Source organism: Burkholderia sp. GW821-FHT14F03, assembly GCF_058803765.1.
The window spans coordinates 1-57671 of sequence record NZ_JBXAPG010000037.1 but is presented as its reverse complement, the minus strand read 5'-3'; the positions used below and the strand labels follow the sequence as shown (position 1 = coordinate 57671).

At 70.4% G+C, this 57671-nt stretch carries 33 protein-coding genes (1 of these 33 running past the window's edge); 11 read left to right on the top strand and 22 right to left on the bottom strand.

Annotation, left to right across the window (positions count from 1 at the left end):
* The 5 genes from dbpA to AC1RQF_RS23520 form a co-directional block, all read left to right on the top strand.
* On the top strand, positions 1 to 1321 hold the 3' portion of the coding sequence (gene dbpA, locus AC1RQF_RS23540; protein ID WP_273996922.1) for an ATP-dependent RNA helicase DbpA. Its footprint begins 68 nt before the window's first position; only the last 1321 of its 1389 coding nucleotides appear in the window; the start codon falls outside the window, past its left edge; the stop codon is at positions 1319 to 1321.
* A 392-nt stretch (positions 1322 to 1713) separates the two neighbouring features.
* Positions 1714 to 4272, top strand: a complete 2559-nt coding sequence (gene mprF, locus AC1RQF_RS23535; RefSeq protein WP_492873091.1) for a bifunctional lysylphosphatidylglycerol flippase/synthetase MprF — start codon at positions 1714 to 1716, stop codon at positions 4270 to 4272.
* A 38-nt stretch (positions 4273 to 4310) separates the two neighbouring features.
* Positions 4311 to 5540, top strand: coding sequence for a virulence factor family protein (locus tag AC1RQF_RS23530; RefSeq protein ID WP_273998430.1), 1230 nt, complete (start codon positions 4311 to 4313; stop codon positions 5538 to 5540).
* Positions 5541 to 5747: 207 nt separating this feature from the next.
* Positions 5748 to 6221: a hypothetical protein gene (locus AC1RQF_RS23525; protein WP_273996923.1), complete on the top strand. Its 474-nt coding sequence runs from the start codon at positions 5748 to 5750 to the stop codon at positions 6219 to 6221.
* Positions 6222 to 6511: 290 nt separating this feature from the next.
* A complete protein-coding gene (locus AC1RQF_RS23520) occupies positions 6512 to 9310 on the top strand; it encodes a TonB-dependent receptor (protein ID WP_273996924.1) in 2799 nt (932 codons plus the stop codon).
* Positions 9311 to 9449: 139 nt separating this feature from the next.
* Here AC1RQF_RS23520 and AC1RQF_RS23515 read toward each other — a convergent pair whose 3' ends face one another.
* From AC1RQF_RS23515 to AC1RQF_RS23505, 3 genes are all read right to left on the bottom strand, one after another.
* Positions 9450 to 10100, bottom strand: a complete 651-nt coding sequence (locus tag AC1RQF_RS23515; RefSeq protein WP_273996925.1) for a 2OG-Fe(II) oxygenase — start codon at positions 10098 to 10100, stop codon at positions 9450 to 9452.
* Between the two features lie 41 nt (positions 10101 to 10141).
* Positions 10142 to 13543, bottom strand: a complete 3402-nt coding sequence (locus AC1RQF_RS23510) for an autotransporter domain-containing protein (RefSeq protein ID WP_492873090.1) — start codon at positions 13541 to 13543, stop codon at positions 10142 to 10144.
* An 875-nt stretch (positions 13544 to 14418) separates the two neighbouring features.
* Positions 14419 to 14811: a hypothetical protein gene (locus AC1RQF_RS23505; RefSeq protein ID WP_273996926.1), complete on the bottom strand. Its 393-nt coding sequence runs from the start codon at positions 14809 to 14811 to the stop codon at positions 14419 to 14421.
* A 237-nt stretch (positions 14812 to 15048) separates the two neighbouring features.
* On the opposite strand from AC1RQF_RS23505, the gene AC1RQF_RS23500 reads away from it, so the two are divergent.
* On the top strand, positions 15049 to 15648 hold the full coding sequence (locus AC1RQF_RS23500; protein ID WP_273996927.1) for a thiamine phosphate synthase: 600 nt from the start codon (positions 15049 to 15051) through the stop codon (positions 15646 to 15648).
* Between the two features lie 210 nt (positions 15649 to 15858).
* On the opposite strand, the gene katG is transcribed toward AC1RQF_RS23500, so the two are convergent.
* Positions 15859 to 18039, bottom strand: coding sequence for a catalase/peroxidase HPI (gene katG / locus AC1RQF_RS23495; protein WP_492873077.1), 2181 nt, complete (start codon positions 18037 to 18039; stop codon positions 15859 to 15861).
* A 454-nt stretch (positions 18040 to 18493) separates the two neighbouring features.
* Between katG and AC1RQF_RS23490 the strand changes: the two genes are divergently transcribed.
* Positions 18494 to 19348, top strand: coding sequence for a class I SAM-dependent methyltransferase (locus AC1RQF_RS23490; RefSeq protein ID WP_273996929.1), 855 nt, complete (start codon positions 18494 to 18496; stop codon positions 19346 to 19348).
* Positions 19349 to 19534: 186 nt separating this feature from the next.
* Here the strand turns inward: AC1RQF_RS23490 and AC1RQF_RS23485 are convergent, their stop codons facing one another.
* The 3 genes from AC1RQF_RS23485 to AC1RQF_RS23475 all read right to left on the bottom strand — a co-directional run bounded on the left by AC1RQF_RS23485 (position 19535) and on the right by AC1RQF_RS23475 (position 22800).
* Positions 19535 to 21064, bottom strand: coding sequence for a sulfurtransferase TusA family protein (locus AC1RQF_RS23485; RefSeq protein ID WP_492873076.1), 1530 nt, complete (start codon positions 21062 to 21064; stop codon positions 19535 to 19537).
* A gap of 119 nt (positions 21065 to 21183) precedes the next feature.
* A complete protein-coding gene (locus AC1RQF_RS23480) occupies positions 21184 to 21531 on the bottom strand; it encodes a DsrE family protein (RefSeq protein WP_492873075.1) in 348 nt (115 codons plus the stop codon).
* Between the two features lie 75 nt (positions 21532 to 21606).
* Positions 21607 to 22800, bottom strand: coding sequence for a LysR substrate-binding domain-containing protein (locus AC1RQF_RS23475; protein WP_492873074.1), 1194 nt, complete (start codon positions 22798 to 22800; stop codon positions 21607 to 21609).
* Between AC1RQF_RS23475 and AC1RQF_RS23470 the strand changes: the two genes are divergently transcribed.
* Positions 22791 to 23399, top strand: a complete 609-nt coding sequence (locus tag AC1RQF_RS23470; protein ID WP_492873073.1) for a YceI family protein — start codon at positions 22791 to 22793, stop codon at positions 23397 to 23399. The two genes, AC1RQF_RS23475 and AC1RQF_RS23470, sit on opposite strands and share 10 nt — an antisense overlap.
* A gap of 37 nt (positions 23400 to 23436) precedes the next feature.
* Here AC1RQF_RS23470 and AC1RQF_RS23465 read toward each other — a convergent pair whose 3' ends face one another.
* Positions 23437 to 25071, bottom strand: coding sequence for an AMP-binding protein (locus AC1RQF_RS23465; RefSeq protein WP_492873072.1), 1635 nt, complete (start codon positions 25069 to 25071; stop codon positions 23437 to 23439).
* 374 nt (positions 25072 to 25445) lie between these two features.
* Between AC1RQF_RS23465 and AC1RQF_RS23460 the strand changes: the two genes are divergently transcribed.
* Positions 25446 to 26546 carry an AraC family transcriptional regulator gene (locus AC1RQF_RS23460; protein WP_492873071.1) on the top strand — a complete coding sequence of 367 codons (1101 nt, stop codon included), beginning with the start codon at positions 25446 to 25448 and terminating at the stop codon, positions 26544 to 26546.
* Positions 26547 to 26668: 122 nt separating this feature from the next.
* Here the strand turns inward: AC1RQF_RS23460 and AC1RQF_RS23455 are convergent, their stop codons facing one another.
* The 10 genes from AC1RQF_RS23455 to AC1RQF_RS23410 form a co-directional block, all read right to left on the bottom strand.
* Entirely contained in the window at positions 26669 to 28240 is a 1572-nt protein-coding gene (locus AC1RQF_RS23455) for a long-chain-fatty-acid--CoA ligase (protein ID WP_492873070.1), read from the bottom strand.
* A gap of 4 nt (positions 28241 to 28244) precedes the next feature.
* Positions 28245 to 35744 carry an alpha/beta fold hydrolase gene (locus AC1RQF_RS23450; protein ID WP_492873069.1) on the bottom strand — a complete coding sequence of 2500 codons (7500 nt, stop codon included), beginning with the start codon at positions 35742 to 35744 and terminating at the stop codon, positions 28245 to 28247.
* Between the two features lie 29 nt (positions 35745 to 35773).
* Positions 35774 to 36193: an acyl carrier protein gene (locus AC1RQF_RS23445; RefSeq protein ID WP_273996940.1), complete on the bottom strand. Its 420-nt coding sequence runs from the start codon at positions 36191 to 36193 to the stop codon at positions 35774 to 35776.
* Positions 36190 to 39504, bottom strand: a complete 3315-nt coding sequence (locus tag AC1RQF_RS23440; protein ID WP_492873068.1) for an aminotransferase class III-fold pyridoxal phosphate-dependent enzyme — start codon at positions 39502 to 39504, stop codon at positions 36190 to 36192. Before AC1RQF_RS23440 ends, AC1RQF_RS23445 begins: the two co-directional genes overlap by 4 nt.
* Complete coding sequence (locus AC1RQF_RS23435; RefSeq protein WP_492873067.1) at positions 39501 to 42539, bottom strand: type I polyketide synthase; 3039 nt, start codon at positions 42537 to 42539, stop codon at positions 39501 to 39503. The genes AC1RQF_RS23440 and AC1RQF_RS23435 overlap by 4 nt, the downstream gene beginning before the upstream one ends.
* Positions 42536 to 43369 carry a hypothetical protein gene (locus tag AC1RQF_RS23430; RefSeq protein WP_492873066.1) on the bottom strand — a complete coding sequence of 278 codons (834 nt, stop codon included), beginning with the start codon at positions 43367 to 43369 and terminating at the stop codon, positions 42536 to 42538. The genes AC1RQF_RS23435 and AC1RQF_RS23430 overlap by 4 nt, the downstream gene beginning before the upstream one ends.
* A gap of 75 nt (positions 43370 to 43444) precedes the next feature.
* Positions 43445 to 44266, bottom strand: a complete 822-nt coding sequence (locus AC1RQF_RS23425; RefSeq protein WP_273996943.1) for a fatty acid desaturase — start codon at positions 44264 to 44266, stop codon at positions 43445 to 43447.
* A 10-nt stretch (positions 44267 to 44276) separates the two neighbouring features.
* Positions 44277 to 48374, bottom strand: coding sequence for an AMP-binding protein (locus AC1RQF_RS23420; protein ID WP_492873065.1), 4098 nt, complete (start codon positions 48372 to 48374; stop codon positions 44277 to 44279).
* Positions 48375 to 48509: 135 nt separating this feature from the next.
* The gene (locus AC1RQF_RS23415; protein WP_273996945.1) at positions 48510 to 48938 is read right to left on the bottom strand and encodes a PaaI family thioesterase; all 429 of its coding nucleotides are present in this window, start codon (positions 48936 to 48938) and stop codon (positions 48510 to 48512) included.
* A gap of 484 nt (positions 48939 to 49422) precedes the next feature.
* Positions 49423 to 49968, bottom strand: a complete 546-nt coding sequence (locus AC1RQF_RS23410) for a hypothetical protein (protein WP_273996946.1) — start codon at positions 49966 to 49968, stop codon at positions 49423 to 49425.
* A gap of 591 nt (positions 49969 to 50559) precedes the next feature.
* On the opposite strand from AC1RQF_RS23410, the gene valS reads away from it, so the two are divergent.
* The gene (gene valS, locus AC1RQF_RS23405) at positions 50560 to 53115 is read left to right on the top strand and encodes a valine--tRNA ligase (protein ID WP_492873064.1); all 2556 of its coding nucleotides are present in this window, start codon (positions 50560 to 50562) and stop codon (positions 53113 to 53115) included.
* 74 nt (positions 53116 to 53189) lie between these two features.
* Here valS and AC1RQF_RS23400 read toward each other — a convergent pair whose 3' ends face one another.
* Both AC1RQF_RS23400 and AC1RQF_RS23395 read right to left on the bottom strand, forming a co-directional pair.
* Positions 53190 to 54167 carry a hypothetical protein gene (locus tag AC1RQF_RS23400; protein ID WP_273996949.1) on the bottom strand — a complete coding sequence of 326 codons (978 nt, stop codon included), beginning with the start codon at positions 54165 to 54167 and terminating at the stop codon, positions 53190 to 53192.
* A 363-nt stretch (positions 54168 to 54530) separates the two neighbouring features.
* Entirely contained in the window at positions 54531 to 55349 is an 819-nt protein-coding gene (locus tag AC1RQF_RS23395) for an AraC family transcriptional regulator (protein WP_492873063.1), read from the bottom strand.
* Positions 55350 to 55484: 135 nt separating this feature from the next.
* Between AC1RQF_RS23395 and AC1RQF_RS23390 the strand changes: the two genes are divergently transcribed.
* Positions 55485 to 56252: an alpha/beta fold hydrolase gene (locus AC1RQF_RS23390; protein ID WP_492873062.1), complete on the top strand. Its 768-nt coding sequence runs from the start codon at positions 55485 to 55487 to the stop codon at positions 56250 to 56252.
* A 108-nt stretch (positions 56253 to 56360) separates the two neighbouring features.
* Here AC1RQF_RS23390 and bktB read toward each other — a convergent pair whose 3' ends face one another.
* On the bottom strand, positions 56361 to 57548 hold the full coding sequence (gene bktB, locus AC1RQF_RS23385; RefSeq protein ID WP_492873061.1) for a beta-ketothiolase BktB: 1188 nt from the start codon (positions 57546 to 57548) through the stop codon (positions 56361 to 56363).
* 46 nt (positions 57549 to 57594) lie between these two features.
* The coding region (locus AC1RQF_RS23380; protein ID WP_133168007.1) for a 4Fe-4S dicluster domain-containing protein at positions 57595 to 57671 on the bottom strand (77 nt) is incomplete at its 5' end.

Sequence of the window (57671 nt, the reverse complement as noted above, 5' to 3'; positions counted from 1 at the left end):
CGGCTATGCCGAGATGACGCCGATCCAGGCGGCCAGCCTGCCGCTCGCGCTCGCCGGCCACGACCTGATCGCACAGGCCAAGACCGGCAGCGGCAAGACCGCCGCGTTCGCGCTGAGCCTGCTCGCGCGCCTCGACACCAGCCGCTTCGACGTGCAGGCGCTCGTGCTGTGCCCGACCCGCGAGCTGGCCGACCAGGTCACGCAGGAGATCCGCCGGCTCGCGCGCGCCGAAGAGAACGTCAAGGTGCTGACGCTGTGCGGCGGCACGCCGATCCGCCCGCAGGCCGCGAGCCTCGCGCACGGCGCGCACGTCGTGGTCGGCACGCCGGGCCGCATCCTGGATCACCTCGATCGCGAAGCCCTCGCGCTCGGCGCGTTGAACACGCTGGTGCTCGACGAGGCGGACCGCATGCTCGACATGGGTTTCTTCGATGACATCGCCACGGTCGCGCGCCGCTGCCCCGCCACGCGCCAGACACTGCTGTTCTCGGCGACCTACCCGGACGGCATCGCGAAGCTCGCGCGCCAGTTGCTGCGCGAGCCGAAGGAAGTGAAGCTCGCCGAGCGCCACGACGACAGCAAGATCCGCCAGCGCTTCTATGAAGTGACCGAGGACGAACGGCTGCACGCGGTCGGCCTGCTGCTCGACCACTACCGGCCGGTCAGCACGATCGCGTTCTGCAACACCCGGCAGCAGTGCCGCGACCTGCTCGACGTCCTGGTCGCGCAAGGCATCCACGCGCTCGCGCTGCACGGCGAGCTGGACCAGCGCGACCGCGATCAGGTTCTGATCCAGTTCGCGAACCGCAGCTGCTCGGTGCTGGTCGCGACCGACGTCGCCGCGCGCGGCCTCGACATCGCGCAGCTCGAAGCCGTGATCAACGTCGACGTGACGCCCGACCCCGAGGTGCACGTGCACCGGATCGGCCGCACCGGGCGCGCGGACCAGGACGGCTGGGCGCTGAGCCTCGCGAGCATGAACGAGATGGGCCGGGTCGGCGCGATCGAGCAGGCGCAGGGCCGCGAGGTCGAATGGCAGCCGCTGGCATCGCTCACCCCCGCGAACGACAAGCCGCTCTTGCCGCCGATGGACACCTTGCAGATCCTCGGCGGACGCAAGGAGAAGATCCGCCCGGGCGACGTGCTGGGCGCGCTCACCGGCGACGCCGGCTTCAGCGCCGCGCAGATCGGCAAGATCAACGTGACCGAGTTCTCCACCTACGTGGCCGTCGAGCGCGGCATCGCGCGCGAAGCGCTGCGCAAGCTGAACGCGGGCAAGCTCAAGGGCAAGAAGGTCAAGGTCCGCATGATGAACGAATAGCGGGCCCGCCCCGCGCCGGCGGCGCGGCCCTCGCCGCGCCGCCGGACATAAAAATCGCGTAAACGCGCACACGAATCGACATAGGGCCAAATCAACGCGCCGCCGCCCGCACGCCCCGTCCGTCGCGGGCTTCGCGCACGGCGCGGCGCGCCGCACGGGGCGCGCCGCTGGCGCCCGCCTGATACCCCGGATCGCGACCCACAAACTTCGCGACAAATCCCCTCAATATGATTAATGAATCTGTAAGACGCACCCTGTAAACTGCAACCCTCCTGTAATCACGCACCGCTTGCATAAACCGGGCCGACGCCCACGTAGAACAAGCCGAGCCGCGCCCTGAAACGGCGCACCAGGTGCGTGCATACCTCCACGGATTCATGAAATTCACCGAAATGGCGCGACGGGCGGCGGGGATGCTGGCACGCACGTCCCGCCTGCCGTATCGCGATCGTCTGCTGTCGCCGCTCCTCGCGATCGGCATTGGCATCGCCTTGCTGCTCGTCTTCCAGCATCTGTCCTCGAGCGTCGACTACCGCTCCGTGATCCGTCAACTGCGCCGGCTGTCGGCCGGCGAATGGGGCGCGGCGCTGTCCGCCACCGCGCTCAGCTATCTCGCGCTCGTCGCCCGCGACGCGGTCGGGCTGCGCTATGTCGACGCGCGCGTGCCGCGCACCTCGCTGTGGGTCGGCGCGATCGCCGGCTCGGCGCTCGGCAACGCGACCGGCTTCGGCGCGCTCACGGGCGGCGCGGTGCGCGCGCGCGTGTACGGCACGTCCGGCGTGAGCCCCGCGCAGGTCGGGCGCATGACCGTGTTCATGAGCGGCACGCTCGCGGGCGCGCTCGTGCTGATGACGGCCGCCGGCATGCTCGGCGGCGCCGCGCAGCTCGCGCCGATGCTGCACGCCGCGCCCGCCTCGCTCGCCTGGGGCGGCGCGGCGCTGCTCGCGCCGTTCGTGCTGCTCGTCGCGCTGTGCGGCCGCGAGCCGCACCCGGTGCGCACGCGCTGGCGCTGGCTGTCGTTCAACGTGCCGGCGCGCCGCGACCTGGTCGCGCAGATCGGCTACGCGGTGATCGACGTGGTCGCGGCCGGGCTCGCGCTGTGGGCGCTGCTGCCGCACGCGGAGGTCGGCTTCGCGAGCTTCGTGACGATCTACGCGGCCGCGCTGCTGCTCGGCATGATCGGCCACACGCCCGGCGGGATCGGCGTGTTCGAATCGGCGATGGTGTTCGCGCTCGGCCAGAGCGTGCCCACCAACGCGATGCTCGCCGCGCTGATCGCCTATCGCGCGATCTACTTCGGCGTGCCGCTCGTGCTGTCGGCGGGCCTGCTCGCGCTGTTCGAGGGGCGCGCGCTGCGCGAACGCGCCGCGCGCGTGCCGCATCTCGCGCCGCTGTTCCTGAGCCTCGTGACCTTCTCGGTCGGCGGCATGCTGGTGATCTCGGGCGCGACGCCCGCGTTCCGCCATCGGATCGCGGTGCTGCACGACCTCGTGCCGCTGTGGGTGCTCGAAGGCTCGCAGGTGCTGTGCAGCGTGCTCGGCGTCGCGCTGCTGTTCGTCGCGCGCGGGCTGCTGCGCCGCCTCGACGCCGCCTGGTGGATGACCTTCGCGATCACGGCGATCAGCCTCGCGCTCTCGCTGACGAAGGGGCTCGCGTTCGTCGAGGCCGGCGTGCTCGGCTCGCTGCTCGGGCTGCTGGTCGCGAGCCGCGGTCATTTCAACCGCCACTCGTCGCTGTTCGCCGAGCGTTTCACCGCAAGCTGGTTCGCCTCGGTCGCGCTGGTGCTGATGCTCGCCGTGTGGGTGCTGCTGTTCGCGTTCCGCGACATCCCATACACCCGCGAGCTGTGGTCGCATTTCTCGTTCGACGAGCGCGCCTCGCGCGCGCTGCGCGCGACGCTCGCCGCCGGCCTGTGCGCGGCGATCGTCGCGCTGTGGCAGCTGCTGCGCCCCGCGCCCGGCCGCTTCGTGACGCCCTCCGAGCAGGATCTCGCCGACGCGGAGCGGATCGTGCGCGCGCAGGAATGCAGCGACGCCGGGCTCGCGCTGATGGGCGACAAGAGCTTCCTGTTCTCGGAATCGCGCGGTGCGTTCCTGATGTATGCGAAGCACGGCCGCACCTGGGCCGCGCTGCACGACCCGGTCGGGCCGCGCGCGGAGTGGGCCGGGCTGATCGGCAAGTTCATCGCGCTCGCGCATGCGCACGGCGGCCGCGCGGCGTTCTACCAAGTGCGCGCGAACGCGCTGCCGCTCTATCTCGATGCCGGCCTGACGCTGATGAAGCTCGGCGAGGAAGCGCACATCGCGCTCGACGCGTTCGACCTGAACGGCCCGCACCGCGCGCACCTGCGCTACGCGCTGCGGCGCGCGGAGCGCGACGGGCTCAGCGTCGAGACGATCGCGCCGGCCGACGTGCCCGACGCGCTCCCCGTGCTGCGCGGCATCTCCGACGACTGGCTCGACAGCCGCGACGCGCGCGAGAAGAGCTTCTCGGTCGCCGCGTTCCATGACGGCTATCTCTCGACCCAGTCGGTGATGCTGGTGCGCCAGGGCGGCGCGCCGATCGCGTTCGTCACCTTCATGACGACCGACCTCAACACCGAGGCGACGGTCGGCGTGATGCGCCACGTGCCGGGCGCATCGCCGTATGCGATGGAATACCTGTTCACGCAGCTCGCGCTGCACCTGAAGCAGGACGGGCTGCTGCGCCTGAGCCTCGGCATCGCGCCGTTCTCCGGCATGGGCGCGGCGCCGATGTCGTCGCCGTGGCACCGGCTCGGCCGGATCGTCTGGCGCTTCGGCGGCCGTTTCTACAATTTCCGCGGCTTGCGCGCGTTCAAAAGCAAGTTCGAGCCGCATTGGGAGCCGCGTTATCTCGCGGCATCCGGCTCGGTCGGGGTGTTCGTCGCGCTGGCCGATTTATCCATGCTGGCGGGAGGTCGGCGTTCATGATGTATTCAGTTTGGCGGCGCGCATTCGTAGGCGCGACGATGGCGGCAACGGTCGCGCTGGCGCATGCCGCGCAGCCGGAAACGATGTCCGGCGGACGTTACGGCGACGTGAGCGTCACCCGTCCGGCCGGCGCGATGCGCGGTTTCGTCGTGCTGTTCTCCGATGAGGGCGGCTGGCGCGCGAGCGACCAGACAGCCGCCGACACGCTCGCGAACGCGGGCGCGATGGTGGTCGGCGTCGATACGCCGCGCTATGCGGCGAATCTCGCGCAAAAGGTCGAGGCATGTCATCACCTGGACGGCGACGCCGAAGCGGTCAGCCATCAGCTCGAGCGGCAGATCCGCTCGCCGCGCTATTTCGCGCCGATCGTCGCGGGCAGCGGCCAGGGCGGTGAACTGGCGCGGCGCATCCTGCAGCAGGCGCCGGAGAACACCATCGCCGGCGCGGTCGCGGTGGGCGCATCGCGTCCGCTCGATCCGCGCTTCAAGCCCTGCCAGCCCGATCCGTCGGTCAGCCGCCGCGCGACACCCGGCTTCGTCGAGAGCGCGCCCACGGGCGACGCCGCGAAGGTCGCGGCGCTCGTCGCGCCGCACCTGCGCGACGGCAGCGCCGACGAACTCGACGTCTCGGACCTGCCGCTCGTGCCGCTGCCCGCGCGCCAGCCCGATCCGGACGGCCTGCTGGCCATCGTCATCTCGGGCGACGGCGGCTGGCGCGATCTCGACAAGACGATCGCCGAGGCATTGCAGAAGGACGGTGTGTCGGTGGTCGGCTGGGACAGCCTGCGTTACTTCTGGAGCGAGAAGCCGCCCGCGCAGACGAGCCGCGACCTCGCGCGCGTGATGCGCACCTACATGAAGCGCTGGCACGCGCGCCACGTCGCGCTGATCGGCTATTCGTTCGGCGCGGACGTGATGCCGTTCGCGTACAACCGCCTGCCGGACGACCTGAAGGACAAGGTCCGGGTGATCTCGCTGCTCGGCCTCGCGCCCGCCGCCGATTTCCAGATCCGCGTGACCGGCTGGCTCGGCATGCCGGCCAGCGACAAGGCGCTGCCCGCGCGGCCGGAACTCGCGAAGCTGCCGCCTGCCGCCGTGCAGTGCTTCTACGGCGCGACGGAGAAGGACTCGCTGTGCCCGGCGCTCACCGGCACCGGCGTCGACGTGATCCCCACACAGGGCGATCACCATTTCGGCCGCGACTACGTCGCGCTCGAGCAACGCATCCTCGCGACCTTCCGCAAGCGGATCGCCAACCTGCCGAAGTAATGCCGCATCGCCGCGAAGCGCCCCTCCCCGGTGCGCGCTTCGCGGCGGTACGCGCCTCGCGCATTTCGCCGCGCGTCGTTCCGCGCCGCATCATTCAGCGAATTCGAATAAGCGCTCGACTACTTCGCGCGCGGCGCTGTTTTTTGTTCTTACGCTACCTATACTCGACCCCATGCAGGCACGCTGCATGACGTAACGCTTGCGCCCTTGCCGTCACATCAAGCCAGCCACAAGACAGCGCATGTCCGATTTGTAATTCAGACCATTCCTTGCGGCGAGAACCGAACGCGGCAAATCGCCTTATTCTTCAACTGCGTGGCCGATAGCGTCATTCCGTATCTACAAAATAAACGTAAGGATTATGCAATCCGGCTTAATCAGACGAATCAAAAACAATTCGTCCGCATCAAACATATTTTGACCACGCGTTTCTGTCTTGCTATGGTTTCGGCACCCGACCAGCCAGTTCGGTCACCATTCCGAGACGCCGCCCCGCCCTTGCCGGACGGCCTGACGAATGCACCGGACAGCCTGGAAAGGGCAGCGCGGTACATGACGAAAAAGCCGCCGGCGAACGCGACGATGCGACCGGCGGACGCGACAGAGGTGGGGTTCCCGACATTCAATCGAATTGCAGGCAAGCATCAATCAAAATGTAAGGATTCCTCTTCATTTGATTGATGGCTCGTCGCAATCGATTTCGACCTCCTCTTTCCCATCGAAAATCATGTCCCGCCGGATATTCATCTGCATGCGGGTTGATTTCTCTATAGATAATTTCGCATAACGAATCATTTATTCAAGCAATGAACCGACGCATTCAATGACGGCGCCGTGTCCACAGGTATCAGGCAGTAGGGGTGCAGGCAGCGATCGTGCATCGCATAAGAGCGCCGAGATCCGGACCCCGGGGTAACGAGGCCCCGGCGTACGCGGCGGATGGGGTCTTACCGACGAGTGAGAGGAGCAAGATGAAACAACGAGCATTGGCGGTGGCGATCAGAAGAATCGTGTGGGCGGAGCTTGCGTTGACAGCCACGCTGGCGTCGCCGGCGTTCGCGCAAAGCCAGCCCGCGCCGGGCGCCGTCGCGGTCGCGGCCGAAGTGGCCAAGCAGGCGCCGACCACCGTCGCGCAGGCCGCCCCACCCTCCGTCGTGCCGGCCGACGCGGCCGCGCCGGCCTCGGACGCGGCCGCCGCGCCCGCCGCCCCGGTCAAGGCCGGCCAGGGCAACGTCGCGCAGATCAAGCGCTTCGAAGTGACAGGCTCGCTGATCCGCAGCGCCGACAAGGTCGGCTTCAACCAGGTGCAGACGGTCAGCCAGAAGGAGATCCAGGAGAGCGGCTACACCAACGTCGCGGACTTCATGCGCGGCGTGTCGGCCAACTCGGCGAGCAGCTGGAGCGAAGGCCAGACCAACGGCTTCGCCGCGGGCGGCGCGGGCATCGCGCTGCGCGGCCTCTCCGAGAAATACACGCTGGTGATGGTGGACGGCCAGCGGGTCGCGCCGTATGCGTTCGCGTCGAACGGCACGGATACGTTCTTCGACCTGAACACGCTGCCGCTCAACATCATCGACCACATCGAGATCGTCAAGACGGGCGCGGTGTCGCAGTACGGCTCCGACGCCATCGCGGGCGTGGTCAACATCATCACGAAGAAGAACTTCCAGGGCCTGCAGCTCGACGGCAGCTACGGCGGCGCGACCCAGGGCGGCCAGGGCACCACCAAGTTCAGCATCCTCGGCGGCTTCGGCGACCTCAACGCGGACCGCTTCAACGTGACGGCGGCCGCCAGCTTCTACCGCGCGACCGGCTTCACGATCGCCGATCGCGACACCACCAAGAACCAGGACTTCACGGGCCAGCCGGGCGGCCTGTCGCTGCTCGCGCCTTCGTTCTGGCAGACCAACGGCGGCGCGACCGCGCAGGCGCTCGCCGGCTGCCCGTTCGGCGGCTCGGTGAAGCCCGCCGCGAGCAACTATCTGACCGCGGGCGCCGGCATGGGCGGCACGATCTGCGGCGCGAACTCGGGCGAATCCACCTCGATCGCGCCGTGGACCGAGCGGCTCAGCGCGAAGGTGCACGCGGACTTCAAGGTCAACGACGCGATCACCGCGTTCGGCGACCTGTGGGTCAGCTCGAACAACACCGACCAGAACAACGGCGTCGCGACCGTCGGCAGCCCGTCCTCGCCGACGCTCACGCTCAACCCGGCGACCGGCCAGCTGAGCCAGTTCAACAGCGTCGTGCCGGTCAGCAACCCGTACAACACGACCGGCGCCGCGACGCCGCTCGCGTACACGTTCCCGGGCACGGACTCCGACGTCACGCGTTCGACCTTCTGGCGCTTCGCGACCGGCGTGAAGGGATCGTTCACGATGCCGTACGGCGACTGGGACTGGTCGACCGCGTACAGCCATTCGCAGAGCATCGTGACCAACACGCTCAACAACGTGCTGAACGCGAGCGTGGTGAACAACATGTACCAGAACGGCACGCTGAACTTCGCGAACCCGTCCGCGACGCCGAACGCGTTCAACGGGCTGTACATGCAGACCGGCAACCAGGGCGTGTCGAAGCTCGACGCGATCGACGCGACGCTGTCGACGCCGAACCTGTTCAAGCTGCCGACGGGAGACGTGGGCTTCGGCCTCGGCGCGCAGTTCCTGCATGAAAGCGAATTCATCGGCCAGAGCGCGCCGTCGCTCGAAGGCTTGGTCCTGAACCCGCTCACGCAGTCGGTCAGCGGCTCGCGCAACGTCGCGGCGGTGTATTACCAGTTCGACATTCCGATCATCCGCAACCTGACCTTCAGCCAGTCGGGCCGCTACGATCACTACAGCGACTTCGGCGGCGCGTTCTCGCCGCGCTTCGCGCTGCGCTACCAGCCGATCAAGGAATTCACGATGTACGGTTCGTACAATCGCGGCTTCCGCGCGCCGACCTTCGTGGAGAACACGCCGTCGCAGAACATCGGCCTGCAGCAATACGGCAACACCCTCGTGAACACGCTGCAGACCGGCAACACGAGCCTGCAGCCCGAGCGCACCCGCAACATCAACATCGGCTTCGAGACCTCGCCGACCCGCAACACCGACTTCGGCTTCGATTTCTACAAGATCTTCATCGACAACGTGATCGGCCAGGCCAACCTGAACACGGTGGTGGCCGCCAACAACCCGTCGCAGGTCGTCCGCGATCCGGTGACGGGGCAGATCACCTACGTGATCCTGCCGTACCAGAACCTCGGCACGCTCGAAACCGACGGCTTCGAAGGCACCTTCCGCCAGGCGCTGCCGACCAAGATCGGGACCTTCACGCTGTCGGCGGACTGGGCCTACGTGCATCACTTCAAGATCGGCTTCCCGGGCAGCCCGACGGTCGACTCGGCGGGCAACAACTTCGCGATCACGCAGCCGTTCGGCGCGAGCTTCCCGCGCTGGAAGGGCAATACGTCGCTGAACTGGGCGTACCACAAGTGGAGCGCGACGCTGACCTGGGAATACACGGGACCGTACTCGCAGGCGCTCGGCGTCGCCGCGCCGTCGCCGGCCGAGGACAGCGTGGCGTCGTACAGCCAGTTCAACCTGTTCGTGAACTACAACGGCTTCAAGAACTGGACGCTGTACGGCGGCATCAACAACATCTTCAACCGTGCGCCGCCGTTCGATCCGGTCTGGCAGAACGCGCTCAGCCAGGGCGGGTATGACCAGTCGCTGTACATGTACTACGGCCGCTTCGTGCAGGTCGGCGCCACCTACAAGTTCTGATCGCCGGCCACACCACCGGCATTCGACGGGCCGCTCCCCTTCCCTTACCCACCCTTGGGAGCGGCTTTTTTTTGGTTCATCGCGGGAAACCGTGGCGGTTTTCCGGGCAGTGGGTCGTCTGACCGACGGTTTGCCAAGCTTATTTTTCCTCGGGCTTTTTCATCGGTGAATCATCGCAAGCGTTGATCGCGCCACTCTGCGTCTTGAACATCAGCGTGATGCGCATCGTCGGGCAGGTGCGCGACACACCGCGCGCGACATGGTAGACGAAACCGGGAAAAACCAGCAGCCGATTCGGTTTCGGATAGATCGCCGCCAGAATGTCCGTCCGGTCCTTGTTGAAGAGGACCGTTTCGCCTCCCCAATCCGGATCCCAGTGTTCGTGCGGGTAGTACACCGCCGTGCAGGCACCCATCGCGAGTGAATCGGTATGCACCGCTCCATCGGTGCCGTAGGGCAAGCCGTTCGCGTAGCAGCTCTGCAGCGCATGACGCGGCAGATACGACCGCGCGACGCGCTGCCAGCACGCGTGCAACAGCGGCGCGCAGGCGGCCAGTTCATGGCTTGCGTCGTGATGCCCGTCTCGCTGCACAGGATCCCGCGATCCGGCGAAGTGCCGGTTCCAGAATGATTCGGCACCGGCTCCGTTGTGCGAGCGCCAGCCGTGGTGCCACGCACCGTCCGACAGGAATTGATAGACCGCCGCCTGCTCGTCGCGGGGCAGCAGGTCGTCGATGATGGTGATGTCTTGCCAGGCGCGCCTCGCGCCTGGCAGGGTGTCGAGATTCATCCCTACTCCGTCGATGACCGCAGGCGGCGGCCGCCCGCCGTTCAGAATTTCCAGCTCAGATTGCCTTGCACCGCGTGATCCGATTGGCGGCTCGCCAGCGCGCCCGAGTACCCGATGCTCGCGCGGCCACCCTTGCCGAACGCGAAGCCGGCATCCACGCTGACCACCGCCGCGTCCTTCGCAACCGGTACGCTCGCGACCGTAAACCCGCTGCTGCCAGACGCGAACGCGAGTGTCGCGACCGGACGGCCGCTCGTCAACGCATGCTGCCACCCCACGCTGCCCTGCAGCGTAAGCTGCAGCGCCGACGTCAACGCCAACCGCGTCGTGCCGCGCACGCCGAGCGTCGAGAACGACACGTCGTTGCTGCCTTCCTGCACGCGCACCGCGGCCGCGCCGCCAGTCTCGGTCATCCCATTGTTTGTGAGGTGAACGTACGCGAACCGGCCGAATGGCTCGACCTCGGCCGCGCCTCCGGTCGCGAGCCGGTAGGCCGCCTCGGCGAACACCTGGGTCGTCTCGGCGTTCAGCGTGCCAGTCTCGTTTTCCGACGTTGCGCCGTACTGAACGTAGCGGTCAACGCCACCTCGGTGCCATGCGTGCACCACGCCCGCGCGCAACCCGAATGCATTGGGTTGCCACGCAGCATACCCGCCGAGATGAAAGCTGTCGAACGAGGCAGAGGACGGTGCACCGCGCAGGCTGACGCCGCTGTGGCTATAGCCCGTGAGGCCGCCCACACGGACGTCGTCGCGCACCGCCGCGTCCGTGCCTGCGAGAAAGCCCCCCGTCGAGCTGGTGTAGCCGCTGACGCCATCGCCGCGCGCGCTACCCCATGAACCCAGCAATCGCGCCCAGACGCTGGGCTGCGACGCGACCGCGTCACGCGTCGTCGCGATTCGGTCGAGCACCGCGTCGCGCACCTGCCGGCTTTCGTTGATGAGCGTCGCATAAGCGGCCGGGTAGATCTCGCCCGTCAATTGAGCGAGCGTCGCCTGCGGCGCCAGTGCGGAAGTCGCGAACAGCACGCTGTTGTATACAGCGCTGCCCGGATTCAACGTCTCCAGCGCGTTCGCGACGCCGCGTTCGTTGTCCGTGCGCGCGACGCTCGCGAACGGCGTGGCGCTGCGGTTCACGACCAGACTGACGCTCGTCGGACCATACGTCAGCGCCGGCGACACGAACAGATAACCGCCGGGCGCGGCGAATTGGCCTTCGACACCGCCCGCCGCGTTGAAGATGTCGAAGCGACGTCCCAGCACGGCGCGCGACTGTTCCGCACTCAACGGCGGCGGTGCGTTCTCGAGCGCGAGGCTCAACGCTCCGCCCGCCACGCGCGCCTTGCCGCCCGCGTCGATCCGGTCGCTCGCGCCGCTCGGCGACAACTCGACCGCGTAGGTCGAGCCCGGTGCGAAACGCACGTCGCCCGCCACCGACAGCGCGCCGATCGAGTGCCCCGGCGCGACGGTGCCGCCCGCCGTCGCGGTCAGCGAGCGCATCGCGCCGTTGCCGTTCACGAGGCCACCGTTCCCGACCGATACATCGCCGCTCGCGCCGTCGAGCGACGCGCGTCCGCCATCGACCATGACGTTGCCAGTCCGACCCGTGATCGCGGCCACGCCGAGCGCCTTGATATTCACGTTGCCGCTCACGCCCCCCAGCGCGGCGACGCCGTTCGTCAGCAGCACATCGCCCGTCGTTCCCGTGCTTTTCACGGCGGCGGCGCCCGCCTGGTCGATCGACAGACGCGCACTCGTACCCGCGATCGTCGCGACGCCTCCGTTCACCGCGACGTCGGCCGTACGGCCGTTCACCGTGAGCCGTCCAGCTGCGTTGACCACCGCGCCGGACGCGATCGAGCCATCGATCCGCAGTTCGCCGCCGTCGACGGTCGTCAGCCCGCGGTAGGTGTTCGCCCCCGCGAGCGTCAATACGCCCCCGCCCGATTTCACGAGACTGCCCTGGTATTCGCGGGCCTGATAAGCCGCCTCGCGAGCGACGCCCGTCGCATAATCCACTTTGTCGCCATCGCTCGCAGCGGCGGGCAGCCCCTGCTCCCAGCCCTTCGCCTTCAGCGTGCCGAGCCACGCGCGATGCTCGGCGTCGTCCTCGATCTTGCGTGCCGCGAGTGCAACGTCCGAGATGTCGTTCGACCACGCGTCGGCGACGCCGGTCGGCAGCGCGGCGCGGAACGTGCCGAGCAGTTGCCCCGGCCCGTTCATGGCCTTGCGCAGGTCGACGAGCCCCCAGCCGCCAAACGTGTTCGGCACGTTCGTCGTTCCCGGCTTTGCGGGGTGGACGGGCGAATACAGGCTGTTGTTGCTGTCGTAATCCGGCCGGCTCGGGTCCGGCTCCATGTTCTGCGCGGTGGTGAACATCACCGACAGCGCCTGCTCGCTCGTCATGTACGGAAACCGCTCCATGATGAGCGCGAGCGCCGCAGACGCGTGCGGCGCGGCGGCCGACGTGCCGTTGAAGTTCGCGTAGACCGCGCCCGTCGGCGCGGACGAACGGCCCGAATACGACGTGGACGGCACGCCTGTCGGCGCCATCACGCACCACCATTTCGCGATGCCGCACTGGTTGTAGACTTGCCCGCTCTGCTGGTCGTAGCCCGTCGTCGTCATCCAGTGTCCTTCCAGTTCCGGATGAAAGTATGCATACGAGCCGCGCAGGCTCGCGTTGTCGTAACCAGTATTGCCGGCGCTGAAATTGTTGACCACGCCGCCGCGTGACACCTTTGCCGCCGCATCGAGCCACGTGCCCTGTCCGGTCTGCGTGCGCACCGCCTCGTGCAACTTGTATGCGTCGGTGATAGTCGCGGGCGTGCTGTAGTCTTCTTCGTCCGGCTGCGAACCCCAACTGTTGCTGATGATGCGTACGCCCTTCGCCGCAAGCGCGTCGTAGACGTCGGCAAAGTATTTCGCGTTCGACGTCGGGAATTTCGGATCCGACACACCGAACAGGAAGCCGTCGGTCGCATTGGTGTTGCCCTCGTAGACCGTCGCGTCGGGCGCGACGCCGTGCATCCCGACACCATCGCGAGCCCCCCCGATCACGCCGCTCACGAACGTGCCGTGATTGTTGTTCTTCGCATTCAGCACACCCGACACGCCGTCGACGGTGACGGGCACGAAACGGCTGGCGGACAGTTCGGGATGTTGTGCGTAATAGCCTGAATCGAGTACTCCGACCGCGATGTTCTTGCCGGTGAAACCCGCCGCATACGCATACTCGGCGTGCATCGCGCCGAGCCCCCATTCGTTGGTGAACTCCGGCGTGCGCCAGCTCGCGGGATCGCCGCGTTTTCCGGGCTCCTGATACGGCGCGGCCTGTGCGGCGGCCGGCCTTGGAATCACGGCGGCGACGACGAGGAGTTGGAACAGCAGCATCGACGTGGAGCGGGGCGCCCAGTGGCGGTTGTTATGCGTCGCCATGCGAATTCTCCACGTGAATCAATTTGCCAATTATTAAGGTAGCCATTCTTATAATTAAGTTTGTTGTGTCAGAGTTCGCACGGAAATCCCCGTTGAACCAAGGGTCTGCGACGAAGATTTCTTAGCCGAAGTACGGTTATCCATCGGTGATGCCGGGCCTCATGGCGGCAGTCCCGCGAGCAGCACCTTGTGTTGAACATCACCCTATAGCCACCCGCCCACATCCAGAAGAAGATGCGGGGTAAATCAAATTGCCGATGCCACTGCCAACCAGAAAAATCTCGCTGGCATCAAGCTCTTACATATGGCGAATCCGCATACGCCGTCTCGAATTTATTCATACCAATTTTTATTGTCGCCGCATCGCGACTCAGAAAACAAAACGAGCATCGGGAGAATAATATTCACCCCGGATGAACATTATCTTTCGATGTTGCTGCGAATTGGCCTCATCAAGCAGAAGCATGCATTCGACGCTCCTTCTTGACGGCCAAAGATTGGCATCGAAAAAATAAAAAATCAATACGATTATCTTTCCTTTTCAAGGAGAACATAATTTATGAATTTTTGTGCATTAATGTGTTTGTTATCCCTACATTTCTACACAATGGAATTGCGGGTGACAGGCGTGATTAGCAGGATTGGCGTACCCGGCGACGTCATTGGCGAGCATCAACAGCGGCCGTGTTCAGTGCGGCGCTTCCCACGATTTTTCCTGCGGATGTATATGGCGCCCTCACTCGCCGCTCGGCAGGCGTCGCGCGGATCAATAGCGTTCGACGACGATGCCCGCGACGACGCATCGCGCGCGGGCATCGGGCATGGGACGCGCACAGCGCGCCGGCACGGGACGACCCGGGCCGCGTATTTTTGCTTTTGAGCTACAGCGCGGCGTCGATCACGAGGCTCGCGCGCACCATGCGGATCCGCGGATCGAAGAAATAGCCGCCGCCTTCGGTGTAGCGCAGCAGCAGCCGGCCGCAGTCGCGGCACGCCCACACGTCGCAGCGGTTGTACGGGAAGTAGCGCGGCGCGATGGGCGCGTCCGGCGACCAATAGCCGACGCCGTCCGGCAGCCATTCCCGATCGGACGGATCCGCGTCGTCATCGGCGCGCAACGTGCCGACCCGCGTCAATGCAGCTTCGTCGAGCGACAGGGGTTGGGACTGCCAGCCGTCGAGCGGCGTCTTCTGGCAGTTGCAGGCGGCGAAGGCGTGGGCTTCTGCGTGGGCGGCCAGTTCGCGGAGGGCATGGGCGTCGAGCGTCGGCGTCATCTGCGTGAGTCGTGGGTGAAGGGCGGAGACGGAAACGTCATTGTCGCCGAGCGCGGTGCGGCTGTCATGCCGGTGGTCGCGCTCGGGCCGACATGGCGGGGGCGCGCGCAAACGTCAACGCACGACCCGGCGTATAGTGGCCGCTGTCTCGATCGTGTCGGCCGCAAGCAGGACGGTGCGAGACGCCCCGCGGAACGCCGACGGCCTTGTCCGGCGTTCTCCCCTCTCCAGTCACCCATGACGCGCTCGAACGCCTTACCGTCGACCTATCTCATCACGCCCGAGCCCTCGGAGAGCCGGCCGTTGACGGATTTCATCGCGGACCTGGAGCGGACCTTGACGACGGGCGTCCGCCTGTTGCAACTCCGCGCCAAGACGGTCACGGCCGCGCAGTACGCGTGGCTTGCCGACGAGGCGCTCGCATGCTGCCGGCGACACGGCGCGCGCGTGCTGCTGAACGCGCCGCCCGACGTCGCGCGTGCGCATCGCGCCGACGGCATGCACCTCACCAGCACGCGCCTGATGGCCTGCACGAGCCGGCCGCTGCCTCCCGGGCGCCTCGTGTCCGCCGCCTGCCACGACGAACATCAGATCCGGCATGCCGAGCGCATCGGGGTCGACTTGCTGACGCTCTCGCCCGTCCTGCCGACCGCCACGCACCCCACCGCCATTCCGCTCGGCTGGGCGCGCTTTCGCGAACTCGCGGCCCTGACCTCGATCCCCGTCTATGCACTGGGCGGGATGTCCGCCGAGACCCTGGCCGACGCGCGCGACGCGGGCGCGCACGGCATCGCGGCCATTCGCGCGCTGTGGCAAGGCGTCGTTGAAAAATCCTGATCGAAGAAAACCTGCTCCTTCGATCGCGAAGTCCAACCGCCGCATCAACGCATCGACCTGTGTCCGCGCCGGGGTTCGAATCGCGTCGCTCACGATCCCGCTTCGCATCGGCAACCCGCCGCGCCCACTCGCGCGGCGCAAAAAAAACGGCCGGTCATGCCGACCGGCCGCTTCACCTCCAAGCCGGGCCACCCGCGCCCGGCCTGTCGCTCACGCGAGATCGAAGCGATCGAGGTCCATCACCTTGCTCCAGGCCGCCACGAAGTCGCGCACGAACTTCTCCTGCCCGTCCGTGCTGCCGTACACCTCCGCGAGCGCGCGCAACTCCGCGTTCGAGCCGAATACGAGATCGACGCGCGTGGCCGTCCACTTCAGCTGTCCGCTCGCGCGGTCGCGCCCTTCGAAGACATCCTGCGCGCCCGACACCGGCTTCCATTCGGTCGCCATGTCGAGCAGGTTCACGAAGAAGTCGTTGCTCAACGCATCCTGCTTTTGCGTGAACACGCCATGCCGGCTCCCCCCGACATTCGCGCCGACCACCCGCAGGCCGCCCACCAGCACCGTCATTTCGGGCGCGGTCAAGGTCAGCAATTGCGCCTTGTCGATGAGCAGCGCCTCGGCCGGCACCGTGAATTTCGCCTTCTCGTAGTTGCGGAAGCCGTCCGCGATCGGCTCCAGCACCGCGAACGACTCGACATCGGTCTGCGCCTGCGAAGCGTCCGCGCGGCCCGGCGAGAACGGCACCGTGACCGCATGGCCCGCGTTCTTCGCCGCGCGCTCGACGCCCACGCCGCCCGCCAGCACGATCAGATCGGCGAGCGAGATCCGCTTGCCGCCGGCCTGCGCGCCGTTGAACCCGGCCTGGATCCCTTCGAGCGTCTTCAGCACGCCGGCCAGCTGGTCGGGCTGGTTGACCGCCCAATCCTTCTGCGGCGCGAGCCGCACGCGCGCGCCGTTCGCGCCGCCGCGCTTGTCGGAACCGCGGAACGTGGACGCCGACGCCCATGCCGTCGACACCAGCTGCGCCACCGACAGCCCCGCGGCATCGATCTTCGCCTTCAGCGCCGCAACGTCCTGCGCATCGACGAGCGGATGGCTCGGCGCGGGAATCGGATCCTGCCACAGCAGTTCCTCGCTCGGCACTTCCGGGCCGAGATAGCGCGCGCGCGGCCCCATGTCGCGGTGCGTGAGCTTGAACCACGCGCGCGCGAACGCGTCGGCGAGTTCGTCCGGATGGTCGCGGAAACGGCGCGCGATCTTTTCATAGGCGGGATCGAAGCGCAGCGACAGGTCGGTCGTCAGCATCGACGGCGAACGGCGCTTCGACGGATCGTGCGGATCGGGGATGGTGCCCGCGGCCGCATCGCCCTTCGGCTTCCACTGATGCGCGCCGGCCGGGCTCTGGGTCAGCTCCCATTCGAGATCGAACAGGTTTTCCAGGAAATGATTGCTCCACTTCGTCGGCGTCGCGGTCCAGATCACTTCGAGGCCGGACGTGATGGCGTCGTCGCCGCTGCCGGTGCCGAAGTCGTTCTTCCAGCCGAAGCCCTGCTGTTCGAGGCCCGCCGCTTCCGGCTCCGGCCCCACGTGCGACGCGCTCGCCGCGCCGTGCGTCTTGCCGAAGCTGTGGCCGCCCGCGATCAGCGCGACCGTCTCCTCGTCGTTCATCGCCATGCGCGCGAAGGTCTCGCGGATGTCGCGGGCCGCCGCGACCGGATCCGGATTGCCGTTCGGCCCTTCCGGATTCACGTAGATCAGGCCCATCTGCACCGCCGCGAGCGGATTCTCGAGGTCGCGGTCGCCGCTGTAGCGCTCGTCGCCGAGCCAGGTATGCTCGTCGCCCCAGTAGACGTCCTGGTCGGGCTCCCACGCATCGACACGGCCGCCGCCGAAGCCGAAGGTCTTGAAGCCCATCGATTCGAGCGCGACGTTGCCGGTGAGGATGATCAGATCGGCCCACGACAGCGCGCGGCCGTACTTCTGCTTGACCGGCCAGATCAAGCGGCGCGCCTTGTCGAGGCTCACGTTGTCGGGCCAGCTGTTGAGCGGTGCGAAACGTTGCTGGCCGGAGCCCGCGCCGCCGCGCCCGTCGCCCGTGCGATAGGTGCCGGCGCTGTGCCATGCCATGCGGATGAACAGCGGACCGTAGTGGCCGAAATCGGCGGGCCACCACGATTGGGAATTCGTCATGACCGCCAACAGGTCCCGCTTGACGGCCGCGAGGTCGAGGCGCTTGAACGCTTCGGCGTAGTTGAAATCCTTGTCCATCGGATCGGACAGGGAGGAATGCTGGCGCAGGAGGTTCAGGTTCAGTTGCTTCGGCCACCAGTCCCGGTTCGATGTGCCGCCGCCAGCGGTATGCTTGAACGGACACTTCGTTTCAGTCGACATATCTGCTCTCCTTGGATCGTGGGGACACGATCGCCCGGCTCGGCTCGCACGCCGGGCGTCGCCCGAGCATGGTACGGGTTCTCAACTGACGGCGGAAATAGGTTTACTCAATGGCCGCGACATTCAAAAACTAACGCGCGGCGGGCAGGGCGGAAGAGATAGTGCGTCGTGCTTGCAATAATGCGACATGCCATTTTGTCATTCTTACGCAAATCGCCATGCAGACGGTATGGCATGCGAGGCCATGCGGCCGGGACTTGTTCAGCCGCCCGCAAATGTGCTGACATCATGCCTGCGGTTATCCGGAGAAGCGCGCAAGACGGCGGATCCGAGGTCGGCGGGCCCCCGCCCGCCCCCGCCCGACTTGCCCGCGTTTGCTCATTTCATCGATGTCGATACGGTTTGGGCGGACCCGCGCGTTGCATGCGGTCACGCCCACGCCAAGGGGAAAACGATGCAAGAAGGACAAGCCAGCTGGACCGCCACGTACACCGCCATCGCCCGCGCCGCGCATCAATGCCTCGATGCGGCGCCGAAGATCCTCGACGACCCCGTCTCGATCGGCTTGATCGAGGGCGCCGCCGAAACCGACCTCCGCGCGCAGGCCGACACGTTCCGGCAACCCGTGCAGCAACAGACCCGCGCCATCCTCGTGCTGCGCAGCCGCTATGCGGAAGACCGGCTGGCGCAGGCGGTCGCCGACGGCGTGACGCAATACGTGATCCTCGGCGCGGGCCTCGACACCTTCGCTTATCGCCAGCCCGCGTGGGCGCGCGACGTGCGGGTGATCGAGGTCGACCATCCCGCCTCCCAGGCGCTCAAGCATCACGCCCTGCGACGCGGGCGCGTGGCCGTTCCCGCGAACGTCACCTTCTGCCCGATCGATTTCGAGCGGACCACGTTGCGGCAAGGCCTGGAGGCGGTGGCATTCGACCCGCATGCGCGGACTTTCCTGTCGCTGCTCGGCGTGACGCAGTACCTGACGCGCGAGGCGCTCGCCGCGACGCTGCGCGACGTGCTGACCCTGCCCGCGGGCAGCGGCATCGTGCTCGCCTTCGTGCTGCCCGATGCGGTGCTCAGCGGAGTCGATCTCGACGTCTCGCTCGCGCACACGGCGCTCGCGGCATCGCATGACGAACCATGGCTCACCCGCTTCGAACCCGAGGCGCTGCGCGCGTGGCTGCTCGAACTCGGTTTCACGGCCGCGACGCACCTGGCGCCGTCGCGCGCCGAGCAACTGTATTTCGCCGGACGCGCCGACGGCCTGCATGCGCCGCGCTACGAGCAGCTCATGCATGCCGAGGTGTAGGGAGGCGTGGCGAGGCGGTGCGGGTCGACGCTTCAATTGATCGGCGGGCCATCATCCGGGCGGCATCGCCGTCCGGATGATGGCCCGCCCGCCCCTCTGCTCGATGTCGGCGACGGGCTGCCGGCGACGGGCGGGCTCCATGCGTGCGCCGCCCGGCCGGCGCGTCGAAGCCCCCGCGCGCAACCGCTACACGCCGTGCCGCTCGCGCAACAGCCGCGCGGCTTCCGCGAGCGTGCGCAGCTTCGCCTCCGCGATCCGGCTGCCGTTGACCGGCGCATCCGCGAACGTCGCGAATCCGCAGTCCGGATTGAACAGCACGCGCGACGCGCCGAACAGGCGGATCGCCTGCTCGCCGTGGCGCAGGATCTCGTCCAGCGGCTCGACCCGCGCGTGCTTCTGGTTGCACAGCCCGACGCCGATCCGCAGCCGGTCCGGCAGGCTGCGCAGCACCTCCATCTCGCCCGCGCGCGGCGTGCACAGTTCGAGGAACAGCGTGCCGACATTCAACGCGCCGAGCGTGCCGACGAGCGGCCGGTAGTCGCCCGCGAGCGCCTTGCTCTCGTCGGCCGTCCAGTTGCCGCGGCACATGTGCAGCGCCACCCGCTCGGCCGGAAAACCCTCGACCACGGCATTGACGAGATCGCGCGCGAACGCCAGCTCGGTATCCGGATCGCTCTTCGCCGACAGCGCGCCGCACATGAAACTGCGCTGGCTCGACGCCCCCGAGAACGCGACCTCCGACAGCACCGGTTCGTCGAACTGCACGAGCGCCGCGCCCGCCGCGAGCAGCGCCGCCAGTTCCTCGCGCAACACCCGCACCACATCGGCCGCGAGCGTCTCGCGATCGGCGTACGCGCGATCCGAGATGCATTCCATCCACATGGTGCGGGTCAGCAGGTACGGTCCCGGCAAGGCGATCTTGGCCGGGCGGTCCGTGAGCGTGCGCAGGTACGCCAGTTCGCGGCCCGCGAGCGGCCGGCTCCGGCCCAGCGGCCCGAACACCGCCGGATGCCGCACCTCGCCCGCCGGCACGTCGAGCGCGCGCAGCTCCTGCTCGAACGCCTCCGGGTCGTCGACATACGGCAGCAGGTCGGTCAGCGGAATCAGCTGGCAGTTGTCGAGCAGCCCGCCGACGAAGCTCGCGTAGCTGTCGCGCCGCTGCTCGCCGTCCGTCACGACGTCCACGCCCGCGCGCAGCTGCGCCGCGACGGCCAGCTGCACCGCATCGTCGGCGCTCGCGTCGAAGCCCGCGTCGTCGAGCCGGCCTTCCGTGTGTTCGTGCAGCGCCTGCAGCATCCAGCGCGGCCTCGGCCAGCTGCCGATGCCCATCACCGACAGCGGCCGGATCGGCGCGACGGGCGCGGGCGTCGGCAACGACGCGGGAATCGACACCGGCACGACCGCGATCGCGGCCGCCGCGCGCGGCGCGGCCGCCTCCGGCGTCGGCGTCCGTTCCGACAGGCTGCCCTTGCAGACGAGGAAGCTGAACTGCCGGTCGCGCCGCGTGTACGACACGAGTTCGTTGCGCGTCATCCGGCACCACGCGGGCAGGTCGGATTCGACCGTGGCCTCCGTCGACAGGATTTCGAGCAGTTGCCCGCGCGCGAGCGGGTCGATGTGCTTGCGGATCAGCAGCAGCAGGCCGTTGCCGCAATCGAGATCGCCGCCGTCGAAGCTGACGTCGGGCGCGTGCGCGTGATGGTCGGATGGGGTCATGGGGTGTACTCGGCGCGCGGCGCGCGCGGGACGTCGTTCGGCGGGATCCGCGCGGCGGCTCGCACAGCGTGCCGCCGCGCGTCACGCGGCACGGCGGCGACGTCGCGGCGCGCGTCGCTTCAGTAGCTGAGGCTCGGGCAGGCGTCGCCCATGAACTCCACGAGCATCGCGCCGCCCACGATGCGCGCGCCGGGAATCAGCTTGCTTTCGTCGAGCGCGCGCTTCTTGAAGCACGGCGAGCAGACGTAGATCTTGCCACCCGCATCGACGAAGCTCGTCATCAGTTCCTTGAGCGGCGCGAAGCCGGCTTCGTGGATCTCGTCCGCATAGCCGAGCTGCGACAGGCGCGTGCCTTCGATGTTGAGGAACACGACGACGTCCTTCTCGCTCGCGACCGCGGCGTTCGCGACCACGAAGGCGACCGTCGCGCGGTCGGTGTCGTCCTTGGCCCGAGTCAGACTGACCACGAATTTTCCAGACACGATGTTTCTCCTCGGTTGTACAGGGATGGGGGATCAGGGACGGCCGCCGCGCCGGGCGCGTCAGCCCTTGGCCTTGATCCAGAACAGGCTGCGCGCGGCATCGGCGTGCAGCAGCGCGTGCCCGGTCACGCGGCAATACGAGGGGAGGTCCTCGATCGCGCCGAGATCCCGGGCGGTCACGCGGATCACCCGGCCCGGCATCGTGCGCAGCCGCACCCGCAGCTTGAGCAGCAGCTCGCCGCAGCCCAGGTCGCCCGCGTCCCATTCGACGTCGAACGGCGGATCGCTGGCGGGGGCTGCCGGGTGGGGCGTGCCTGTCATGATGGGGGCGGAAAGCCGCGTGGCGGGGGTCGTTGGGATGATACGACAGGTTCGCGCGGATCGATGACACACCGCGTTGCGCACCGTGAATCCCGACGTCCGGACCTTCGAGCGCGCAACCGGCGGCACGTCCGCCGCCGCGACGCCGCCCGCGTTCGCCGCGCTCGAAAACGGCCGGATCGACGACATGGCGCTCGGGCCGCGTTGAACGCCGCATCGGGCCGCCGCCTCCCGCCAGCTCTCCCCCACCACCTCCCGCATCGCCGCGACCGCCGGGCTCGCGTTCGCGGCCGCCTGCACCCAGCACAGCCAGGCCGAGCCGCGCCAATGCGGCCAGATCGCCATCTCCCCGGCGCGTTCGCCTGCCTCGGCCTCGCTGCACCGCAGGATGCCCGCGCCGAGCCCGCTGACGATCATGCTGCGCAGCACGCCGTCGCTGTCGGCCACATGGCGGGCCTCGGGCGCGCGCCCGCCGTCGCGGAACAGGTCGAGCGTCGCCGCGCACGCGGGCACGCTGACGATCCATGGCAACCCCACCACCTCCGCGCGCGACAGCGACGCCGCCTGCGCGGCAAAACGCATCGGCAACGCGACCGCAAGCCCGATCGGCGCGAGCCGGTCCGCCGCGAGATCCTCGGGCGCCGCGTCGATCAGCGCATAGCCGCCGTCGAGATCGCCACCGCGCACGCGGTTCAGCACCTGCCCCGAAGCGTCCCGGTGCAACGCCACCTCGATGTTCGGATGACGCAGGCCCAGCGCGAGCAGCGCGTCGCCCGGGGTATGATGTCCCCCGCCCCCCGCGCCGGAGCCTGCCGCACCATCGGCCTCTCCGCGCCCGGGGTGGCCACGCCACCCAACCCTACCGGACAGCCGCCGCGCGTATGTGCCACGCAGGCGGCTGCCGACCGTTCGAGGAACCACCGATGCGTGCATCCACGCTCATCGCCGCGGCCCTGGCCGCCGCCGCCGGTCTTGCCGCCACCACCGCCGGCGCCGCCTGGCACGTCGACAACGCGCAGTCGAGCTTCAGTTTCGTCACGACCAAGGCCGGCGCGGCCGGCACGGCCGCGATCGAGGAAGTGCAGTCGTTCAGGCAGGTCGGCGGCACCGTCGCCGACGATGGCGCCCTGCATTTCACCGTCGACCTCGCGAGCGTCGACACGCGCATCGGGCTGCGCGACGAGCGCATCAAGACCCTGCTGTTCAAGGTCGCCGAGCAGCCGCGCGCGACCTTCGCGGGCTCGGTCGATCCGCGCCATTTCGAGGCGCTGCCGGTCGGCGCATCGACCGATCTCGACCTCGACGGCTCGCTCACGCTCGCCGGCAAGACCCATCCGCTCACCGCGCCGCTGCGCGTGGTGAAGCTCGCGGACCAGGCGCTGCTCGTCACCACGCGCACGCCCGTGATCGTGAACCTGAAGGACTACGGCCTGCAGGACGGCGTCGACGCGCTGCGCACGCTGATGAACCTGAACGTGCTGTCGGGCTCCGCGCCCGTCAGCTTCTCGGTGGTGCTGCGCACCGACCACTGAGCCTCGCGCGCGTCGCCGCCCCGGGCGGCGGCGCGCGTCACACCGCCTCGCGCAACGCCCGCCGCAGAATCTTCCCGACATTCGATTTCGGCAACGCGTCGACGAAGCGGACCTGCTTCGGCACCTTGTACGCCGCGAGATTCTCGCGGCAATACGCGACGAGCGCCGCTTCGCTCAACGCGCTGTCCGCACCGAGCGTCACGAACAGCATCACCGCCTCGCCGGTCTTCGGATCGGGCACGCCGATGCACGCGCATTCCGCCACGCCCGGGCACGCCGTCACGACCGCCTCGACTTCGTTCGGATAGACGTTGAAGCCCGACACGATGACCATGTCCTTCTTGCGGTCGACGATCTTCAGGAAGCCCAGCGCGTCGAACACGCCGATGTCGCCGGTGCGGAAATAGCCGTCCGCCGTGAACGCCTGCGCGTTCGCCTCGGGCTTGCGCCAGTAGCCGGACATCACCTGCGGGCCCTTCACGCAGATCTCGCCCGCTTCGCCGATCGGCACGTCGCGACCGTCGTCGTCGCGCAGCCGCACGTCGGTGGACGGCAGCGGCAGCCCGGTCGTGCCGTTGAACACGCGCACGAACACCGGGTTGAACGACACGATCGGCGACGTCTCCGACAGGCCGTAGCCCTCGCGGATCGGGCTGCCCGTGAGCGCCTCCCAGCGCGCCGACACCACGTCGATCACCGCCGCGCCGCCGCACGCGCTGAGCGAGAGGCGCGACCAGTCGACCTCGCGCGCGCGCGGATGGGCGACGAGCCCCGCGTACAGCGAATTGACGCCGACGAAGATCGACGGCCGCGCCGCCTTCAGCACCTCGACGAAGCCGTCCATGTCGCGCGGATTCGCGACGAGCCAGTTTTCCGCGCCCGCCGCAAAGCAGCTGAGGAAGTTCAGCATCAACGCGAAGATGTGATACAGCGGGATCGCCGTGACGACGGTGTCCCGGCCCGGCCGCAGCACGCCCGGCATGAACGCGCGGAATTGCTCGATGTTCGCGACCAGGTTGCGGTGCGACAGCGAGGCCCCCTTCGACGGGCCGGTCGTACCACCCGTGTACTGCAGGAACAGCAGATCCTCGCCGCGCACCTCGACCCGTTCGAGCGGCAGGCGCTCGCCCGCCACGAGCACGTCGCGCAGCGTGATCGCGCCATGCAGCGCCGGATCGACGGCCGGCCCCGGCACCACCATGCCGCTGCCGTCGCCGAGGCCGGCCGTGATCACGGCGCGCACCCGGGCCGCGGCGAGCGCCTCGGCCAGCGTGCGGGTCGCGCCGTCGTACACGATGATCGCGTCGACGCCCGCGTCGTCGAGCTGATGCGTGAGTTCGCGCGCGGTATAGAGCGGGTTGACGTTGACCTGCACCGCGCCGATCCGGGCCAGCGCGATCAGCGCGAGCGGAAACGCGAACACGTTGGGCAGCATCACCGCCACGCGATCGCCCTTGCGAATCCCCACCACCTGCTGCAGGTAGGCCGCGAGCGCGGCCGAGCGACAATCGACGTCCGCGTAGGTCAGCGTCAGGCCGAACGCGCGGAAGGCCGGCTGCGCGGCGAACGCGCGCATCGCGGTTTCCAGCAGGGAGGTGACGGACGGGTGGCGGTCGGCGTCGATCTCGCTCGGAATCGCGCCATACGATCGGATCCAGTGTCGGTTGCTCATCGATGTCTCTGCGGTTGGCGGAAAGGCGGCGGGCGGGCCTGCGGCCTCGGCCCGGGCGGGCGCGATCGGTCCCGATGCGATCCGCGCGGCGCATCGCGGCAAGCGGTGACCCGCCGGCCGCGCACGGCCGCCGCGCGTGGGCGCCTGGCGATTCCGTCGTCTCCCCCGGCGGAGCCGCGTCCGTGCGCGGCCGTCCTGCCCCGGGGCACTATCCCATGCCGCCCCGGCCTTGCCTATGATGGATCCGGCCGCCGCCGCTGTCCGCAATCGACATCCGGCCACGCCGCCCGCGGCGGCGCTTCGTGGCAAGCCGGCCGATTCACGGGCAAAATCTGTCGCTCAGGACGCCCTCGGCTCGTACCCCGGATTTCGTCATGCGGCACAGCACGCCCGAAGTTTTCCCGTCTTTCTCTCCGCCCGGCGCCCGCTGGGCGGATGCTTCGTCCGCCATCATGCTGCGGCAGAAGCGCTTTTCGACGTCCAAGCTGGTCGCGCTGCTCGACGCGGCGGCCGAGGTCGGGGTCGACCCCGCCCCAGTGCTGGCCGCCACCGGGCTCGACCGCGCGGCGCTCGCCGACCCGTTCCAGCTGACTTCCGCGCAGCAATTCCTCGACGCCGCGCGCCACGCGGTGCGCGCCTACGGGCAGGAGGATCTCGGGATGCGGGTCGGGCAGCGCCTGCACGTGTCCAGCTACGGGATGTACGGCTACGCGCTGCTGTGCTCGGCGACCATGGCGGACGCGTTCGACACCGCGGTCAAGTACCACCAGCTCGCGAACGGGATGCTCGACATCCACTGGATCGAGGAGGACGACGCGGTGTCGTGGATCGTGCCCGCCCAGCACGCGCTGCGCCTGCCCGACATCGACGAGCGGCTGTACCGCTTCCTGATCGACCTGCAGTTCCTGGTCCACGCGACGCTGATCCGCGAGGTGATGGGGGCGTGGTGCGCGCCGCTGCACGCGACCCTGACGTCCGCGCCGCCGCGGCACGCCGAGCAGCTCGCCGACCTGCTCGGCTGTCCGCTGCAGTTCGGCCAGCCGCAGAACCGGATCAGCTACCCGCTCGCCTGGGCGGGCCGCGCGCCCCGGCTCGCGAATCCGATCACCGCCGCCCAGCTGTCGGTGCACTGCGCGCGCATGGTCGAGGAGTTCGAGGCGCGGGCCGAGACCACCCGGCAGGTGTTCGGCGAGCTGACGCGCGTCCCCGGACGGTTTCCGGCGCTCGACGAGATCGCCGGCCTGCTCGGCATGAACGCGCGCACGCTGCGCCGTCGCCTCGACGCCGAAGGCGCGTCCTACGGCGCGCTGCTGACGAGCGTGCGGCATGCGCTCGCGCTCGACTATCTGTGCACCACCGATCTCAGCGTCGACGATATCGCGCTCGCGCTCGGCTTCAGCGACGCGGTCAGCTTCCGGCATGCGTTCAAGCGCTGGACCGGGCGGACACCGAACGAGGTGAGGGTGAGCGGATGAGGGGTGAACGGCGAAAGGATTGGGGCGTTGAGGCGTTGGGCCGTTGAGGCATCGACCCGTTGGGCCGCCGAACCGATAACGCTGACCGGCTCGACGGTCGAACCGCCCGGCCCCGCCGCGCGTCAGTTCACCTGCCGCTCGCGCCCCGCCCAATGCGGCTCGCGCAGCACCCGCTTCAGCACCTTGCCGGTCGAATTGCGCGGCAGCTGGTCGACGAAGATCACGTCGTACAGCATCTTGTAGCCGGCAACGCGCGCGCGCGCGTGCGCGAGCACCACGGATCGGGTAAGCCCGGCGTCGCGCGCCGCCACCACGTACGCGACCGGCACCTCGCCCCAGCGCGCGTCGGGCACGCCGATGACGGCCGCCTCGGCGATGCCCGGATGGCTCAGCAGCATCTGCTCCAGCTCGGCCGGATAGATGTTCTCGCCGGCCGAGATGATCAGATCCTTGATGCGGTCGGTGATGGACAGATAACCGTCCGCGTCGAGATAGCCCGCGTCGCCCGAATGCACCCAGCCGTCGACGATCGTCTCGGCGGTCGCGTCGGGCTGTTTCCAATAGCCGAGCATGCGCGTCGAGGTGCGGAACAGGATCTCGCCGGGCTCGCCCGGCCCCAGCTCGCGGCCCGCGCGATCGACGATGCGCACCGCCACGCCGCGCAGCGGCCGCCCCGCCGCGAGCTTGCGCGCGGAACCGAGCGCCGCGTGCTCCGACGGCGGCAGGAAGATCGCCATGTTGCTGGTCTCCGACATCCCGTAGTTCTGCGCGAAGCGGCAGCGCAGCCGCGCCTGCGCCAGTTCGAGCAGCGGCGCGGGCATCGGCGAGCCGCCGTAGACCACGAGGTCGACCGACGACAGATCGGCCTGCGCGCACCCGGGCTCCGACAGCAGGAAGCGCAGCATCGCCGGCACGAACGCGAGCTTGGTCACGCGATGCGCGACGATCGCCTCGAGCGCGGCCGCGCCGCTGAAGGCCGGCAGCACGATGCCCGTCGCGCCGTTGATGAGGCCGTGGAGCGCCCACCACAGCCCGCCGACGTGGAACGTCGGCAGCGCCAGCAGCGCGACGTCGCCGGGCCGCCAGTCGATGAATTCGTCGCCCGCGCGCACCACCTCGCGCACCAGCTCGATGAAGCCGCGATGCGCGAGCACGACGCCCTTCGGCCGCCCGCTCGTGCCGCTCGTGTACACCTGGATCACGGGCGTCTCGGGATCGCGCGGGTCCGCCGGCCGCGTGGCCGGCGCCGCGTCGCGCCACGCCGGGTACGCGAGGCAGTCCGCCGCGGGCGCGCCGTCGAGCTGCACGACCGCGCGCAGCCGCGCACAGCGCGCGAGCAGGCCCGCCGCGAGCGCGGCCGAACCGGCCGTCACGAACAGCACCTCGGCCTCCGCATCGTCGACGATCCAGGCGGCCTCGTCCTCGCCCAGCTTCCAGTTGACCGGCACGAACACCATCCCGGCGCGCGCGCAGCCGAACAGCAGCTCGTAGCTCTTCTCGCTGTCGTGGCCGACGAACGCGACGCGCGCGCCGCGCGCGAGCCCGAGCCTCGCCAGCGCGTGCGCGACCCGGTTCGCGGCCGCCGACAGCGCGGGATAGCCGAGCGCGCGGCCCTCGCTGATCAGCGCGATGCGCGACGGGTGCAGGTCGGGAATGTCGGACAGCGTGCGGGTGGCGTCGTAGGCGTCGATCATCGGGTCATCCTCGTTCAAGGTCGTGGCACAGCGCGCTCACCGCGTCGGCGAGCCGCGCCGCGGCGTCGGTATGCAGGTTGTGGCCGCCGTCGAGCGTGACGCTCGCGCCGCGCGGCAGCGCGAGGTCGGGCGCGACCAGCACCGGGGTGCCCGCGAATTCGCTCGCGCGGCCGTAGAAACGCGTCGACGGCACCGCGAGCCGGCCCAGCACCGCGAGATAGTCGGCCTGGCTGCACTGCGGATCGACGCCGAGCGGGTTGCGCAGCCGCGCGTCCCAGCGCCAGCTGACGCCGCCCGCCACGTCGCGCGCGATGCGCCGCGCGAGCGCCTCCGCGAGCGACGCGTCGAGCGCCGGGTGGCGCAGCAGCAGCATGCGCGCGGCCGACGCGAGGTCCGGATAGACCGGATGCGCGGGCGCGTCCGTCAGGTAGCGCAGGTCCTGCGCCAGACGCTCGACCGGATCGGCGGCCTCGCGCAGCGACGGCGCGACCGGCTCGACCAGCACCAGGTGCGCGATCGCACCGGGCCGCAGCGCCGCGCCCAGCGCGGCGGCGATCGAGCCGAGCGAGTGGCCCGCCAGCACCACGCGCCGGCCCGCGCCCGCGACGTGGTCGAGCACCGCGAGCAGATCCGCGACGAATTCGGCCATGCTCGGCGGCGGCGCGCCCGGCGGCGCGCCAAGCGGACCGTGGCCGCGCAGGTCCGGCGCGACCACGCCGACGCCCGTCGCCGCGAGCGCCTGCGCGAACGGCGCCCAGATCGCGCCCTGGTCGAGGATCCCGTGCACGCAGACGATCTGCATCGGCGCGACGGCGGAACCCCAGCGGCACAAGCCGATGCGACGGCCGTCGAGGTCCAGGCGGGTGTCGCTCATCGAGGCCAGCGGGGCCGGCGCGGGTTCGCGCGGGGCGGCGGGCAGCCGCGCGCCGCGCGCCTCGGCGCGGTCGCGCCCGGCCGTCGGATCATGCTCGCCCGGCAGGTCGCGCGCGCCCGGCGCATCCTGCGCATCGGCCGGCTGCCCCGCGGCGCGCGCGCCCTGCCCGTCGGCCGCGTCATGCCCGGTGACGGAGCCCGCCTCACCCCGCCCGCCCTCGCCGAGCGCGAGCCCGGCAAGGCGCGCGGCGAGCCCTTCGAGCGTCGGCTGCTCGACGAGCAGCTTCGGACCGAGCTTGCAGCCCAGCCGCGCTTCGAGGCGATGATTGAGTTCCACCACCATCAGCGAATCGATGCCGAGCTCGCGCAGCGGCTGGCCCAGGTCGATCAATTCCGCCGCGCCGCCCGTCACGTCCGCCAGCAGCGCGCGCAGCGCCGTCGCGACGAGCCCCGCGCGCGCGTCGGCCGGCGCGGCGCGCAACTGCTTCGCGAGCGCGCCGTCCTCGCGGGCGGCCGCGCTCGCCGCGCGCCGCCCGAGCAGCGCGTAGAACGGCGCATCGCCCGTCGTCGGCAGGCTGCCGAGAAAGCGCGGCCACGCGACGTCCGCCACGACCGCGTGGATGTCCGCGCCGAGCAGGAACGCGAACACGTCGAGCGCGTCGCCGGCCGGCAGCCGCGCCACGCCGAGCGCGTCGAAGCGCGCGCGGTTCGCGTCGCGGGCGCGCTCGGCCATCCCCGCGTCGTCCCACGGCCCCCAGCCGATGCAGGTCGCGGGCAGGCCCTGCGCGTGGCGATAGCGCGCGAGCGCATCGACGCAGGCGTTCGCCGCCGCGTAGTTCGCCTGCCCCGGCGCGCCCGTGACCGACGCGATCGACGAGAACAGCACGAACCAGTCGAGCGCGCGCGCCGCGGTCGCCTCGTGCAGATGCCACGCGCCCGCCAGCTTCGGCGCGAGCACGCGCGCGAAGCGCGCCCAGTCGAGGTTGGCGAGCGTCGCGTCGTCGAGCGCGCCCGCCGCGTGCACGACCCCGCCGAGCGGCGGCCCGTCCGCGTCGATGCGCCGGAACCCGGCCGCGACGCTCGCGGCATCCGTCACGTCCATCTCCAGCGCCTCGAAGCGCACCGCCGGATAGCGCGTGCGCCAGGCGTCCAGCGCGGCCGGGTCCGCGCGCCGCCCCGCGACGACGAGGTCGCGCGCGCCCTCGTCGGCCAGCCGCGCGACGAGCCGCCGGCCCAGCGCGCCGAAGCCGCCCGTCACCAGATAGCGGCGGTCAGCGCGCACCGGCCGGGCTGTGTCCGGCGCGGCCGCCAGATCCAGCACGACCTTGCCGACCTGACGCGCCTGCGCGAGATGACGGAACGCCGCCTCGGCCTGCGCGATCGGAAAGGTTCGCACGGGCAGCGGGCGCAACTCGCCCGCCTCGAAGCCGTGCGCGACCGCATCGAGCAGATCCGCCTGCAGCCCGCCCGCCGTGTCGTCCAGCTCGCCGAGATCGAAGGCCGCATAGGCGATGTCGGGCCGGTAGGCCTGCATGCGCGCCGCATCCCAGATGTCGATCTTGCCGATCTCGACGAAGCGGCCGCCCGGCGCGAGCACATCCGCGCTGCGCGGGATGAACGCGCCGCCGAGGCTGTTCAGCACGACGTCGACGCCGCGCCCGTCGGTCACGCGCCGCAGTTCGTCGGCGAAGTCGAGCGTGCGCGAGTGCATCACGTGCGCGACGCCCTGCGCCTTCAGCGCCGCCCACTTCGACGGGCTCGCGGTGCCGTACACGGTCGCGCCGGCGCGGCGCGCGATCTGCAACGCCGCCTGCCCGACGCCGCCCGCGCACGCGTGCACCAGCACGCGCTCGCCGGGCCGCACGCGCGCGAGCCGTTCCAGCGCATGAATCGCGGTCATGAAAACGGTCGGCAGCGCGGCGGCCTCGGCGGGCGTCAGGCCGCGCGGCACCGGACGCACGAGGCGCGCATCGGCGTTCACGTAGGCGGCGAGCGCCGACGGCGCCATCGCGAACACCACGTCGCCCGGCGCGAATCCGGTCACGCCCGCGCCGAGCCGCGCGATCCGGCCCGCGCACTCGAAGCCGAGCGGCTGGTCGAGCGCGCGCCGGATGCCGCGGCCTTCGCTGAACGCCTGCAGCATCCCGAGGCTGAACAGCACGTCCTTGAAGTTGACCGCCCCCGCCTGCACCTCGATCTCGACTTCGCCCGGGCCGGGCGCGGGCCGCGCGCAGCCGAGCAGCGCCAGCGCATCGAGGCCGCCGTAGCGCAGCGCGCGCAGCCGGAACGGGCCGGCCGGCCGCGCGAGCCCCGGCCGGAACGGCGACGCCTTGAGCGGGCCGAGCCGCGCCACGCTGCGGCGACCCTGCCGATAGGCGCTCGACGGCTCCGCGTCCGGCGCGAGCAGATCGTCGGCGAAGCCGGGCGGCAGGCCGGTTTCCCCGGGCGGCAGATCGACGCACGCGCACGCGAGCGCCGGGCATTCGAGCGCCACGCTGCGCGCGAAACCCCACAGCAGCGCGTGGGCGGGATGCGTCGGACCTTGTTCGTCGACCCGCTGCGCGCCGCGCGTGACGAACCACAGGCGCGGCCCGGCCGCCGTCGCGCGCTCCGCCAGCGCCTGCGCGAGCAGCAGCGCGCCCGCGCCGAGCGCGGGGTCCGCCAGGGCGGCCGGCGCGCCGGCCTCGGCCGCGTCGGCGGCCGACAGGTGCACCACGCCCGCGAACGGCACGCCCGCCGCGTCGAAGCGCAGCGCGAACAACTGCCGCCAGTCGCCGCAGGTCATGCCTTCCGCCTCGGCCGCGCCGACCCGCACGACCTGCGCGCCGCGCGCCTCGAACTGCGCGGCCGCCGCGGCCGCAGCCGCGTCGCCGAGCACGAGCCAGCCGCCGTGCGCCGCCACGGGCGGCAATTCGGCTGCGCGCGCCGGGCGGGTCTGCCAGTTCACCTCGTACAGCAGGTCGCGCCAGTCCGCGGTCGCGAACTGCAGCGCGCGCCGCTCGACCGGCACCGCCTCCAGGCCGTCGATGGCCGCGATCAGGCCACCGTCGTCGGCGATCAGGCGCAGGTCGGCCACGACCCGCGCGGGCGCGTCGTCGCGCGGCGCGCGCAGCGTCGCATGGCACCAGAACGCGGCGGGCGTCGCGCGCGGCGCCCACACGCGTTCGATCGACACCGGCAGGTAGGCCGTCTCGCCCCCCGGCGCGCCAACGATCGCGCCCACCGCCTGGAAACAGCCGTCGAGCAGCGGCGGCGCGAGCAGGTAGCCGGGGTCCGGCGCGACGTCGGCGGCGATCCGCGCGAGCACCGCCCGCGCGTCGGCGCGCCGCGACAGCGCGCGCACGCAGCGGTAGCCCGGGCCGTAGGCCAGGCCGAGCGCCGCGTAGTCGGCATAGAACGCGTCGACCGGCAGCGTTTCGCCCGATGCGTCGAAGCTGGCGCGCAACGCGCCGAGATCGGGGTTCGCGACCGGCGCGCACGGCGCGCCGAGACGCGCGCCGGCATGCGCGCGCCAGCCGGCCCCGGGCTCGTCCGCGCGCCGGCTGAACACGCGCAGGTCGTGGCCGCCGTCGCCGCGCCGCGTGGCGAGCGTTTGCAGCACGGTGCGCCGCGCGGGCGGGAACACGAGCGCCTGACTGATCGACAGCGCGTCGAGCGCGGGCGGCGTCTCCGGATACAGCGTCGAGGCGACCCGCAGCGCGAGATCGACATAGGCCGCGCCCGGCATCACGATGCGCTCGTAGACGCGGTGGTCGCGCACCTCGCGCGGATCGGGCGACGCCTGGTACAGGCACTCGCCGTCGGCCAGCGCGGCGGTCGGCAGGCGCGCGCCGAGCAGCGGGTGCGCATGCGCCTCGTCAGGCCCGGCGTCGGTCTCGCTGCCCGCGCGGGCAGCCGATGCGGTCGCAGCCGGCAACCAGTGGCGACGCCGTTCGAACGGGTAGGCCGGCAGCGCGCACGCGCGCCGCGCGGCCGGCGCGATGCGCCCCGCCTCGCGCCAGTCGAACGTCGCGCCGGCCGCATACAGCTCGCCGAGCGCGCCCACGAGCGTCGTCCAGTCGTCGCCGCGCCGCCGCAGGCTGCTGACCGCGCGCACCGGCCGGCCCGCGAGCGTGTCGCGCGCGAGCGCGGTCAGCGTCGCGCCGGGGCCGATCTCGATCAGGAGGTTCACGCCGTCGGCCGCGAGCCGTTCGAGCGCCGCGTGGAAATCGACGGGCGCGCCGACCTGCGCGACCCAGTACGCGGGATCGCCCACCGCGTCCGCCGCGCCCGCCCCCGTCACCGTCGAGACGAATTCGAGCGACGGCGGAGCCCATCGAACCCGGGCCGCCGCCTGCCCGAATGCGTCGAGCATCGGCCTCATCAGCGGCGAGTGAAACGCATGCGATACGTCGAGCGGCGTCGTCACCACCGCGTGCCGCGCCGCGAGCCGCGCGCAGGCTTCCTGCAGCGGCCCGCTCGCGCCCGACAGCACGAGCTGCGTGGACGCGTTGTACGCGGCGATCGCGACCGGCTCCGCCAGACCGGCCAAGGCGGCCTCGACCTGCGCGCGCGACGCGCCCGCCACCGCGACCATCGCGCCGCCCGCCGGCAGCGCCTGCATCAGCCGGCCGCGCGCCGCCACGAGCCGCGCCGCGTCGTCGAGCCCGAGCACGCCGGCGATGCACGCCGCCGCGAATTCGCCGATGCTGTGGCCCGCCACCGCGACGGGCGTCGCGCCCCATTGCAGCCACAGCCGCGCGAGCGCGTATTCGAGCGCGAACAGCGCGGGCTGCGTGTAGCGCGTCTGCGCGAGCAGCGCCGTGTCGGCGCCCCACATCACGTCGCGCAGCGGTCGGTCCAGTTCGCCCGCGAACGCGGCCTCGCATGCGTCGAACGCCGCGCGAAACGCCGGATGGCGACGGTACAGCCCCTCGCCCATGCCCGGGTACTGCGCGCCCTGCCCGGTGAACAGGAACGCGATGCGCGGCGTCGCGAACGCGGCCGCGTCGGGCGCGGCGGTGCGCGCCGCCTGCGCGTCGAGCTGCGCGGCCAATCCGGCCGCGTCGGGCGCGACCACCGCGAGCCGATGGCGCAGATGCGCGCGGCCGGTCGCGGCGGCATGGCACAGCGCATCGAGTTCATCGTCCCCGCCGTCCCGCACGCGGGCCGCGTAACGCGCCGCGAGCACGCGCAGCGCGGCATCGCTGCGCGCCGACACGCACAGCAGATGAAGCGGCGGTGCGGCCGGCGGCGGCGCGGCCTCTCCCGGCTCCGGCTCCGGCGCGGGCGGCGCCTCCACGACGACATGCGCGTTGGTCCCGCTGAAGCCGAAGCTGCTGACACCGCCGATCCGGCGCGCATCCGGCCACGGCGTCGCGGCGCGCGCGATCGCGAACGGCAGCCGATCCCACGGCACATGCGGATTCAGTTCACCGAGATGCGGGTAGCCGGGAATCACGCCGCGCCCGAGCGCGAGCACGAGCTTGATGAGCCCCGCGATCCCCGCCGCGACTTCGAGATGCCCGATCAGCGACTTGACCGCCCCAAGGTACAGCGGCGGCGCGCCGGCGCGGTCCGCGCCGAACACCTCGCCCAGCGCGCCGAGTTCGATCGGGTCGCCGAGCGCAGTGCCCGTGCCGTGGGTCTCGACATACGCGATCTCGCGCGGCGCGAGCCCCGCGTTCGCGAGCGCCCGGCGAATCAGCGCCGCCTGCGCGGGCCCGTTCGGCACGGTCAGGCCGCCGCTCGCGCCGTCCTGGTTGATCGCGCTGCCGCGGATCACCGCGTGGATCCGGTCGCCGTCCGCGCGGGCGCGCGCGAGCGGCTTCAGCACCAGCATCGCCGCGCCCTCGGCGCGTACGTAACCGTTCGCGCGCGCGTCGAAGGAATGGCAGCGCCCGTCCGGCGACATCATGCGCGCCTTCGAGAACGCGATCGTCGCCTCGGGCGCGAGCAGCAGGTTGGCGCTGCCGACCAGCGCGAACCCGCATTCGCCGCGCCGCAGGCTCTCCACCGCCTGATGCACCGCGACGAGCGCCGACGAGCACGCGGTATCGATCGACATGCACGGCCCCGTCAGCCCGAACGTGTACGCGAGGCGGCCCGCGGCGACGCTCGGCGCGTTGCCGGTGCCCCAGTATGCATTCGCGCCGGCCGGATCGGCGAGCGCAAGCCGGCCGTAGTCGGACGCGCAGATGCCGATGAACACGCCGCCCGCGCGGCCGTCGAGCGTGTCGGGCGGAATCGCCGCGTCCTCGAACGCGGCCCACGCGAGTTCGAGCAGCAGGCGCTGCTGCGGGTCCATGAGCGCCGCCTCGCGCGGCGTGATGCCGAAGAACGCCGCGTCGAAGCAGTCGACCCCGTCGATGAAGCCGCCGTGCCGCGTGACGAGCCGGCCCGGCGCGTCCGGATCGGCCGCGTACAGCGCGTCGGCGTCCCAGCGTTCGGGCGGCACCATGGTGATCGCATCGCGCCCCGCCTCCAGCAGGGACCAGAAGGCGTCCAGGCCGTCCGCGCCCGGCAGCCGGCACGCGATGCCGACGATCGCGATCGGCTCGGACGCGCGCCGTGCGTGCGCGTCCAGGTCCGCTTCGAGTCTGCGGATGAGTTTCAGCGCCTGCCTGAGGTCCTGCTGGTCCGTGCGGGTCATGGGTTCGTCCGGCGGAATGGGAGCCGCGGTCACAGGTCGTACTTGCGCAGCGTGCGCGCGAGCGCCGCATCGAGATCCTCGTCATCGTCCTCGCCGTCCGGCGCGTCGCGCGCGGCGGCAGCCCCTGCCGGCGGCGCGGCCGCCGCCACCCCGAACAGCCGTTCCACCACGAACGCCGCGAGCCGCTCCGGCGTCGGATGATCGAAGAACAAGGTGGTCGGCAGCACGCAGCCGAGCGCCTCGTCGAGATCCTCCTTCAATTCGAGCGCGCGCCGCGAATCGATGCCGAGCGCGGCGAAGCGCGCCTGCGCGTCGAGCGATTCGTGCGGATCGAGCGCGAGCGCCTCGCGCAGCGCGCCGAGCACGTGGTCGACCACGAGCGCGCGCCGCAGCGGCGCGGCCGCGGCCTCGATGCGCCGGCGCAGCGCGAGCGGAGCGGCGGCGCTCATGGCGCAAGCTCCGCCGCGTGCGCCGATTCGTTCTCGATCAGCTTCGCGAACAGGTTGAGCCAGCCGTACACCTCGTCCGCCGCGAACAGCGCGGTGTTGAAATCCAGTTCGATGCGCAAGCCGTCGGGCAACAGGAACAGGTTGAACATCAGGTCGAACTCGATCCAGCGGTTCACCGGCACGACCAGCGCCGGCGTCGTCGCGCCGAATGCCGGCAATTGCGCGAGCGGCTCGACGTTGAACGTGATGTCGACGGGCGTGTCGCGCTCCGGCGCGCCTTCGGCCAGATACAGCGCGCGCAGCTCGTGGTGCGGGAAGCGCGCATGCGACATCACCTGGCTGAACGCCGCGCGCGCCTCGCGCAGCACCGCGTCGAAGCCCGCCCCCTCGCCGCGCGCGGGCAGCAGCGGCGGCAGGTTCACGCAGTTGCCGGCCAGCCCGCGCAGCCGGCTCGTGCGGTTCGCGAACGGCATCCCGACCACCGGCAGGCGGCCCCGGTACACGCGGCCCACGAACCATTGCAGGCACGCGAGCAGCCAGGTGAAGGTGGTGGTGCCGGCCTGCTTGGCCGCGGCCGCGACGGCGACCGAGCGCGCGGCATCGAGCGCGACGCTCGCGCGGCCGCCCGGGCGCGCGGCCGCGTCGCGCGGATGATGCACCGCGCCGGGCGGATGCCGCGCCTGATACGCGGCGATCTCGCGGATCGTCCCGGCCCAGTACGCGCGGTCGGCCGCGTAGCGGTCGCTCGCGCGATAGTCGCGCTCGTGCGCGATCCATTCGGCATACGACGGCGCGGGTTCGACCGGCTCGCCGTTGAAGCGCTGCGCGAAGCCGGCCAGCAGCACATCGAGCCCCCAGCCGTCGCAGACGAGGTGGTGCACCGACACGCACAGCAGCGCGCCGTCCGGAAACACATGCACGCGCGCGCGCAGGTTGTCGCCCGCGTCGACGTCGAGCGGCTCCGCCTGCTCGTGATCCGCGAGCGCGGCCGCGCGCTCGGGCGTGAGCGGCTCCGCATGCTCGACGCGCTCGGTCGGGCGCGGCGGCGCGCCGCCGAAACGCTGCACGCCGGCGTCGACGTCGATGCGGCACGCGAGCGCATCGTGCGCGCGCAGCGTCTCGTCGACGGCCGCCGCGAGACGCACGACATCGATCGCCGCGTCGAAGCGGAACGCGAAGCAGATGTGATTCGCGATGCGCCCTTCCGGTCGCGAGCGCTCCAGCGCGAGAAAGCGCTGCTGCGCGTCGGTCAGCGGCACGGAATCGGGTACGGCGGCGGGCGCGGCGGCATCCGGCTTCGCGGCGAGCGGGATCAGGCTGAGCGGCGCGAGCGCCGCGCACACCGCGCGCACGGTCTCGACCAGTTGATCGAGATCCGCGTCGGTGTGCGCGGCCGACACGAAGCAGTTGCGCCCTTCCCAGATGTAGATGCCGTGCGCGAGCAGATGGTGATAGAACAGATCGAGGCTGCCTTCCGACGCGAAGCGGAACAGGGAGCTGAAATGCTCGACCGCGATCGCCGCGCCGGCTTCCGCGAACGCCGCGTTCAGGCGCTCGGCCAGCGACTCGGTGCGTGCGTTCAAGCGCGCGTGGAATTCCGGATCCGTCTGTTCGAGCTGCGCGAAACGTTCGAGCACCGCGAGCGCGGCCGCCATCGTCAACGGATGCTTCGAGAAGGTGCCCGCGAAGAAGATCGTCGGGCGTTCCGGATAGCTGTCGTCGCCGTAGCGCCACCAGCCGCCGTCGATGCCGTCCATGCAGCGCGCGCTGCCCGCGACCACGCCGATCGGCATGCCGCCGCCGACGATCTTGCCGTACGCGCACAGGTCGGCGCGCACGCCGAAGTATTCCTGCGCGCCGCCGCGCGCGCAGCGGAACCCGGAAATCACCTCGTCGAACACCAGCACGATGCCGCGCGCCTGCGTGAGCGCGCGCAGCCGCTTGAGGAACGCGCCCGGCCGCAGCGACGGCGCGCGGCTTTGCACCGGCTCGACCAGCACGACGCCGATCTCCGCGTGGTGCGCGTCGAGGTAGTCGAGCGACGCGTCGTCGCAGTAGTCGAGCACGATCGTGTCCGCGACGAACGAATCGGGCGTGCCGAGGCTGGCCGGCCGGGTCTCGCCATGCGCGCCGCGGCGCGCGAGCACGCCGTCGAAGCTGCCGTGGTACGAATTGCGGAAGATCACGAGCTTGTCGCGGCCCGACGCGAGCCGCGCGAGCCGGATCGCGGTCATCGTCGCCTCGGTGCCGGAATTGCAGAACACCACGCGCTCGTGGCCGGTGAAGCGCGTGATCCATTCGGCCACGCGCCCCGCGAGCGGCGATTGCGGCCCGACCGGCATGCCGACGTCGAGCTGCGCGCGCAGCGCATCGGCAATGAAGGCCGGCCCATGCCCGAACAGGTGAACGCCGAAGCCCATCGTGAAATCGACATAGCGGTTGCCGTCGATGTCGACGACGTGCGCGCCCTCGGCGCGGATCGCCGCGACCGGGTACACGAGTTCCTTCAGCAGCGGCCGGAAGCCGGCCGACACGCGGTTGTCCGAGAGCGGCGAGCGGTAAGCCTGCGCGAGCGCCTTCGAGGCGCTCAGGCGCGCGTCCTGGCAGGCGACGAACGCATCGAGATGCGCGCGCGTGCGCGCATCGTCGCCGCGCCGGTCCGCTTCGAGGCGTGGCGCGAAGGCGCTGAAGCGATCGTCGGCGGCGGAAGCGGGGATGGACGGCGCGGCGGTGGCGGCCGCCTCGGCCGACGCGTGAAGCGGGCCGGATTCGCGCGCAGCGGGGAAGCTCGCGGCGGCTGAGGTCGGCGCGGGCGGCGCGACGGCGGCCGGCCCGCGCTCGGGCATCGTCGGCGCACGCGCCGGCGCGCCGCCGCCCAGCAGCGCGAGCTGTTGCTCCATCAGGTCGAGCTGCCGCCGGAACAGCGCCTCGATCCCCGACGTGTCGGCGACGAGCGGCGCCGCGAGCGCCGGCGCGTCCTCCGCCGCGAACGCCGCAGGCGTCGTCGCGACCGCGGACGCCGCGCCGGGCCGCGCATCGAGCACCGCCTGCCACCGGCCATGCTGATACAGATGCGCGGCGACCCGGGCCACCGTGTTCACGCTCTCGTAGATCTCGCCGATCGACAGCGCGACCCGGTAGCGGCGATTGATGTCCTGCAGCGTCTCCGCGAGGATCAGCGAATCCGCGCCAAGATCGACGAACGGCCGTTCCGGATCGATCCGGTCCGGCGCGAGGCCGAGGCCGTGCGCAAGCTCGCCGACGACATGCGCCGTGATCCGCGCGAGGGCGGACGATGAAACGTCAGTCATTGGAGTGGACTCCCGGGAGGTAAGGAAGCGGCACGTCGCGCGCGCAGCACCGCGAGCTGGCCGCCGATCACGTCGAGCTGGCGCGCGACCAGCGCGTCGTACGCGCCCGCCGGCCGCGTGGTCGCGGACGTGGGTACGGACGTGGGTGTGGACGTGGGTGTGGACGTGGGTGCGGACGTGGGTGTGGACGTAGGTGCGGACGTGGGCGCGGACGTGGGCGCGGACGTGGGCGCGGACGTGGGTACGGACGTGGTCGCGGACGTGGGTGCGGACGTGGGTGCGGACGTGGGTGCGGACGTGGGTGCGGACGTGGTCGCGGACGTGGTCGCGGACGTGGGCGCGGACGTGGGCGCGGACGTGGGCGCGGACGTGGGCGCGGACGTGGTCGCGGACGCCGATGCCCGCGCCGGCGCGGCGGGCGGCGTGTCCCAATACGGCTGCGCATCGAGCCCGCGCGCGGGCAGCCGCGCGGGCGTGTAGTCCGCCGACAGCGCCTCGGGCCGCAGCGTCACCTGTTGCGTGTGCAACTGGCCGAGTGCGTCGAGCAGGCACGCGAAGCCGTCGGCGCCGCGCCGTTGCGTGGCGACCGCGAGCACGCCCGCTGCGCCGTGGTCGCGCGCGATCAATCCGGACAGGACCCGGTCCGGCCCGATCTCGACGAACAGGTCGCAACCGCGCGCCGCGAGCGCCTCGATCCCACGCCGGAATTCCACCGGCGCGACCAGTTGCCGGCTCCAGTAGTCGGAGCCGGGCGGCAGCGCATCGAGCGGCGCGCCGTCCAGGTTCGAGATCACCGGAATCCGCGCGGGCGCCGTCGCGAGGGTGCGCGTGAATGCCGCGAGCCGCGCCGCCGCCGGACCGAGCGCGGGCGAATGGAATGCATGGCGAGCCGACAGCGCGCGACAGGCGAGCCCTTCGGCTTGCGCGTGCGCGGCGAACGCCTCGATCGCCGCGCGCGCGCCGCTGACCGATATCGCACGCGCGCCGTTGATGCCCGCCACGTGAACCGGCCGGCCGCTGCGCGCGATCGCGTCGCGCACCTGCGTCTCCGCGCCGAACACGTTGAGCATCGCGCCTTCGCCGTCCGCCGCCTGCATCAGGCGGCCGCGCGCATGCACGAGCGCCACGGCATCCTCCAGCGTCAGCATCCCGCCCACCGCCTGCGCGACCAGTTCGCCCAGGCTGTGGCCGATCAGCGCCTCCGGCGTCGCACCCGCGTCGAGCAGGCAGTGCGCAAGCGCGTATTCCAGGCAGAACAGCGCAAGCTGCGCGAGATGCGTGTCGTCGAGCAATGCGCGCTCGCCGCGTGCCCCGCCCTGCATCAGGTCCGCGATCTCCCAGCCGCTGCATGCGGCGATATGGGCCGCGCAGGCGTCGTAATGCGCGCGAAACGTCGCATGACGCGCATACAGATCCGCGCCCATGCCCGCGTACTGGCTGCCCTGTCCGGTGAACACGAACGCCAGGCGCGGCGCGCGCGCACGCGCCGCGACGGGCGGCGCGGCATCGAGCTGCCGCACCGCGTCGGCGAGATCGTGCGCGACGAGCGCGCCGCGATGGCCGAGCGGCTCACGATGGCGCGCGAGCGTCGCCGCCGCCCGCGCGAGCGACACCTCGCCCGTGGCGAGCCGCGCCGCGAGCGCACGCGCATCGCCTTCCGCGAGCGCGGCGCTGCGCGACGACAGCAGCAGCAAATGCGGCCCCGGCTCATCGGCGACCGATTGCTCCGCGCGTTCAACGTCGGCGCGCGCCACGATCACGTGCGCGTTCGACCCGCCGAAACCAAACGAACTCACGCCGACGCAGGCGTGCGCGCCCAACGGCGTCGCACGCGCGGCGATCGCGAGCCGCCCTTGCGCGGCGTCGAGCAGCGGGTTGTGCGGCGGCGCGATCGGATGCGGCGGCACCATGCCATGCTCCAGCATCAGCATCGCCTTGATCAATCCGCCCATGCCCGCCGCCGCTTCCATGTGGCCGACGTTGGCCTTCGCGGAGCCGAGGTGCCAGCAGGCGTCCGCGTCCGCCTCCGCCTCGCCCGCGCCGAGCGCGACGCGCACCGCGTCGATCTCGATCGCATCGCCAAGCCGCGTGCCGGTGCCATGCGTCTCGACATAACCGAGATCGGCCGGCCCGAGGCCCGCGCGCGCCAGCGCCGCGCGGATCACCTCGACCTGGCTCAGCCCGTTCGGCGCGGTGATGCCGTTGCTGCGGCCGTCCTGGTTCACCGCGCTCGCGCGGATCGCGCAGCGCGCCCTCGGCGCGAACGCCGGCCGGCGCGTCAGCACCACCACGCCGACGCCTTCCGCGCGCCCATAGCCGTCCGCATCCGCCGCGAAGGTCCGGCAGCGGCCGCTCGGCGACAGCATGCCCGCCTGCGAGAACGCGAGCGTGAGATCCGGCGCCGCGATCAGGTTCACGCCGCCCACCAGCACGAGATCGAGCGCGTCGCGTTCGAGCGCCTGGATCGCGACGTGCAGCGCCGTCAGCGACGACGAGCACGCGGTGTCGATCGTCAGGCTCGGGCCTTTCAGGTTGTAGTAGTACGACAGGCGGTTCGCGAGCAGGCTGTGCGAATTGCCGATGCCGTGGTACGCATCGATCGCCGTCTTGTCGCCGCCGCACAGCGTCATGTAGTCGGTGCTGCCCGCGCCGATGAACACGCCCACCTTCAGTTCGCGCAGCGCCGCGCGCGTGATGCCGGCATCCTCGAACGCATCGTGGGTCACGGTCAGCAGCATGCGCTGCTGCGGATCGAGCCGCGCGGCCTCGCGCGGCGCGATGCTGAAGTAGTCGGCGTCGAAGCCCGCGACGTCGCGCAGATAGCCGCCCTTGAGCGTCGTGACGCGCCCCGCGAGCGCGGGCGCGCGCGCGGCCGCCCACAGGTCCGCGCGCTCCGGGCCGGGCTCGGCGGCCACCACGCGGCCGTCGAGCAGCAGACGCCAGTAAGCGTCGACGTCGTCCGCCCCCGGAAACCGGCACGCCGCGCCGATCAGCCACGCGGCCGGGGCCGCGTCGTGCGTCGGGATGGGCGTCATTGCAGGCGGCGCAGTTCGTGCAGGCGGTCGAACAGCGTCGCCCAGGTGTCGAGCAGCGCCCCCGTGAAACGCCGGATCTCATCGTAGCGCTCGGCCGTCAGCGCCTGGCGCACCACGTACCAGCTGTCCTCCGAATGATCGTCGTCGACGAAATGGCCCGCATCGTCCTCGACGTGCACCGAGTGATAGCCGTTCGGCTCGGCGAGCGCGGGACAGACGCGGATGCTGTTCTTCGCCCACGGGCCGTAGTACGGCATGAACACCGTCTCGATGCAGGCGAGCAGCACCGCGAGCCGCAGATGATCGTTCTGGTTCTCGTCGAGCGTCGCGCGCGTCGCGCGGGCCTCGGGCGACGGCGTGTGCGCGCGCCAGCCGGCTTCGTCGAGCCCGAGCGTGCGCATCGCGTCCGCGAGCAGCCAGTAGTGCGCGAACGACGGATGGCCGAGCGCGCGGCCGTCGCCGCCGTCGAGCTTGAAGCCGATCTCGTCGAGCACGTTGAGCTGCACGAGGAAGCGCGCGGCGAGCTTCGCGCGGTAGCCGAGCGTCGGCTCCAGCTGCGACGCGGTCTGCATCAGCCGCAGCAGCGACTCGCTGAACGCTTCGAGAAAGGCCGCGCGCACTTCGGTGTGCACGAGCTGGATCGCGCGCAGCGTGAATTCCCCGTTCTCCCACGCTTGCAGGATCGGATGACAATGCAGGCGGTGCGCGAGGATGGTATCGCTCACCAGCTCGCGCGTGAATGCTTCGTTGCGGGCCCACAGCGCGGGATCGACGGTGTCGCGGATCAGCTGGCGAGTGGCGGTGCGCGAATCAAGGGCGGTGTCGGACATGTCGGTGGTTCCGTGAGAGTCGGGGGAAATTCCGGCCTCCGGACGTCGGCCCGGAGGAAGGGCGATGGGATCGGGTCAACGCGCCGGCGCGGCACTGACCGGGCGCGCGAACTGCTCGCCCCAGCGCTCGCCCTGCAGCTCGGCGGGCATGCGCGCGGCCAGCTCGGCGTGATACGCGGGCAGTTCGCTCCAGTGCAGCGCCTGGCTCACGTGATGCGCGGCGTGGTAGCCGGCGTTCCAGGTGAGCCAGTTGTAGAAGCGGCCGGTATTGGTGCGCGACGCCGTGAAGTCGTCGCCGAGCGGCAGCCCGCTGTGATGCGCGTAGGCTGAGTACTTGAGCAGGTACAGCATCATCAGCATCGGCACGACGAACACGACGAGCGCCGCGAACGGATCGTGGATGATCAGCGTCGCGAGCAGCGCGATGCTCAGTACGCCGTAGCCGATGAATTTCGCGCGCAGCGACGGCCGGTCGCGGCTGAGCGTGATGCACGACGGGTAGTGCCACAGCATCGTGCGCAGCGAAAACTCGTGGCGCCCCTGCTGCGAGCCGTCCCTGCGCCGCCAGTTCAGCGTATCGAGCGCCGGATTGAAGTAGTGCGTGTGATGGCCGACGATGTGGTTCAGCGTGCTGGAGAACGGCGACGTGCCGACTTCAAGGAACATCATCAGTTCGAGCAGCCGGTTCGGCGCCTGCCGCACGAAGGTCAGGCAGTGGATGTGATTGTGGTTGTACGCGACCACCGAGACCCGCGCCGGCAGCAGCAGGATCGACAGCGCGATCAGCCAAGCACGGTCCCTGACGAAGAAATAGAGCAGCAGCAGCACGGCGAACAGGCCGCTGATCAACAGCGCGGGCCAGACATCGACCGGTTGACGAAACAGCTTGGCAAGCATCGGCATCCCCTCAGGCTTTGGCCTGTCCGTTCGCGAGCGCGGCCTGCGGCGCGCGCGCCGCGAATCCGGACGGCAGCTTGTGATGAATGAAGGCCGCGAGCTGGCGCGGCGTCGGATAGTTCCACAACACGGTCGGATCGAGGTCGAGCGAGAAACGGCTCGACAGCGATTCCGCGAGTTCGGTCGAATCGATCGAGCCCAGGCCGAACATCGCGAATTCCAGGTCGGCGCTCGCTGTCTGCGGCGCGAGCTTGCAGCGCGCCGCGATCCAACCGACGATGAAGTCGCGGATTTCGCCGTGCGCGTCGGCGCCCGCGCGCAGCGCGGCCGGCTGCGGCGCGCGCGGGCGCGCGGCCGTGACGTCGATGCCGAGCGGTGCGGCGCGCAAGCCGTCGTCGCGCCGCGCCGGATGCAGGATCGATGGAGGCGGCGTCGAGTGGGACGCAGGCGAGACCACCGCCGACGCCAGCGACGCGGGCGCATCGGGCGCGAGCAGCGGATCGCACTCGAACGCGGGCTGCGCGGCGCGCCGCCGGTCGACGCCGATCTCGCCGTCGAGCGCCGCGCCGTAGTCGCGCAGCGCATCCACCGACGCCAGCCGGGCAAGCCGCGCGGATGCGCCGTCGAGCGTGCGCCGCGCGGCGTCGAGGCGGGCGTCGAACCACGCGCGCGCGGCCGCGTCGTCGCGCGCCTGCGCCGCACCCGCCGCATACAGCACGAGTTCGGCGAGGTACGCCCCCGTGGCCTGATGCCGCCAGTGCGCATCGCCCGCATCGGCCTCGGCGGCGACGCGCGCCGCCGCGAGCGCCGCGTCGAAGTGGCGCGCGACGGCCGCCTCGTCGCGCAGCCCGGCGGACAGATGCGCGCGCAACGCTTCGGGCGCGCGCGCCGCCGTCGCCCCGAGGAAATGATGCAGGGCCTCGGTCGGCCCCTCGAAGATGCGGAAGATCCGCGCATCGCGGAAGATCTGCGGAATCAGGTTGGTCTCGATGTAGCCGCGCCCGCCGGCCAGTTGCAGGGTCCGGTCGATCGTCACGCCGAGCCATTCCGTCGACAGACACTTGCAGGCGGCCAGCAGCTCGGGCGCCACGCGCGCGCCGGCGTCGACGCGCTCGGCGACGCCGCGCACCAGCCGTTCGAGCGCGCGGATCGCGCGCATCGTCTCGGTCAATACATCGCGCGCGTGCGGATTGGCGAGCAGCGGCCCGGTGGAGATCTCGCGCCGTCCCGCGTAGCGCAGCATCAGCTGGTAGCTGGTCTTCATCGCGCCGACGCACAGCGCGGCGATCGCCAGCCGGCCATAGCACATGGTGTCCTGCGCGACCGCCATGCCGTGATCGGGTTCGCCCAGCACCTGATCCGCTTGAGCGATCACGCCGTCGAGACGGACCGTGTTCTGGATCATGCCGCGCATCCCCATCGTCAGTGCCTCCGGCCCCTGCACGACGCCCGGGCTCGCGGCCGGAATCGCGAAACCGGTGACGCCCGTCACCTGGCCATCCGCGTCGAGCGTCTTGGCGAACACGTGAATGACACCCGCCCACGCGGCCGAGCCGCTCCAGTATTTGGTGCCGTTGATCCGGTAGCGTCCGTCGGGCAGGCGGCGCGCGGTCGCGGCGATCGCGCCCGGATTCGACCCGGCGCCCGGCTCGGTCAGCGCGAACGCGGCCAGCTCGCGGCCGGTCGCGAGCGCGGCGAGATGGCGCGCGCGCGAGGCCGCGCCGCCATGCTCGGCGAGCGGGCGGATGCCGAGCGCATTGTTCAGCCCCACGAACAAGGCGAGCGTCATGTCCTTCGCGCCGAGCACTTCCACGACCCGCGTGAAATCGGTGGTGCCGAACCCGAGGCCGCCCGCCTCGCGCGGCGCGAGCATGCCGAGCAGGCCGCGATTGCCGAAGTCGAGCACGATGTTCGGCGGAATGCAGCGGCGCTCGTCGATCTGCAGGGAATTCACGCAGCGCGGCACGTAGTCGTCGAGCCATTCGATCAGCGCGCGGGCCCGCGGCGACAGCGCGGCTGGCGGCGCTTCGGGCGTGTGCTCCGCATAGGGCGCGGTCGTCGCGGCATGGGCTGCCGAGGCACCGGTCGCGGCCGCACCCACTACCTCGGCACCGGCTGCGGCATCGTCGGCTGTTGCGGCATCGACTGCCGCAGCGTCGGCTATCGAGGCACCAGCCATAGCTGCCTCAAGCACCTCGGCACCGGCTGCCGCACCGTCGACTGTTGCGGCATCGGCTGCCACAGCACCAGTCACCTCGGTATCAACTGCCGCATCGTCGGCTATTGCGTCATCGGCTGCCACAGCGCCGGCCATAACGGCACCAACCACCTCGGCACCGGCTACCGCGACACCGGCCGCCTCATCATCCGTCTCGCGCCACTGCGCGAGCACCGCCAGTTCGCCCGCTGCCAGCCGGCGGCGCATCAAGTCGCGCTGGATCTTGCCGCTGCTCGTCTTGGCAATCTCGCCCGGCTGCACGAAGACGACCCACGCCGCCGCAAGCCCATGACCTTCCCAGATCGCGCGGCGCACGCGCCCGATCTCGGCGCGCATCGCCTCCGGATCGAGCTTCGCGCGATTGAGGCCCTGCACGATCGCGAGGCCGCCGTCCTCCAGCAGGAACGCCGCGCCGCTGTGCGCGCGGTACAGGTCGCCGAGCGCCTGCACCGTGTCCTCGAGATCCTGCGGGTAGTAATTCACGCCGTTGACGATCAGCAGTTCCTTGATGCGCCCCGTGATGTAGAGCCTTCCGTCCCGTACGCAGCCCAGGTCGCCCGTGCGCAGGAAGGGCCCGTCGCCCGTGTCGGCCAGATACGCGCGGAACGTCTCCGCCGTCTCGACGGGCCGCTGCCAATAGCCGCCCGTCACGCCGCGCCCGTTCAGCCAGATCTCGCCGACCACGCCGTCCGGCAACGCCTTCCACGTGACGGGATCCACGATCCGCGCATCGAGTTCCGCGGGCGTGGCGTACACGCTCACGAGCGAGGCGAGCGCCTCGCCCGCGTCCGCATCGCCCGCCGGCACGATCCGGTTCGCGCCGAGCGGCGCGCGCGCGACGGACAGCACCGCCTGCGCGTCCGCATGCCCGCCCGACACGTAGAGCGTCGCCTCGGCGAGCCCGTAGCACGGGAAATGCGCATCCGCGCGGAATCCGGCCGGCGCGAAACGCGCGCTGAAGCGTGCGAGCGTCGACGCCTTGACCGGCTCCGAACCGTTGAACGCGACGCGCCAGCTGCCCAGGTCGAGTTCGGCCCGCTCGGCATCGTCGATCTTGTCGACGCACAGATCGAATGCGAAGTTCGGCCCGCCCGCGATGGTCCCCGCATAGCGCGAGATCGCGAGCAGCCAGCTCGACGGATTGCGCAGGAAGCTGAACGGCGACATCAGCACCGCATGCGCGCCGACCGACAGCGCCTGCAGGATCATGCCGATGAGCCCCATGTCGTGATAGAACGGCAGCCAGCTGACGATCACGGCATCGCCGTCGCAGCGCATCGCCCGCGCCTGCTGACGCGCATTGAGCAGGATGTTCCCGTGCGACACCATCACGCCCTTCGGCGTGCCGGTCGACCCCGACGTGTATTGCAGGAACGCGAGCGAGGCGGACTCCAGCGGCGGCATGTCGTCGTCGCTCGCGCGCATCGGCGACGGCCCGGGCGCGCCCGTCAGCACGCTGCATCCGGCTTCGAGCCCGAGCTGGGCGCGCAACGCATCGCCGTGCCGCGCGATCGTTTTCGCATCCACGATCAACGCGGACGGACGACAGTTCCCGATCACCGCCGCGAGCTTGTCCCAGTCGCGCTGCGTCGACGGCGGATACATCGGCACCGCGACCGCGCCCGCCGCCAGGCAGCCGAGAAAGTCGACGATGTAATCGAGCCCCGACGGCTGCATGAGCATCACGCGCCGGCCTGCCAGCCCGCGCGCGCGCACGTCGGTCGCGCGTGCATCGACCGCCGCGCCGAGTTCGCCGAAGGTCATGCCGCGCTCGAACTGCGCGCGCTCCTTGAGGAAGGTGTAGGCCGGCCGGTCCGGACGCGTCGCGGCCCAATGGCGCAGGCGCTCGATGATGGTCCGATGCGGCGGCGTCACGGATTCGTCATCCATTAGTTATCCGAATTTAAATGAAAAGTCATGGAAAGCCCAATGCATGTCTGCGCCGCTGAAGGCGCGCGCATCGATCCGCTCGGAAAAAAACCGCCCCGCCCGTGAGGCAGACTCAATGAGTCCGCGGCAACGGACTCAGATCGGTAGGTCGCTGAGAATCGAGAAGGATGCGGTGCCTGTCGCGACCAGTTCGCCGTCGGCCGATTTCAGGCTCATCTCGGCCACCGCGAGCTTGCCGCCGCCCCGCACGAGGCGGGCCGTCGCGACGAGATCCTGGTGTCTCGCCGCCTGCAGCATCCGGACGTGCAGATCCGCCGTCACGACGAGCTTGCGACACTGCGCGGCCACGGTGAACCAGCCCGCGCTGTCGAGCATCGCCGCGAATACGCCGCCATGCGTGTCGTTCATACCGTGATCGAAATCCGGCCGGCGCGCCATCGAAATGGTCGCATGGCCCTCTTCGTCGAATGCGATGCGCAATCCCATCGTCTTTGAAATAGGCGCCGCTTTGAATGATTTCTCGAGGAAAACCATGACATCCTGCGCAGACATCCCTTCCTCCATCTCTCGCTTTTTTTGGCCGATTCAGCGCTTGCGCGCCAATGGAACCGATTTAGTTATGCGACTCGTCGATTTCAGGATCGCTGGCCGCCGGACGCGCCGCGCAATACCTGCGCGGACGTCCGCCAAGACACCATGGCGCCGGCCGGTGCGCCGCGCAAAGCACGGCCCGCCAGCCTGGGGGCTCGATCCGTCTCCTCGGTAATGAAACCGCCGGTCGTCGAAACAGCGTGCTTGAGACTAGGACAAATTGTTGAACTTTGCAAACCAAAACACGGCTTCCTTCACACTTCGGAGCCGTTGATCGTTATGCAACATCGACGCCGGCCTTTTACCGCGCGGCTTTCAATTCGTGAGCCATTTACAGAGGAACCATTCAAATAGCCACTCACCTTTTCGATTTACTGCACAGGATTTTCTTTGAGAACGAATTTGATATGTCTCGCATTATTTCCGGTCGGCCGGATTACGCTCGATGATCGCTTTATCAAAGTTGCCCGGGATTCGGACACGCTTCACTGAGATCGCACGACGACGTCCTTTCCGCCTCGCTTCCTTTCTCGCTGCTTCGATTGCACGACTGCGACCTTGCGCACTGAAGCACCGCGATCGCGGCCCCTGACGTAACGTCGAATACGCCCGACGATCCGCGTCCGCCGGCCTGCATGGCGGGAATCGATGCGAGCACGAATTCCGGCCGCGCGGCCGGCTTCGCGGTGACGGACAACACGTTCTCGCGCATCCGGTATCCGGCTTCCATGCGCTCGCGCAACGTGTGCCCGTTCCACGTCGGGCGCAACGTGCTCACCTCGATCGGCTGCACCACGCTCGACATGCCGCACGCGGCCCGCTGCACGGCGAACGCGCTCGACGGCCGGTCGGCGACCGCGTCGGGTTGCGTCGCGAGCGTGAGCCTCGGCATCACCGATGCAAAGGCCTCGCGCATGCCGCTCGGCAGCCGCGCGCTGACGACGCCGGAGACGGTGCGGCGCGCGGGATCGATCGCCGCGCGCTTCGGATTCCGGCTGGACAACCCGCGTGGCGGTATGCCTCATGCGAGAGATCCGCGTGCGCATCCTGCGGAACCGTGCGCAATAGTTGGACCGCCCCTCCGGCAAACGCGCTCGCACACGGCCTCCGCCTCGGCCCTCGCGTCATTCGGAACGCGCACCGCGCGGTGCGCCGCATGCATTGCGAAACGCGCGCCAATCCGTTATAAAGGTCTGTCCGGCCAACAGCCGGCCACCTCGTTTTCTTCCCCCCGACCTCCGGAGGATGCTATGTCACCGTTAAACGTAACGGCGCGCTGAACAGCGCCAACCTCATCCGACCGCTCGCCCGCTTCCTCGTCCGCTTCCTCGCGCGCTGCACGCGTCATTCCCGCCTGCCTTCCCGGCTTCGCCACACGGCCCCCGATCCGCTGTTCGTCATGTCTTTCCCGCGCTGGCGCTTCCCGCCCCCGCGCGCCGCGACGCTCGTCCACGTCAGCCGCTGAGCCATCCGCTCCGCCGCGCGCCGGGTCTTCCCCGACGCACGCCGCCGTTCGACCGGCCCGTTCCGCCCGCACCCGCTGCGCGGCGAAGGCCCCCGGCCGTCCATTCCTTCCGCCCATGACGAATCCAGCATGACCGACCGAACCGATACCGCCCACGCCGCCTCACCGCCCCGCCTCGAAGGCATCGAGGACAAATGGGCCCGCCACTGGGACGCGCAGCAGACCTATGCATTCGATCGAAGCGCACCGCGCGACGCGATCTATTCGATCGACACCCCGCCGCCGACCGTGTCCGGCTCGCTGCACGTCGGCCACGTGTTCAGCTTCACGCACGCCGACATCGTCGCGCGCTTCCAGCGCATGAACGGCCGCGCCGTGTTCTATCCGATGGGGTGGGACGACAATGGCCTGCCGACCGAGCGCCGCGTCGAGCAGTACTTCGGCGTCGTGTGCGACCCGGCCATCCCCTACGATCCCGCCTACCAGCCGCCGGCCGCGCCGGCCGCGCAGCGCGGCCGGTTCGCGCGCATCAGCCGCCGCAACTTCGTCGCGCTGTGCCATCAGCTCACCGCGCACGACGAGCAGGCCTTCCGCGCGTTGTTCGTGCGGCTCGGGCTGTCGGTCGACTGGCGGCTCGCCTACACGACGATCGGCACGCGCGCGCAGCGCGCCAGCCAGCGTGCGCTGCTGCGGAACGCCCGGCGCGGCGAACTGTACAACCAGGAAGCGCCGTGCCTGTGGGACGTCACATTCCGCACGGCCGTCGCGCAGGCCGAACTGGAGGAACGCGAAGTCAGCGGCGCGTATCACGACCTGCGCTTCGCAGACGACGCCGGCCGCGAGATCGTGGTCGCGACCACCCGCCCGGAGCTGCTGCCCGCCTGTGTCGCGCTCGTCGCGCATCCCGACGATGCGCGCTACCAGGCGCTGCTCGGCAGGCAGGCGCGCTGCCCGCTGTTCGGCCTGAACGTGCCGATCCTCGCGCACCCGCTCGCCGATCCCGCCAAGGGCAGCGGCATCGCGATGGCCTGCACGTTCGGCGACCTCACCGACGTGATCTGGTGGCGCGAACTCGATCTGCCGACGCGCGCGGTGCTCGATCAGGACGGTCGCCTGAGACGCGATACGCCCGCCTGGATCGACACCCCCGACGGCGCGGCCCACTACGCGCGGCTCGGCGGCCACACGGCCGCCGACGCGCGCCGCCGGATCGCCGACGCGCTCGCCGAGGCCGGCGCGCTGGCGTGCGCGCCGCGTCCGGTCACGCACGCCGTGAAGTTCTTCGAGAAAGGCGACCGGCCGCTGGAGATCATCGCGACGCGCCAATGGTATCTGCGCAACGGCGGCCGCGATCCCTCGCTGCGCGCCGCGCTGCGCGCACGCGGCGACGCGTTGCAGTGGCATCCCGGCTTCATGGGCCAGCGCTACGCGCATTGGGTCGACGGGCTCAACGGCGACTGGCTGATCAGCCGCCAGCGCGTGTTCGGCGTGCCGCTGCCGTTCTGGTATCCGCTCGACGCGACGGGCGCGCCCGACTACGACGCACCGCTCCACGCGGACGAAGCCGCGCTGCCGATCGATCCGCGCTCGCACGTGCCGCCCGGCTATCGGGAAGCCCAGCGCGGCCAGCCGAACGGCTTCGTCGGCGAGACCGACGTGATGGACACCTGGGCCACCAGCTCGCTCACGCCGCAGATCGCGGCCGGCTGGGAAGAACCGGACGGCTGCTTCGAGCAGGTGTTCCCGATGGACCTGCGGCCGCAGGCGCACGACATCATCCGCACCTGGCTGTTCGGCACGACCGTCCGCGCCCATCTCGAACACGGCCGGCTGCCGTGGCGGCATGCGATGCTGTCGGGCTGGATCCTCGACCCCGATCGCAAGAAGATGTCCAAATCGAAGGGCAACGTGGTCACGCCCGCCGCGCTGCTCGAACGCTACGGCTCGGACGGCGTGCGCTACTGGGCCGCGCTCGGCCGCCCGGGCGCCGACGCGGCGTTCGACGAGACGCAGATGCGCAACGGCCGGCGGCTCGCGCTGAAGCTGCTCAACGTGTCGACTTTCGTGCTCGGCTTCGACGCGAGCGGGCCGCACGCCGTGAGCGCCGCGCTGGATCGCGCGATGCTCGCGCGGATCGCCGCCTGCGCCGAGCAGGCGGGTACGGCGCTGGCATCGCTCGATTATGCGAAGGCGCTCGCGCAGATCGAGGCGGACTTCTGGTGGTATTGCGACGATTACGTGGAACTGGTGAAGGCGCGCGCGCATCGCGCCGACGCGGCGGGCGCATCCGCGCGTCACGCGCTGCGCGCCTCGCTGTCGATCATCCAGCGGTTGTTCGCCCCGTACCTGCCGTTCGTCGCGGAGGAAGTCTGGTCGCGCTGGCAGGCCGGCTCGATCCATCGCGCGGCATGGCCCGACGGCGCGGCTGCGCGCGCGCTCGCGGGCGCGTCCGCGAGCGCCGCCGCGACGTACGCGGCGACCGATGTGCTGCGGGCGATCCGCAAGGCCAAGTCCGATGCGAAGGTGTCGATGAAGGCCGAGGTTGCGTGCGCCTCGGTGGGCGACAGCGCACCGCGCCTCGCGCTGATCGAGGCCGTCCGCGACGACCTCGTCGCCGCCGGCCGGCTCGCGCAGCTGGCGCTGGCGCAATCGGATGCGTTCCGCGTCGACGTGACGCTCGTGTAGCGTGGATCAGCGCAGGTTCGCGGCCCGGGCGCGCCGTCGGCGTCCGGGCCGCGTCGCGGTGAGGCGAAGCGGGGCTAGAAACGATCGAGCACGTCGAACACCTTGTCGGCGGTGCGCTTCGCGTCCGCCGACAAGCCGCTGTCCTTCACCGCCTGCTTGGCCACTTCGCCGCCGATGTCCTTGATCGCGCTGATCGCCGCCGACACCGGATTGAAGCGCCCCTTGGTGATGACGTCGATCAGCGTCTTGCCGATGCCCTTCACGATCGCGCCGAGATACTTGCCGACCTGCTCGAAGCCCCATTGCAGGTTGTCCTTGTTGGTGCCGTCGAGGCGGACATGGGTGTCGCTCGTCTGATCGAGCTGGTGCCCCTTGCCCTGGATTTCCTGCGCATAGGACCAGCCGTTCTTGCAGATGTCCTGCAGCATGCCGGCTTCCGTGCCGTGGCGCGCGTCGCCGTCCTTGGTGAAGCCGTCGATCTTGCCGTTGCCGAGCTGCGAATCGGAACGCACGCCGCCCTCGCGGTTGTTCGAACTCTTCACGTAGGTGAGCATGGCCGCCGCGCGGTATGCCTGATCGGGATCGCTGTCCATGTGGCCGCCGACCAGCTGGTTGAGCTTGTCGCGAATGCCGCTCTGGTTGCCGAGCTGCTTGAGCAGCGGGTTGTCCTTGATGATCTGCTCCGCGCTGCGCGCGTCGCCGGGAGGACGCGAGGTGTTCGCGTCGGGCGGCGCGGATGCGAAGCGCGCCATCGACGGGTCCGGCGACGCCGGGCAACGCTGCTCGGGCGGCGGCGCGGCGGGAGCCTGCGCGAATTTCCCGGTCGGCTTGAAATTGAACGAGGCATCCCCGCCGCCGTCCGGCCCGCTATCGCTCGGGAGCGCTTGATTCGAATCGCCGTCGACCTTGAACAGCTCGATCGACTCCTTCAGGATCCGGCGCAGCGCGTCGGACGATTCGGCTTCCGCGTCCTGCGACGGCTTGAATGCGTGGGCCGGCACGATCGGCATGTCGAATACATTGCCGGGATCGCCATTGATTCTGCTCGCCATGAGGTAGTCCTCCGACTGGAATGTCCGTGCATGAAGCCGACTGCCCGTGCGCGGCAGGCGATCGGTTTCGCGCAAAGCATCTTGCTCTGCGGCGATGTGGGAGCGCGAAGGAGGAAGCGAAGCTATGTCGATGCATGCGAAGCGAATGGAGCGCGCGCGTGAGATGCGTGGCTACGCCTCATGACAATCGATGGGCTCATCCCGAGCTTGGCCGTCGCTCGATCGAGCGTGCAATAGCGTGGCCCGGTTCGCCTATCGGGACGACATCAGCATGCCGCTTCGGCTCGACGTGGACGCCTGGAATTCATTCGCGCGGGCCGACGGCGGTGAGCGGTATCGCTGAAGGCAGCCGGCGGAATCGACTCAACCGGCATCGAGCGGCTCGGCCGGGTTCGATGTCGCCGCCCCCCGCCCCGCCACATACCGGCTCGGCGCGTCCCCCAGCACCCCGCGAAACGCCGACGCGAACGCACTCGGGCTCGCATACCCCAGATCGAGCGCGACCCGCGTGACCGGCTGCCCCTCGCCCAGCCGCGCCACGGCGGCGAGCAAACACACCTGCTGCCGCCACGCCGCGAAGCTCACTCCCGTCTGCGCACGAAAGAGCCGCGTGAAAGTACGCCGGCTCATCCCCGCCTCGGCCGCCACGCCGTCGAGATCGCGCGTGATCGACGGCGCGTCGAACACGCGCCGGCATACCCTCGCGAGACGCGGATCGGCGGGCAGCGGCGCATGCAGCGACAGGCGCGGCATCGACGCGATTTCCGCGACCAGCAGCCCCATCAGCATGCCGTCCCGCCCATCGCGCGCATACAGCGGCGGCACATCGACCGCCTCCGCGAGCAACTGCCCGAGCAGCGCCGACACCCCATACACGCCGCACTGATCGGGCAAGCCCGCCGCGTCGGCCGCCGCCTGTGCGATGAAGGTATTGAGCATCGTGACCGGCCCGCTCATCGTCATGTCGTGCGCGACGCCGGCGGGCACCCAGCAGGCGCGTTGCGGCGGGACGAGCCAACGCCCCCGCGGCGTCGCCACGCTGATCGCGCCGCGCGCGGCGAACGCGAACTGCCCGCGCCGGTGCGCATGCATGGGAAAGGTCTCGCCCGGCGCGTAGTCGTTGGCGGTCACCACCACGTCGCGCGGGAGATCTTCGTAGGGATCGAGCAGCGTATCTCTCATGGCCCGGATTCTATAGTGATTGACCCGCCAACGCAGGCGGGCCAGCACTGCCCGACGCACAATCCGTCGTCGATCCGGGGCCGCTCGCGCCGCCCGTCGGATTGCAACCCCCTCTCTTTCGATTCCGGAGTCGACATGCCCAATACGTTTCATCGCGTGGGAAGCGGTCCCCACGCCGTCCTCGTGCTGCACGGCTGGTTCGGCGATGCGCACGCGTTCGAGCCGATCGAGCCCTGGCTCTCGACCGACGCGTTCAGCTACGTCTTCATGGACAACCGCGGTTACGGCGGGATGCGCGCCGCGCCCGGCGCGTACACGATCGACGAAGTCGCCACCGATGCGCTCGCGCTCGCGGATGCGCTCGGCTGCCCGCGCTTCAGTCTCGTCGGTCATTCGATGGGCGCGATGGCGGCGGAGCGCATCGCCGCGCGCGCGCCCGAGCGGGTGCGCGCGCTGGCGCCGATCACGCCGGTGCCATGCGGCGGGATCGCCTTCGATCCCGACCATCGCGCGTGGCTCGACGCCGCCGCCGCGTCGCCGGCGCGACGCCGGGACATCATCGCCCGCAGCACGGGGCAGCGCCTGCCGGCCGCGTGGGTGACGTGGAAGGCGGCGTACTCGTTGGAGCGCGCCGCGCCGGAGGCCTTCGCCGCCTACTTCGCCGCGTGGGCCGATACCGATTTCAGCGACGAACTCGACCGACGGCATCCAATGAAGGTGCTGGTCGGCGCGCACGACGCGATGTTCAACGCGGCGCTGATGGAGCGGACCTATCTGCGGCGCTATCCGCTCGCCACGCTGGAGGTGCTGGACAACGCCGGCCACTACCCGATGAACGAAACACCGCTCGCGTTGGCGGCGACGCTCGAATCGTTCCTGCGAACCTGCGCGCTGCCGGCTTGATGCACGCGCGATGAAGCGCCGGATGCAAAACGGGCCGGCGCAACCCACGCGCCGGCCCGTTCCTCGTCGCACCGCGCGGCCATGCCTCCGCGCGGCCGGTTATTTTCTTCAGCCGAGGTTCTCGAAAATAGCCGCGATGCCCTGCCCGCCGCCGATGCACATCGTGACGAGCGCATAGCGCCCGCCCACGCGTTGCAGCTCATGCAGCGCCTTCACGGTGATCATCGCGCCGGTCGCGCCGATCGGGTGACCGAGCGAGATGCCCGAGCCGTTCGGGTTCACCTTCGCCGCATCGAAGCCCAGCTCCTGCGACACCGCGCAGGCCTGCGCCGCGAAGGCCTCGTTGGCTTCGATCACGTCGAGATCCTCGACGCGCAGCCCGGCGCGCTGCAGCGCCGTGCGCGTCGCCGGCACGGGGCCGATGCCCATGTATTGCGGATCGACGCCCGCGTGCGCATACGCGACGAGCCGCGCCATCGGCTTGAGCCCGCGCTGTTCCGCCGCCTCGCGCGACATCAGCAGCACCGCCGCCGCGCCGTCGTTGATGCCCGAGGCATTGCCGGCCGTCACCGTGCCGCCGTCTTTCGCGAACACCGTCTTGAGCTTCGCGAAGTCCTCGGGCACCGCGTCGGTGCGCACGTGCTCGTCGGTATCGAACACGACTTCACGCCCCTTGACGGTGCGCGCGACCGGCACGATCTGGGCCTTGAAGCGGCCCTCGGCGATCGCGTGCGCGGCGCGCCGATGCGATTCGAGCGAGAGCGCGTCCTGCTGCTCGCGCGTGATCCCGAACCTGCGCGCGACGTTCTCCGCCGTCACGCCCATCGGCACGGTGTGAAACGGATCGCTGAGCGCGCCCTGCATCATGTCGACCAGTCGGATATCGCCCATCCGCGCACCGAAGCGCGCCTCGGACACGATATGCGGCGCGCGGGTCATGTTTTCCGCGCCGCCGCCGATCGCGGCTTCCGCGTCGCCGAGCAGGATCGTCTGCGCGGCCGACACGATCGCCTGCAAGCCCGAGCCGCACAGGCGGTTCACGTTGAACGCCGGGGTCGTCTCCGGAATGCCCGCGTCGATCGCGGCGACGCGCGACAGATAGAGATCCTTCGGTTCGGTCGCGAGCACGTTGCCGAACACCACGTGGCCGACGTCCTCGCCCTTCACGCCCGTGCGCGCGAGCACCTCGCGCACCACGAGCGCCCCCAGTTCGGTCGGCGCGAAGTCCTTCAGGCTGCCGCCGAACTTGCCGATGGCGGTCCGCACGCCGCCCACTACCACGACTTCCTTGCTCATGTCCGTTCCTTATCGAAGTGGCCGCGCCAACGCGCGCCGGTTTGACTTACATGTTCGGATAATTCGGTCCGCCGCCGCCCTCGGGGGTGACCCAGACGATGTTCTGGGTCGGGTCCTTGATGT

Coding starts and splice junctions, on each gene's coding strand:
- mprF (WP_492873091.1), top strand. CDS start 1,714: ATGGCGCGACGGGCGGCGGGGATGCTGGCACGCACGTCCCGCCTGCCG.
- AC1RQF_RS23530 (WP_273998430.1), top strand. CDS start 4,311: ATGGCGGCAACGGTCGCGCTGGCGCATGCCGCGCAGCCGGAAACGATG.
- AC1RQF_RS23520 (WP_273996924.1), top strand. CDS start 6,512: ATGAAACAACGAGCATTGGCGGTGGCGATCAGAAGAATCGTGTGGGCG.
- AC1RQF_RS23515 (WP_273996925.1), bottom strand. CDS start 10,100: ATGAATCTCGACACCCTGCCAGGCGCGAGGCGCGCCTGGCAAGACATC.
- AC1RQF_RS23505 (WP_273996926.1), bottom strand. CDS start 14,811: ATGACGCCGACGCTCGACGCCCATGCCCTCCGCGAACTGGCCGCCCAC.
- AC1RQF_RS23500 (WP_273996927.1), top strand. CDS start 15,049: ATGACGCGCTCGAACGCCTTACCGTCGACCTATCTCATCACGCCCGAG.
- katG (WP_492873077.1), bottom strand. CDS start 18,039: ATGTCGACTGAAACGAAGTGTCCGTTCAAGCATACCGCTGGCGGCGGC.
- AC1RQF_RS23490 (WP_273996929.1), top strand. CDS start 18,494: ATGCAAGAAGGACAAGCCAGCTGGACCGCCACGTACACCGCCATCGCC.
- AC1RQF_RS23485 (WP_492873076.1), bottom strand. CDS start 21,064: ATGACCCCATCCGACCATCACGCGCACGCGCCCGACGTCAGCTTCGAC.
- AC1RQF_RS23470 (WP_492873073.1), top strand. CDS start 22,791: ATGCGTGCATCCACGCTCATCGCCGCGGCCCTGGCCGCCGCCGCCGGT.
- AC1RQF_RS23475 (WP_492873074.1), bottom strand. CDS start 22,800: ATGCACGCATCGGTGGTTCCTCGAACGGTCGGCAGCCGCCTGCGTGGC.
- AC1RQF_RS23465 (WP_492873072.1), bottom strand. CDS start 25,071: ATGAGCAACCGACACTGGATCCGATCGTATGGCGCGATTCCGAGCGAG.
- AC1RQF_RS23460 (WP_492873071.1), top strand. CDS start 25,446: ATGCGGCACAGCACGCCCGAAGTTTTCCCGTCTTTCTCTCCGCCCGGC.
- AC1RQF_RS23455 (WP_492873070.1), bottom strand. CDS start 28,240: ATGATCGACGCCTACGACGCCACCCGCACGCTGTCCGACATTCCCGAC.
- AC1RQF_RS23450 (WP_492873069.1), bottom strand. CDS start 35,744: ATGACCCGCACGGACCAGCAGGACCTCAGGCAGGCGCTGAAACTCATC.
- AC1RQF_RS23445 (WP_273996940.1), bottom strand. CDS start 36,193: ATGAGCGCCGCCGCTCCGCTCGCGCTGCGCCGGCGCATCGAGGCCGCG.
- AC1RQF_RS23440 (WP_492873068.1), bottom strand. CDS start 39,504: ATGACTGACGTTTCATCGTCCGCCCTCGCGCGGATCACGGCGCATGTC.
- AC1RQF_RS23435 (WP_492873067.1), bottom strand. CDS start 42,539: ATGACGCCCATCCCGACGCACGACGCGGCCCCGGCCGCGTGGCTGATC.
- AC1RQF_RS23430 (WP_492873066.1), bottom strand. CDS start 43,369: ATGTCCGACACCGCCCTTGATTCGCGCACCGCCACTCGCCAGCTGATC.
- AC1RQF_RS23425 (WP_273996943.1), bottom strand. CDS start 44,266: ATGCTTGCCAAGCTGTTTCGTCAACCGGTCGATGTCTGGCCCGCGCTG.
- AC1RQF_RS23420 (WP_492873065.1), bottom strand. CDS start 48,374: ATGGATGACGAATCCGTGACGCCGCCGCATCGGACCATCATCGAGCGC.
- AC1RQF_RS23415 (WP_273996945.1), bottom strand. CDS start 48,938: ATGGAGGAAGGGATGTCTGCGCAGGATGTCATGGTTTTCCTCGAGAAA.
- valS (WP_492873064.1), top strand. CDS start 50,560: ATGACCGACCGAACCGATACCGCCCACGCCGCCTCACCGCCCCGCCTC.
- AC1RQF_RS23400 (WP_273996949.1), bottom strand. CDS start 54,167: ATGGCGAGCAGAATCAATGGCGATCCCGGCAATGTATTCGACATGCCG.
- AC1RQF_RS23395 (WP_492873063.1), bottom strand. CDS start 55,349: ATGAGAGATACGCTGCTCGATCCCTACGAAGATCTCCCGCGCGACGTG.
- AC1RQF_RS23390 (WP_492873062.1), top strand. CDS start 55,485: ATGCCCAATACGTTTCATCGCGTGGGAAGCGGTCCCCACGCCGTCCTC.
- bktB (WP_492873061.1), bottom strand. CDS start 57,548: ATGAGCAAGGAAGTCGTGGTAGTGGGCGGCGTGCGGACCGCCATCGGC.